We start from the raw sequence: 56561 nt of genomic DNA, 5'->3' as shown, positions 1-56561 counted from the left end.
CCGGCACAACAATGATTAAGTATAATAGAGTCTGTCCAAGCACCTTCCAAAATAATTCGTCCGCAAAGAGCTCTTTATAATTCGCAACTCCTACAAAATTAGGATTCTGCTGAATCATGTTATAGTCTGTGAAACTAAGCCAAATCGCTTGAATCATAGGATAAAAGATAAACGCACCCAAAATGACACAACCTGGTAATAAAAACATCAACGGTGTAAACTTACGTTGTTTCATGAATCTGTCTCCCCTCTTTCCACCTCTGCCATGCTAAGAATGCAGCACCATACATCCCTGCTTTATTCCGCTGTTGAGCCCGTGAAACGATCGTTTTAATATTCTGATTTTTCAAGGCGTATTGTAAGTCGTTCCACCAATAGGAGTGAGACTCTACGACTCCACCACCTAAAATGATCCGGTCAGGGTCTATTCCGTTAGCTAAATTCTGAATGACGATCACAAGATCATCTACAAACTGATCCACAATCCCCTTCAGACGATTATCTTCGTGCATACGTTCAAACACATCACGTCCGTGTGAGAACGGTTCATGAGTTTGCTCCTCAGCCGAACGACGTATGGCCGTCCCTGATACATACTGTTCCACGCAGCCCTTATTACCACAGTTACATGGTCGACCACCTGGATACAAAATGGTATGTCCCCATTCTCCGGATTGGTGATGAGCGCCGCGAACAATCTGACCGGAAAAATAATTCGCACCGCCCACCCCTGTGCCAAGTGTGAGTAGAACAATATCCTCGTGTTCAGGGACCTCTGTCAGAAATCTTTCTCCCAGCAAAGCCGCATTGGCATCATTTTCGATGACCGCTGGAACACCGTAGCGCTCCTCTACCCACTCCTTTAAGAGAAACCCATGCCACCCAGGTAAGTTACCCGTCGCATAAACCACACGACCCATTTTCACGTCGATTCTTCCTGCACTCCCCACACCGATACCAATAAGCGAGTCAGCTGCTGCCACTAGTTTATCCAGCACCTCAGACAAGGATTGTAAGATGCCATCTTTACCGTTTGTAACCTCAGTAGGAACCGTGACACCTTCAATGACCTGCCATTCATCATCAAATAACCTGCCCTTAATCGATGTTCCACCTAAATCAACCCCGATTGCCTGCATGCTTTTTCACCTCGAACCTAGTAGATTTTATTTATGACAGAACGAGCTGTCTTTTCTTTCATTTGCAAGGAACGTTCTTTGTCATGCAAGGCAAGACCTGTACATAGTAAATCAATGATGAAAAGCTGAGAAATTTTAGCTGCAAGCGACCCACCTTCAAGTGGCGATTCTTTTCCTCCACTCAGGAGAACAAAATCAGCCAGCTGTGTAATCGGAGAACGAGCATAGTAGGTGATTGCAATCACAGTCGCTCCATTTTTCTTCGCCAGCTCCAGGCTATCGAGCGTATCCTTCGTGCTCCCGGATACACTGATCCCAACTACCACATCACCTTTCCCAAGTGTTGCAGCATCCATCGCCTGGATATGAGGGTCTATGAGTGCATCACTATGCTTTCCTATTCTCAGAAGGCGGTTCTTTGCATCAAGGGCTGTTAACCCAGAAGTTCCGACTCCATAAAAATGAAGGCGGTTCGCTTGATCAATAGCTTGAATACAGTCATTCAGCAACTCATCATCTACCATCTCAAGGGATTCATCGATAACGGCCTTCGTATTCTTTGCAATCGCATGCTGAAAGCCTTCATCTGAAACATCTTCTTCCTTTGTATCATTTGATAACGTTTTAGCAAGGGTGAGCTTGAATTCCTGATATCCTTTGAATCCTAATTTACGACAGAAGCGTAATGCCGTTGTTTCTCCTACACTTGCTTTATCTGCCAAATCCGTCACAGATAAGTAAAGAACACTCTCAATGTCCTCTAGAACAATATCAGCGACTTTTTGCTCTGATTTCGTTAAAGACGGATAATAACTACGAATGACGCTTAATAAATTGCCTTCCAACAACTTTTGTGTCATGAACTCCACCTGCTTTCTTCAATTGTTCTGTAAATCTTTTTGTGATCACTTGCGGCCGGGTAATGGCTGATCCGACAACGACACTATGAGCTCCAAGTTCCAGAGCATGAACAGCCTCTTCCGGACTCCAATACCTTCCTTCTGCAAGAACCGGAACCTGAAGATGTTCGGCCAGACTCTGAACCAAGTTAAAATCAGGTCCAGTATGTTGTGGAGAATAGGGTGTGTAACCTGACAAGGTAGTTCCTACGCAATCGACTCCCAGACTACTTGCATGAAGCCCTTCCTCCAGCGTAGATATATCCGCCATCACGGCAACCCCTGCTTTTTGAATGATCTGGATCAAGTCTAATAAACGTTCATTGTTCGGCCTCGGTCTGTTCGTTGCATCTAACGCTATAACGTTCGCACCAGCATGAATCAATTCCTCCACCTCTTGTCGAGTCGGAGTAATATAAATATCGGAATCATCGTAGTCTCTCTTTACCAATCCGATAATGGGCAGACCTGTAACTTGCCGTATCGCTTTAATATCCTTTTCTCCATTAGCCCTTATCGCAGAGGCTCCACCCATTTCGGCAGCGACGGCGAGCTTCGCCATCGTATCATCACCATGCAGAGGCTCTTCCTCTAAAGCTTGGCAAGATACAATCAACCGACCTTCTGTCACTTCAAAAAATTGATCCTTCTCCATTTTATCACCACCATCCGCTAAGCTAATCTATTAATGAGTAAAGAAGGAAGAGTATCGCTCCTCTTCCTCCTACGCTCTTTTCTTTTATTGTAAAGCTGCGTTCCACTTCTGTTCAGCATCAGCCAAGGCATCGTCTACAGACATTTCCCCAAGCATGGCCGCTTGAAGCGCATCGGTCATCGCTTTTTGCAAATCAGAATAGTTCTTCATAGGAGGAACCAACACTTCTGAATCCTTCAATTGCTCAGCCGAAATAATACGCGCCGTATCTTCTGGTGATGGATTTTCAGGTAGTTCATTAAAGTATGGATCATCTAGAGCCGTTTCGATAGATGGTAGAATCGGAACAATCTTATCGAATTCAACTTGGTTCTCTGCATTTGTCATAAATAGAGAGAATTGAACCGCTGCATCCTGTTTATCGCTCTGCTTCGGAACCACTAAGTTCATAGCAGCAACGTTTTTCAAATTCGTTTCGCCGGTAATGACTGGTGCCACTCCCGTTGCTTCATAGATGTCAGGAGCATTTTCGTTTACTGTGTTTAAGAACTGCGGTCCTGAAGCAAGAATCGCAAGCTGTCCTGCTTGATACATGTCTACTGCTTTCCCGTGTCCTTCTGTCAGCACTTCACGTGGAATCAATTCGTTCTCGTATAAATCCACAAAGAATTGGAATGCTTCTTTTCCTTCCGCTGTATTGAACGTAGCTTCTGTCATATCTTCATTCGTCAAATCTACGCCCATCGTTACCATCATCTCAAGCAGATGGCTTCCATCGATCGAAGGGAAGAACGCATAGTTACCTGTTTCTTCTTTAATCGTTTTCGAAATTTCCATTACTTCAGAGAATTTCGTAGGGACATCTTCTTCAGTAAGTCCTGCTGCTTCAAAGATGTCTTTGTTATACATACTTACTTGAGATGATAAGTACCAAGGAATCCCGAATGTTTCCCCACCGAACGAGTTCGACTTCCAAATGCCTTCAAAGTACTCGTCTTTCTTATCAGATGGTACGGCTTCATCCATATTGATAAGAGCGTCAAGCTCAGCCAGTTGGGAAGCGAACTGCGGGTTCAGGTTGGCGACATCAGGCGCTGTTTCTGAAGCAACAGCTGATAAGATCTTTTTCTCCATATCTCCCCATGGAACATCTACCCATTTAACCGTGATATTCTCATTCTCTTCTTCAAAGTCTGAAATAACTCCCTCAATGTAATCCGTAAACGTCGGCTTTAATTGCATCGTCCAGAATTCAATCTCTACCTGTTCACCAGCATCTGCCTGCTGGTCATCCCCTTCATCCTCTTCTGCCATTCCTTCTTCACTCGACCCTGAACAAGCAGCCAAAACAAGAACCATAGTAACCATAAGGCCCAGTAAAAATGAAAACTTCTTCAAACTTCTCATCTCCTTAGGTTTAATAAAATATTTTAATGGCAGAAGGAAGATTCTCCCGCCAGCACTCCCATAAATGATCTTGCTCAAACTCTTTGTACGTCATGTGTCGTACAGGTAAGCTGTTGTAGACGTGACGATTTCTAGTTCGTATGTAGAGAGGGTCGTCTGTTATGGGTGAATGAAAATCGTCTTCATAAATTCCAACAGATTGATAGACTCTCCAAGGCAGCTCTGTCTGTAAAGCATCCACTTCCTCTAAATCCCTTTTTGAGAAAGCAGCTGACTGCATAAGCAGGTACGTCCACATATCAGGATTCTTCAACGCAATTCTCAAACTGACAGCCCCTGCAAGGGAATCCCCCATCATGCCCCATTTTGTAACAGAAGGAAAACGACTTTTTACAATCGGAAGAAGCTCTTGATAGATGAAACTGACGAACTCACTTGAATGAGTACCAGCAGAATCATAGTAGTGCCATCTCTGTTCAGATGAACCAGGAGGAAGCAAAACAAAGCATATTCCAGTTCCTTTTCCAACTGCTAAGTCATGAGACCAACATTCTCGAAGTAGTCCAAGATTCAGATAATCTTCTCCATCATGAACGAGGACTATCGTATCTGGAGGGCCTTCCGCATACAAGTAATGAAAAATGAAGTTTTTCTCCAGAATTTCGCTTTGAACCGAAAAACGCTCCAATACAGTATCCATTGGTTGTTCCCACCACCTGAAAGCCTTTTCTTGATAAACATCATAGCATAAGGTTTTTTATTTGTGAAGATTTTCTTCAAAATAAAATAAATAAAAGAATTTATCCTCCTAATTGTCAGAAAATAAAAGAGTGATACAAAAATGCTGTATCACTCTTAGTAATAATCGGTTAAACTTGTTGAGCCTTTGATTCAATTACATTATTCATCCACTTCCGAGACAACGTCCTCCGAACCCCGACAACCGCCCGCACCACTTCATGGACATTCGCAAGCAGAAAGACAAGATAGACCGGAAGCCCGAACACAAAAGCTCCAAGCGCAGCAAGCGGAAGACCGACGCCCCAGACGCCAAACAAGTCCAGATACATCACGAACTTCGTATCCCCTCCTGCACGAAGCACCCCGACATTGTTTACTTGATTGATGATCCGAGGTGCCATCATGATGGCAAAGACATATAGAATGTACTGCGCCTGATCCGATACGAAATCCGTCACATCGTAAATCGCAATGAAGAATGGAGAAACAACTACTACAAGCCCTCCCAATACAATCGCAAGCATAAAGGACAAGACGAGAAACGTTTTCGCGTAGCGGAATCCTTTCTCCTCTTCCTTCGCTCCGATATTGTGTCCGACCATCACGGTTGATGCATCACTCAACCCGACGAACAAGGCGGTGAAGACGAAAATGAACGGATCGATCAGCGTGGCGGCGGCCAGTTGACTCGTCCCCATCTGGGCATACACCCAGAAGAACGACGTTTCGCCAAGCGTCCAAAGTACGTGGTTGATCATCGATGGGATCGTTACCACAAAGAACGTCTTGGCTAACGGAAGGTCCAGCTTCAGCGTATGTACAGACATTTTCAAAGCAAGGAACTTCACAAGCAGCAAGGTCATCAACACCGCCTGCACCGACCTGGAGATGAGCGTTGCAATCGCAGCTCCTTCTACTCCCCATTCCGGAAAACCGAAGGACCCGAAGATGAGCAGGTAGTTTAAGAGACTGTTGAGCCCGATCGCCCCTACACTGATGTAAAGCGGACGCTTCACTTCCCCCATCGACTTCAGAATCGACGAGAACAACACCGTTACCGCTGTTCCGATATAGCTGAATGCGACTATCTTCAAGTACGCATTCCCGATCGAAATCACTTCAGCATCTGTTGTGAAAAATCCAAGAAACGCCTCTGTAAAGAACAACATCACAACAGTAAACAACACCGTCAGTACCGCCATGACGAGAAACGTGAGGGATAGAATCTTCTTAATCCCTTCCGTATCCTGCTTCCCCCAGTACTGCGCCGTAAAGATGGCCCCTCCAGCAGCCAGACCGTGCATCACGACAATCAAAATGGATGAGATTTTGTTCGACGCCCCAACCGCCGCGATGCTTGCCACGCCCAGCTGTCCGATCATCATCGAATCGACCATGTTCAAGGACGAAATAAGCAGTGTCTGTATAGCAATCGGTATTGCAAGCGAGAACATCTTGCTGTAAAACTCTTGATCTCTATTTAATAGACGGAACATGCCCTCACCTCAGTTTATATAAAAAGAACTCCCTTCTATTTAGAAGGATTTTGAAACGCTTTCAATTATATGCAATGTTCAGAAAGTTATCAATATTTATTTTGGATAAATGATGATAAGATTGAAAATAATAGGTTTTTGTTAGGAGGGGTTGTTATGAACCCACTGAAAGTACGTAAGAAAGGCGTGAATCAACTTGTCATTACTCTGGCCTATCAATTTTTCAACTATCAATCTATTCCTGTCTTCAGTACAGAAGGGATGTCTGGTAACGAACACGGTTTCCTTTTAATAGAAGACGGATTGTACGTCAAGCTCACAATTAGAAAAGTTACATCACAGGCACCACCCAACACTTCAGAAAAGCGGTTAAAGACATCTGTTGATACCAAGCGTAGAAAAGTAAATTGGACCATAGATTTAAAGCAAATTAGCAGCAACCATTCTTTTAAAGCTTACGCCCCCTTTAAAAGCCCTGATTTAGAAGGGCTTGCCTATTCTCTTGAGGTGACTAGTGGAACACAAAAGAGTCGAACGATGAATAAAAGAGAATTGAATGCCAATCAACGAAGGAAGGATTTTCAGTTAGCTGATCAATACCAATACGGGATAAGTCCAAATACAGACAGCATTCGAGATACTCAGGAGTACTTAGCTGGATCCGGTAGCAACCTCGGTAGAAGAAGAAGATAAACAAAAAGGGCGCTAAATAGGAAACCTATTTGTGCGCCCTTTTTGTTTATTGATTGAATTCCATCACGTTCCCAGAAGGGTCCGTCACATACACTTGATGCCACGGCGTTTTGTTCGTTGGTTTATTGACATACTCCACCCCGTGCTCATCCAGCCGCTTAAGGAGTCCGTCCATATCCGTCACCCGGAAGGCAAAATGTCCGTCACGCGTATCAATGTCTGTCGTGCCCCTCAGCGTCTTCCCTTCTTTATGTACAATCAAATGAAGCTGCGTATCACCGATTTGATACCATGCCCCTGGAAACCCGAAATCCGGACGCGCATCGCTCTCCTCGAGCCCCAGCACTTCGCCGTAGAAATGTTTCGCTTTCTCGATATCTGTGACAATGATCGACACGTGGTGAATAAACTGATACATCAATTCAACGCCTCCTTTTATAAGTACCTATATTCTACCATGCAAAAAAAGCGCAGACACGTTTAAGGTCTGCGCTCGCTTTATTAGTTTTGAATGTATTTGTCAAAAATCTCTTGATAATCTTTACGTGTAAACTCGTCATGCTTGTTCGTGAACCATTTGTATGCAAACTCGACCGTCTGCTCGAATTCCTGGGAGATGTCATTGTCGTGGAAACGATTATCCTTAATCAGACTACTCGCCGTGTTCACACTGTTGTGAGCGAACTCTCTTTGGCGTTCGTTCTCTTCCTGAATATGACCGATCGCAACGAGAGACTTGTACAAGTCCGCAATCGCTTCGCCTTCATCCTTGGCGATATCTACACTGAAATACTGACTGCCCATTGAAAACTTGATCTCAAGGTCCAGGTCAACCGTTCCAGCGGTTTCGATCGATACGTTTTTGACCGGATTCTTATAATAATCATAACGATAGATGTTTCGTTTACTGCTGGACGCTTTCTCTCCATCTAAATGGATGAGCGCACGGTTTGTGAAGCAGTATTCGTCTGTCTTCGACTTGATGAGAAAATGAATTCTCTCTCCATCCTCTGAAAGGACGAAGTCATCGGACTGCGCTTTATCGAAATCTTCGCGGCTGATGATGCGGCCAATATCACTTAACCCTAAGGCGTCACTTGCAATCTTTTTGAACATTCCTGAAAACCTCCTGATCAATCTATTTTCCTCATCATCGTACCATAAGGAAATTTTGTCAAAAAGGGAGGTTCGAACTACAGGCCTGTTTAGAGGCATAAGAAAAGCCCCCACCTCGTCCTTGAGGCGCAGGGCTCAGTCCGTGAACACGAACATCGTCTCCTAAGTATGAGACAACAAAAGTATAGCACGAAAAATGTATACCTGTTACCCAGATTGCGTATTTTTTAAAGAAATCTTAATAATACGAAAATAGGCACAGGGACTTTAGTTCTGGGTTATTGGAACAATGTGACTTCCCTTCAAGATCGTCCAAATAATGACTTCCAAAACCCTTTTTTCTCTTCTTTCTTCTCTGCCTTCTCTGTCACGGTGATGTCTTCCTTTTCAACGGCATAATCCACCGCAAGGACCGCGCCGACATCCGTTTCAACTTCCTGATTATCGACCGTCGTATGTTGAATACGATGCTTGTTAGCAAGCTGTCGATAAGGCTTCCGGAACCGGTTGCTCACTTGGCGGTCAAGAAGCAGCGTCGCATCTGGATATTCCTTCATCGCTTTCTCAAGCTCAGCCAGCCCCTCCCCCTGGACGAGCTGTCCGTTCGTCAGCACAAGTACAATCCGCTCCCGCAATGTGCCGAGATACTTTCTCCGCTCCGACGGGTTGATCTCTTTCGGTCCGTATATGCCTTCCTGCAAATAATCATCGACATCTTTCTTCACCCTAGAACACCTCACTCTGTGAGTAGTATGTTCATTATAGCCGGTCTATATCGGTTAGAAAAAAGAAATGCATGTGAAAACCGTCTTGAGCGCTCTTCTCTAGACCATTTTTGCTGCTCATCCCAGGCAAAACGGTTCTCCACACTACAATGAGCCGAAACGGTCGTGACACATGCTCTCTCGACCGTTCCCCCTCACTCAAACCGGATCCGCTTCATTCCAACCGCTAAAAACACAACCGTAAATGCTGTCAAAACAGCAAGTGGCATCAGAATGTCTGAAACGGCACCAGCTCCGGTCGTCAATTCGCGGAAGCCGTCCATCGCCCACGTTTGGGGTACGAAGTCTGCGATGCGCTGCATGAACTCCGGCATAATTTCAATCGGCCAATAGACGCCACCGAGCATGCACGTGGAGAAGATGATCACGTTCCCGTAAATCGACTGCTGTTCCGACGTCTCAACAAAGCCTGCAATGAAAAGCCCGAGTCCGATGGTGCAGAGAAGCAGCGCTGAAACGAGCACGATGTTCCCAAGTACACTTCCCCAATACACGCCGAAGATCAAAGAGGATGCTGCCATCAGAACGCCGAACTGCACCCAACCGATCAGGAAAAAGGCAAGCAGGTAGCCGAGCATGATCTCGAACTTTGACGCCGGCGTTGCCATCAAGCGGTACCAGACGCCGTTCTTTCTCGCTTCCAAAAGAACACCGGTGCTGGATAACATCGCGATCATGACGAACATGATTGTGAAGCCGGCTGAGCGGGCGGTGATGTTATCCATCGTGGCGATCTCTTCGTCCGTTGCGGCGTTTACCGTTTGAACCGTGCCCTCTACATCCTCCCCTGAGTCTCCCATTCTGGAAAAGCTCTCTTCCCACTCCGTTCCCGTAAGAGATTGAAACTTCGAAGCGGCGGCTGTGCGGATTTCAATCTCCTTCAATCGATTGTCAACCCACGACGAGAGGACAGATGCGCCTTCAAAGGCCGGAAGGTAAGAAAAGGTTACATCCGGGACCTTGTCTGCCGATGAGGGCTCAATCAACAGATACCCTGTGATGGCTTGATCCGCTAAGTACTGCTCCGCTTCTTCCCGTGACATCGGCCCCACTTCCATCAGTTCTGAGCCTTCTATTTTTTCCATAAGTGCTTCCGAAACGATTGACTGGTCCTGGTCGACGATGGCCACCTGAGGCAGGTCGCGTTCGCCGTCGCCTCCGCTGAACAGCGCGCCGAACACGAAGGTGAACAGTAGTGGCATGCCGAACATGATCAGGTAGGATTGGGGCTTCTTGAATAGCCGCTTCCATTCCATGGTGGCAAGTGTCCATATCTTTCTCATCCTCATCACTCCTTATCTCACTTGTAATCTGACCCATCCTAGAATCAGCGTTCCTAAGCCAACCATGACGAGGGCGGTCATCGAAAGGATCAGGTCGCTCCATGCGGCTCCGGTCATCACGTGCACGAACTGATCCAGCGCCCAGTTGTTCGGAATCGCGTTGGAAATGATCTGGATGGCGTCTGGGAAGGCGGCAACGGGAATCATCGAACCTCCGAGCAGGGCGAGGATTTGAACGCCGATGCCTCCGATGCTGTCGACTGTTTTCTCTTCTTTTACAATCCCCGCAAGCATCATCGCAATGCCCGAGACGGCGAACGCGTACGTAAAGCCTATTGCGAAGACCTGCAGGAGGTTCGTTCCCCATGAGACTTGGAACATAAGGTGTGTTGCCGCCAGAAAGAGGCCGAACTGGACAAGGGAAAACAACAGCGTCCCGATAAATTTCCCACCGATGATGTGAAACGATCGATGCGGTGTCATCGCAAGCCGGGCAAGCGTCTCTGAATGCCGCTCCTCAAGAATGGATCGTGCTCCAATCGTGGCGTTGAACAGTAGGAACATGACGCCCATCGCCGCCGCATAATACTGCATGCCCGTCACGGAAGTTCCTCCATCCGTTGCTGTCGCCACCCTTCCCTCGTTCGATTGAGCAAGTACACTCATATCCGAAACAAGGTTTTCTGTTTCAGGCGTAACCTCAACACCCCCAACAGCTGAAAGCTCCTCCGCAAACTGTTCTGCGGTTGTCCCGACGGCATTCACGCGGTCGATATAGGCATGGAGTACAGCCTCGACAATGGACGCCTGCATCGTTTTATCCGGATCGGTCAGAACCGTGACGTCAGCGGTCGCCATCTTCTGTCCCCACATATCCGGCAGAAGCACCCCGACATCCACTTCCTGCTTCTCAAGTGCTTTTTCAACCTTTTCACGATCCGCAAACGTAACGACGGACACTTCATCACCAGGCATCGTCTCCTCGACCCACTGTTTAGAAAGGGAGTCGTCTTCATCGAACGTGACGCCGACCGTTGTATCAGGCATCGACGCTGACTCGGAAAAATTCCCAGAGAGCGCCGATCCGAGAATCGCCGTCAATAGAATCGGCATCAGCAGCATGGATACGAGTCCCCGTTTATCTTTCAGACGCAGCCATACATCTTTCATCGCAATTGTAAACATCTACTTCCCTCCTAATCTCGTAATGTCCGACCCGTAAGCTGCAGGAACACCGCTTCCAAATTCGGCTCCTGCACTTCCATCGACGAGACCTTAATCCCGTATTCGACAACCGTCTCCATCATCCCGCTCATCACTTCATGAGGACTTGTGACGAAACAGTCATAGACCTTCTGCTCCTCCTGAACAGTGACTTGATCCACGCCACTCAGCTGCTCAAGCGCCTTCACGCCCGCTTCATTCGCTTCCTCAAGCTCCAAGCGGATGACCGTACCTCCGACTAGACGCCGGCACAGTTCCTTATGCGTCCCACTCGCAATCACCTCACCGTGATCCATAATACCGACGCGGTCACAGAGGAACTCGACTTCCTCCATATAGTGACTCGTATAAATCATCGTCATCCCCGCATGATTCAACTTCTTCACGGTCTCGAGGATGTGATTCCTCGACTGCGGGTCAATCCCGACGGTCGGTTCATCCATGATCAGAAGCTCTGGATTGTGCATGAGTGCCGCTCCGATGTTGACCCGGCGCTTCATTCCGCCTGAGAACGTCTCCACCGCTTCCTTCCCACGCTCCGTCAGCCCGACAATCGCAAGCACCTCATCCGCACGCTTCTTCGCCTCTTTCCGGGACAATCCGTACATCCTGCCCCAGAACAACAAGTTCTCACGTGCCGACATCGTCTGGTAGAGCGCAATTTCCTGAGGCACAATGCCGACCCGCCTCTTCATCGACGGGCTCATTGGCTGGTCCCCCCATAGAATGCCGCCCCCGTCATACGGCACCAGCCCGCAGATCATCGCGATCGTGGTCGACTTCCCGGCCCCATTCGGACCCAGCAGGCCGAACGCTTCCCCTTTTTCCAACTTGAACGACACATCCTTCACGACTTCCTTCTGCCCGTAACTCTTCTTCAGCTCTTTCACCTCGATCATTCCGTTCACTCCTCGTCTGATTGATGTTTCTAGCGTACCTTCGTTTGGAAAAAAGGGAATCTCCCGAGCGATAGATTTGCATAAAAAAAAGACAGCTGGAGTAGCTGCCTCGGCATGTGCCAAAAGTCATGACGTGAAGGTGGTGATGCCGTAGCGGACTGCGAAAATCGCGGCTTGCGTGCGGTCGCGCACCTCCAGTTTGCCGATCAGGTGCGAGACGTGGTTCTTCACCGTGCCTTCTGAGATATAGAGTTGGGCGGCGATTTCTTTGTTGTTCAAGCCTTCGCCAAGCTTCTTCAACACTTCCCGCTCGCGTTCGGTCAAATCGTGGATGATCTCCGGGACGTTCTGAGACGGGAAGATGTCCTTTTCCAAGTCTTGTCTGCGTTTCATTTCGCTCATGATTTCTGCAGTGAGGGCCTGTGGGAGAACGATACCGCCTGAGTGCACGGTCATGATGGCCTGGACGATGGAGTCGGTCGGCATGTCTTTCAAAAGATACCCGTGGGCGCCTTCGGTCAGGGCTTCTAAAATCAGCTCGGTGTCCGAGAATGTCGTCAGCATCAGGACCTTCGTATCGAGCAGGGATGAGGTAATGAGGTTCGCTCCTTGGACGCCGTTCGTCCCCGGCATCCGGATATCCATCAGCACGATGTCCGGCTTTTTCTCAAGTGCCATTTCATACGCTTCCCGTCCATCAGACGCGACGCCGACGACAGACAGCTCCTGCTTCAAGTCGAGAATCGTCGCCAATCCGTCGCGCATCAATTCCTGGTCATCTACGATCATAAGGGTTATCATGTCCGCCACCTACTTTCCAAGTCATTCGTCTTAAAGGGAACACCGCACGTAAGGAGAAACCTTTGTCCGGCTGTGTTTCAAAGGTGAGCCTGCCTCCGTATTCCTGCACGCGTTCCCGCATGTTCGTCATGCCGAACCCGAACTGCACATCGCCTGCCCCTTTTCCATCGTCTGTGATGTGAAGGGTGACACGCTCTTCTTCCGTGATGAGTTCGACTTCACACGTTTTCGCATGGCCGTGCTTGACGGCATTGGTCAACGATTCCTGCACAAGCCGGGTCATCGTCAACTGAATCGTGGGCGGAAGATTGGTGGGCTCTCCTTCCACGTGAAACATCGACTCAAGTCCCGTCTGCCGCTCATAATCCTCAAGCAGCTCTCTCACTTTTGTCACAAAAGAACGCGCATCTTCTCTAGTGGATTGGAGCGTCCGCACTGACATTCTCGTCTCATGCAAGGCTTCGCGGGCGAGGTCCTCCGACACTTGAAGGGCGGATGCACTCTTATCAGGATCGGCTTGTTGAAGCTCCCGCGCGACCTGAAGCTGCATGAGGAGTGCCGTCATTTTATGCCCGACCGTATCGTGAATTTCCCGCGAAATGCGGTTCCGTTCTTCAATCGCCGTCAATTCCTCGACCTGCTCCGAGTACTGCTTCAGCTGATCATGGGCATCCTTCAGCTCGCCGTACTGTTCGCTTACCGTCTCCTGCGCCTCCATCAACCGGTAAATCAACCGACCGACGATGACACTGAACACGACAAACGCGCCACTGATCAAGTTCTCGAAAATCGAAAAGCTGTCTGTGACCTGGTAGGAATAAAGATTGATTGTAATGAACATCGCGCCAAACAAGAGAACAAAAGGAAGAATGACCTTCCTGCGGTTTTCCACTGTGAACAACGTCACGGCATCTACACCGAACAAGATCAAATAGACGGTAGATCCAGGATCGAGCATGCCGAGAATAAAGATTAAGGTGAAGTTGACTGCTAATATGTAGGCGAGCCACTCCTCTCCCCTTGGTCCGTACAGGAGGAAGTGGGTCACCGTGAACCCGATTATGGCGACGATGACGACGGCCATATGAAGGTTTGTGTCAGGAAAATTCAAATAATAGACGGAAGTGATCAAGTAAAACATCGCAAGTCGTATGATATTCAAGTTTTTCAATGGCGCCACCTCTTTTCTACTAGTCTACATGACTGAGAGGATGACGTGTACTGATTTTCACACGAGACGAACGGAATTCCCGGAAGGATCGATTACTATACCCTCTTGAAGAGAGAGCCCCATCTCTTCCAAGCTTTTAACAGCCCGATGCTTCTCCTCATCACTCGGAAACACGACCGTGAACTCCTTCAATCCAGCGCTCTTTGAAGAAGGCATAGGAGCGCCTTCCCCTTTCCACGTGTTCAACGCCAAATGGTGGTGATAGCCCTCGGTCGACAAGAAAGCCGCTTGCGGAAACATATGATTCGTAACCTTGAACCCGAGCCCCTCCGTATAGAAACGAAGCGTCTCGTTTAAATCCTGAACCGTCAAATGGATGTGCCCCATCCGTGTTGCTGACGGGAAGCCGTCCCAGTTACGACCGGCGGCTTGCACAAGCCCATCAACATCCAGCGGATCCGTCGTCATCTTCAATTCATGACCTGCCCACTGCCACTCTGAAGCTGAGCGATCCGCATAGACTTCAATTCCGTTTTGGTCTGGATCGTTAAAATAAATCGCTTCGCTGACTAGGTGGTCCGCTCCGCCAATTGGAATTCCCTCTTTAGATAAATGCTGAATCAACCGCCCAACGTCGCCGCGCTCCGGCACTAGAATAGCGAAGTGATACAGTCCGACAGCACGGCTGTCCTTAGACTCCACAGACTGCGGCTCTTCCAGTTCAAGCAAAGGTCGAACTCCGTCCGCAGAAAGCACCGCTCGATTCTCCATCTGTTCCAGCACTTGAAGCCCCAGCCTTTCATGATAGAAACGAAGCGACCTCTTCAAGTCCGTGACCTGTAACCCGACAACATCCACATACGTAGCAGGCTTCTGAAAAAACTTCTCTTCCATTCCCTCTCCTCCTCTTTTCTTCTACTATACGAGCTTATCTCACAACTACACAAGAGAGTGGATAAGGTTCTGTTACCACTTTCTAAGCGGAGCGCGTTTCTTTCCCGCGCCACACGACCTATATAGAAAAACGCTCATCCGTCCTGGATGAGCGTCTGGGTGAGTTATTCGTATCGGTTCCACTGCACCACATCTTCTAATGGAAGACGCGTCTTCTGGAATCCAGCCTTCGTTCCTTTTCCAAGTGAGATCAACATGACAGAAGTGTACGTATCCGGCACATTGAATGCTTCAAGGAACTGCTCTTCATCGTAGCCACCCATCGGAACCGTGTCATAGCCTTTCGCTTTCGCCGCAAGCATCAGCTGCATCGCGACAATACCACCATCGATATGAGCGATTTTGGCAAGGCGCTCTTCAGGGAAGTTACCGTAATTATCAAAGATACTGTTCACGTACATGTTTTTGATATCTTCCGGCATATTGCCTTTTTCAGCGATTTGGGAATAGATCTGCTCTGCGTTTTCATAGGCTTTTTTGTCACCAAGTACGGCGATGACGGCTGATGCGTCTGTGATCTGCTGTTGATTGTTTGCAATCGGAAGTAGGCGTTCTTTTTCTTCCTGTTCATCAATGATGAGGAATCGCCACGATTGTAGGTTCGAGGATGACGGAGCAAGCGTTGCTGTTTCCAACAGCTCCTTGATTTCCTCACGATCGATTTTGAACTCAGGATCGTACTGGCGTACAGAACGACGCTCATTCGCAACGGTTAGGAAATCCGTATCCTCCAACACTTTCGGCGCTTCTTTCGTCGTATCGATTTCTTTCACTTTATTTAAATATTCTTCTTTTGTCATAGATTGATTGGACATTATAATCTCTCCTTTAACTGTATCTTCAACAAATACAGTATAGAATTATAACTGTTCTTCTGTCAACTACAGTTACTTATAAAAATAAAACGAAGCGGATCGGCCGCCTCGTTCTATTGTTCAAGCAAGTCATTCAACGTTTTGGTTTTCAAACCTTCCACGACCCATGACTCCATATCGAGTTGTAATTCGCCAAGGGACTTTCTCGAGGTTTGTGAAAAACAGCATGTTCCCTCTGCCTCAAAGAATTCCTTGGATACGGTCTCGGCACTGACTGCTTCATATACTTCAGCTAACCCGATCTCCTCGGGCTGTCTGCTGAGAGAATATCCACCGTCGCGTCCTTCTTTTGCGCTGATGATATCCGCTTTAACGAGATGCGTAAGAATCTTACGCAGGTAGACGGACCGGGATTCCAGCTTCTCAGCAAGCTTCCCACTCGGACAGCGGTTCTCATTTTCAGCGAGGACGATCAATGCTTTCAATGCCATACTGAACCAACGCACATTATTCATTTTCTCTGACATCGTTTCACCTCTTATCCAAGGTATATTTTGAGACATCCTCAAACAAAAGTCAAAACGACTGCCCGTATTTATTCACCAGACAAGGCTTCCTTCAGCTTCTCCAGATTGCCTTCCATCAGCGTGAAGTAGGTCTCCTCATTCTGGATATCTTCTTCTGTCAAAACAGACAAGTTGTGAATTCTGAGGGCCTCTGCGTTCAATTCTTTTCTGACAACCTCTGAAACTTTCGGTGTAATGTTCTGTTCGAACAAGACATGATTCAAGTTATTCTCAGAAGCTACTTCGATAATATTCTCCAGTTCTTTCTGGGACGGTTCACTCGTCGGGCTCAGGCCGGATACGGCGATTTGCTCAAGACCGTAAGACTGCTCCCAATAGCTGTACGCTGCGTGCGAGACGATGATTTGATTCTTCGGAAGTTCTTGAAGCTGATCATGGAACGATTGATCGAGATCCTGCAGTTTCGTCTGTAAGTTCTCGAAGTTCTCCTGATACGTATCTTCTTTGTCCGGATTGATCTCAACAAGCTGATCTTTTATATTCTCAGCCATTTGGGCAGCGAGAATCGGATCGAGCCAGACGTGAGGGTTCTGGTCCCCGTGGTTATGCCCTTCGTGTCCTGTTTGATCTTCCTTCGTTTGCTCTTCTTCATGGGCATGCTCTTCTTCGTGTGCATGCTCTTCTTCATGAGCATGCTCTTCTTCATGGGCATGCTCTTCTTCATGGGCATGTTCGTCTTCGTGTGCATGCTCTTCTTCATGAGCATGTTCGTCTTCATGAGCATGTTCGTCTTCGCCTTCAGCGTGGACATGCTCCGTCAATTCAAGACCTTTTGAGGCTTCCAAGATCTGTACACCTTCAGGTTCAACCGTTTCTGAGATCTGTTCAGCATAAGCTTCGAGCCCTGCCCCGTTATAAATGAACAGGTCGGCTTCTGCGATGCTGATCATCTCTTTCGTTGTCGGTTCGAAGGTATGTGGGTCAGACCCCGGAGGAAGGATCGATGTCACATTCGCATCTTCTCCTGCAATCTGTTCAGCAAAATATTGAAGGGGATAGACGGTTGTGTAAATCTCAAGGCCCTCTTCTGTTGTCTCTTCATTTGAAGCGGGATCGTCTGAAGCCGTTTCAGAGCTGCAAGCTGCCAAAAACGCAACAAGACCGATCACCCACGCAAACTTTATCCATTTATTCATAGTATTCATACGCTCCTTTTGTTTCATCCAAAAACAGTTTATCGTAACCATTACAAATTGTAAATGGTAATGGTTACTTTTTATTTGATTCAAACGATTCTATTTTCATTTGAATCTCATAGAGTGGTTCATAAGACTATTGACAAAATGAGCGGTTTGATAGTTAATGTAAGGTGTCTAAATGATAACCGTTACGTTTTACGGAAGGAGTTAAAGAATGAACAACACCTCTGCATCCATCTCAAAAATCAGTTATCTCGTACTGATTGGATTCCTCGCCCTGTTTCTGTTCGCTGACTTTTTTTCAATGGACTGGCTTGATATTCCGTCCTCACTGCTGGATATGAATACGATGTGGATCAGCATCGTGCTCGAAGCGATCCCGTTCGTGCTGCTCGGTGTATTTATCTCATCCGTCATCCAGATTTTCATAAAAGAAGAGACGCTGAAGCGTTTCATTCCGAAAAATCCTGCGCTCGCTCTCGTCCCTGCGGTCACCATTGGCGCTATTTTCCCTGTTTGTGAGTGCGCCATCGTCCCCATCGTAAGAAGGCTTCTGCAAAAGGGAATGCCTCTTCATGTCGGAATCGTCATTCTCGTTTCCGCACCTGTATTAAATCCAATCGTCTTTTTGTCTACGTTCTACGCCTTTCAGACAGACACATCCATCGCGTGGGCTCGTATGGGACTGGCGTTCTTCGCTTCTTTGATGATCGGTGCCTTAATTTACAGAGTGTACGGAAACCGTAACGTCCTTCACGCAAGCCACACGGCCCACTCCCACAACCACCATGATGATGGCGGAAATAAAATCGCACAGGTTTTCCAACATGCGAGTGATGAGTTCTTTGATATGGGGAAGTTCCTGATCATCGGAGCTCTTGTTGCAAGTGCTGTTCAAACCTTTGTGGCGCGTGAAGCGCTAGTCAACATCGGAACCGGTGCCCTGGCAGGACCGGCTGTCATGATGGGACTCGCTTATATTCTATCGCTCTGCTCCGAAGCTGACGCGTTCGTCGCTTCGTCGTTCAAAGGACTTTTCTCATCAAGCTCCATACTCGCTTTCCTTGTGTATGGACCGATGACCGACTTAAAGAACACGATCCTTATGCTGGCGTACTTCAAGAAGCGCTTCGTACTCGGCTTTCTGATCGTCGTCACCATTACGGTCTATGTAATTACACTCGTCTATCAGACATTCATTTTATAAAAAAGGAGAGGTACATATGAACCGGCAGTTCCATCAATTCTTTCGAAGTGTCATCTTGTTCGGGTTCTTCTTGTTTTTGTTGAAAATCATTCTGTCAGGCGATATCCAGAAGTTCATCGCCCCGCGCATGATGCCGTACATGTACTTCACGCTTGCGGTTCTTGCCATCCTTGCGATCATCCAATATTTCAAAAGTGGATTCGAGGAGGATGACGACAGCTGCAGTTGCGGACATGACCATGACTACTCCGCTTCCCGCTTGAAATCAACCGGCATCTATTTACTTTTCATCATTCCGATTATGACGGGAATGATGTTCTCAGACCATATTCTCGGCAGTTCTGCAGCGGCCAATAAAGGGTTCAAATACGAAATGCGTTCGGCTGCGACGAAGGAAAACATTGATGAACAGACCGCGCCGGGAGACGATGAAGCTCAGCCTGGAAATAACGTCATCCTGGAAAACCCGGGCGTACTGACTCCAAAGGACCTGTACCCGGAGCTTTATGAAGACATGCAGGAGAATGACAAGCTCGTGCTTCATAAAGACAACTATATCGGCACCATTTCACTATTAGAAGACGGGATGGATGATTATGTCGGCAAGGAGGTCGTCACTCATGGCTTCGTCTTCCGGGAGAACGACTTCCCTTCCGATCAAATGGTCGTCGGCCGCTTCGGCATCAGCTGCTGCGTTGCCGACGGAGGCGTGTACGGCATGCTTGTTGAGTCCGAAGACCTGAATCAATATAAAAATGATACGTGGGTCGAGGTGCGTGGCGTTCTTGAAAAGGTCGAATTCAACGGCTGGGAGCTGCCGCTCATCATACCTACCGAAATTAAGCCCATCGAAGCTCCCGATGAGCCCTATGTCTATGAAAAACTCGAATATACAGGATAATAGACTGAAGAAAAGCCTCGAAAGTGTTGTGAGAAAATCTCTCTCGACACTTTCGAAGCTTTGTTCTTCCTAAAACGGACATGACGAGGCTCTTCTCTACCATTTCTCAACGTCCGTAGTCAGAAAAACGACTTGACCCTCCTTCTCTCTACCATTTTCAGTTTGATAGGATGCGAGATTCTTCAAAGTTGAGTGGATAGAGCGTATAATCCAGATAAAGGAAAGAAATTGAAAGGGGAATTCAGCATGGACATGGAACAAGTGTACACATCGAACTTCAAAGTCGGCGCTTACCCGTTTTACGAACACCTTCGCAAGACGAACCCGATATTTGCGATGAATGAGCAGAACGCACAGGCCTCCTGGATGGTTACGAAATATGACCACGTCAAAGAACTCTTGAAATCGCCAAGCTTCATAAAGGATCAGAGTAAACTTTTCTCTAATCAGAACGAGGAAAATGACAGCGGAGAGCCGAACCTGTTCGGGAATATGATGTTAGATGTCGACCCGCCCGATCACACACGTCTAAGAAAACTTGTCCAGCCGTCCTTCAATCCGAAAACGATCAAGCATCTGGCACCGCGCATCGAGCAAATCGCCGAAGAGCTGCTCGATGACATACAGGATAAATCAGAGCCCGTCGACTTGATTGAGGACTATGCCTTCCCACTGCCGATCATCGTCATCAGCGAGCTGCTTGGGGTGCCGACTGAGGACCGTAACAAATTCCGCAAGTGGTCCAATACGATTCTTGCTGCTCAAGATGAAATGAATCAGGACTTTATCCAAGACGTTGAAGCCTTCACCCAATACTTAACCGAACTCTTTGAAAAAGGAAGCGCCCATCCTGAAGAAGACTTAGTCTCCCAATTGATCGAGTCCCAGGAAGACGGGGATAAGCTGAGCCGGAACGAGCTCTATTCAATGGTCGTGCTGCTGATCATTGCGGGTCACGAGACGACCGTCAACTTGATCGGCAATACGATGCATGCCCTGTTTGAACATCCCGCCCAGCTGGAGCAGGTGAAAGAAGATCACCAACTCATTTCTGGTGCGATCGAGGAAGGGCTGAGGTATTACAGCCCGGTCGACTTTTCCACGGCTCGCTGGGCAGGTGAAGATATGGAATTCCATGGCCAGTCGATTCGAAAGGGAGACTTTGTAATGGCCTCCATCAGCTCCGCCAACCGTGACGAAGAAAAATTCGAACAAGCAGATTCCTTCAATATCACACGAGAGCGCAACGCCCACGTCGCATTCGGATTCGGCATCCACTTCTGCCTCGGTGCACCGCTCGCCCGTCTGGAAGGAAAAATCGCACTCGAAAAATTGCTGGAGCGTTTCCCGAATATCAACTTAGACGCATCCCGTCCATCACCACAATGGCGCCGGGTCTTCTTACTACGCGGACTCGATTCTCTGCCTGTACAGCTCTAAATTGTGTAAAAAAGCAGGGATTCCCTTTATCGGAATCCCTGCTTATATTAAGAAGCTTCTTTTTTTAAGAATTGCTCCAAGCCGCCCAATGAAAAATCCTTATTCCAATGTACATAATGCCCACCTGGTACGGAAACATATCGTATCGGAAGGTTGAACCCCTCAAGTTTTTCTATGTATTCCTTTGTTTTTCTGTGCTCTTTCTCATCTATATCTTTGAAGGTTCCATAATACAAGTAAGTCGGTACGGTTACCTTTTTCAGCAATTCAGGAAGGTTGAGATTGTAATACCCAAACATCAGATTAAGCCCTCTATCAGAAAAATCTGCTGGATGCTTTAAGGCTGTACGCACATAGGGATTCGCTTCAGTATGGACATGCTCACAAAAGCGCTTCATATCTTCTTCAAAACGATCTTGGCTGACCTCTTGTGCGGTATCTTTTGTAAATAAGGGTTCTAACCTATTCAAGAACCGCTCTCCAAACAGCTTGTAACCTATATTTAGAAAAGGCAGTGCAAATGCAAATGGACCAAATTCTGATGTTGGAACTCTCGGAAAGGGCTTGTGTCCTTGGTCTAGTAAAATTAAATTCTTTACGCGCTGAGGGTAATGAACGGCAAAAGCTAACGAGACCGCTCCTCCTAGAGAATGTCCGATTACGTTTACTTTTTCGATGTCCATCTGATCTATGTATGACTTCAGCCAGTCCGCTAAAAGTTCGGACGTGACTTTACCTTCTATGCCCCTGCTTTTCCCTAAACCCGGCAAATCAATAAGGTGCGTTTCAAACCTACCTTCTAAATGTTCTGCTATATTTAACCCTTCATTCCCTGAAAACCCACCGGCAGGAAGGAAAATAACAGGTTCCCCGGATCCGACCTTTTCAACAAAATACTCACACGCTTGATTTGAAATGCTACCCACCTCACTTTTGACAAGATACTATAAGCTTATCACAGGTTCCCACAAATTGGATGATAAGTCTTTTATGAAACGTTCTTCAACTGCTTCAAAAATAAGCAAAGAAAAAAGCCTTGCTGCACAAGGCTTTTCCCAATTAATCATCATCACGTTCCTTTTCACTTTTCAGCACGTCACCTGTAGACGCATCCACCTTCACTTCATACTCCATCTGACCATCTTTCAATTCGATTTCATAGTGGCCATCGTCATCAAGCTCGGTTTCCACAATCTTCGCATTCTCCACATTCACTTCATCAATAGCTGTCTGCTCCGCTTCTTCTTTCGTAACATTTACTGTTACGTTGCTCGCTGAACTGTTGTCGTCGTTGCTGTCGTCTTCACGATCGACCTTCAACACTTCACCGGAATTGGCATCCACATCAACGTCTGCTTCCTTCCCTTCGATTTCATACACATAACGGTCGCCATCGCGGTCTTTTTCAACTTCTTGAATCGTCAGCGTACCGACCTCTTCTGTCGCAGTGGCCTCCGCTTCTGCTTGTGTAATCGATACGTCACTCTCTTGAAAACGATCGTCGTCTGCACCTGTCACCGCACTGACTCCAAAAGCTCCACCCAGCACAGCAACTCCTGCTACAGCACCAATGATCCATTTTTTATTCATTTTGTTTCCTCCTTGTGATTCGTTCTAGTTATAGAATAACCACCGCAGATGAAAAACAAAGAAGAACAAAATGAGAGTTTGATGAGAATGTTCTAATCATCCCACGTAATCGACAGAATCTCGCCTGTGATGGCGTGAACTTGAACCGTCGCCTCCCGATCCTCACCACGTTCGATTTCAATTAAAAAGAAGGCCTCACCATCTTCTGATTCATAATCGACATCATCAACCTGCCCGTCAACCTCGGCCAGGGCGATGGATAAAGCCTCCTGTTCGGTGATCGGCTCAGTAGGCTGCGGTTCTTCCGAAGAGTCCTCGCCACTTGGTTCAGTTTTGGGGTCCTGCGTTCCTTCAGAAACCCTTGTCATCCGGATGATTTCTCCGCTTTCCTTCGATACTTCCAGCTCATAGTCGCCTGTCTCGATTTGAAGGGAAATGAAAAACCGTTCATCTCCCTCCACGATATCGACAACGTCACCACTGTATTGGGCCTGCACTTGTTCACGCACTTGATCCGCCGTCACGGTCGATTGTCCGGCCCACAGTGACCAGCCCTGCCAGACGATGACAGCCGTTACGATACAAGCGATGACGATCAGCCCGATTTTTTTATTCATGTGTCCTCACCTCTACCTCCATCTTACTCGGTGAAAATGAAAATTCACTGAGAACGATCGAATGTCAAAATAGCTGTCGTCCCTTCGCCTACCCGACTCTGCAATTCCACCTCACCGCCGAGCGCACGCGCGAGGTCTTTTGCAAGCGAAAGCCCGAGTCCATATCCTCCGGCATCACGATTTCTCGATTCTGACACTTGATAAAATCGTTCAAAAACGTGCGGGAGCTTATCCTCCGGAATCCCGACACCTTCATCTATGATGCGGATCTGCCACACATCTTCCTGAACGCTTGCCGCCATTCTGATCTCACCATCACTGTATTTACGGGCATTATCCATCAAAATGTAGAGCAACTGCTTCAGCTTCTGCTCATCCGTCTCGACCACAGCATCCTCTGACACTTCAAGCACGACCTCTCTTCCATACGCTTTCTCAAAAGCGTTCGACACCGATGACAACAGCTCAGTCACAGCATGCTTCTCGATGTGAAGATTCCAATGCTCCTCCTGTTTCGCTAATAAAAGAAGCTGCTGGGTCAAATCCTTCATCCGAAGGGCTTCCGAATGAATGGCTTCTACGGATTCATGAAAAAGCGACTCATTCTTCACCCCACGCCGCTTCAGGAGACTCGAATAAGACTCAATGATCGTAAGAGGCGTTTTCAACTCATGAGAGGCATTCGAAATAAACTCCTCCTGCCTTTTATAGTTGAGCTCGAGCTGGTCCATCATTTGGTTGAACGTTTCCTTCATTTGATAAAGCTCATCCTTCGACGTCTCTTCCGTCTCAATCCGCTTGAACTGACCACTCCGCCTGATCCCCTTCATCGTCTGAATCAGCGTCGTAATCGGATTGATGATGAGATTCCCAAGCAGACGCGCAGAGATGAACAAAGGGATGATCGCGAGCAGAGTGACGACGATCAGTACAAACCTCAGCTGATTGAGCGTATCGGCTTCCGAAGCCATCGTCTCGGTCAGCTGCAAAGACGCGACCTCTCCGTCTGTCCAAATGACCGGTAATGAAACAAACGCATAGGGCGTCTCCTCAATCCACTTGATATCCGTCGTTTCACCGGCTTGAAACGTTGAAGGTTCATCGACCAGTTCCGGATGACTTCCTCCTGTCACCGTCGCCGCTTCCTGACCATCGGGCAGAACGATTTCAATCATCCCTCCCGGCGGTACGTACGCACGAATGAGGTCCTGAACCGCGAACGAACCTTGCTCACCACTGACACCTTCCAATGCCTGCCTCGCCTCTTCTTTCGCCTGCTCGACCTCCGCATGGAACAGAATCCGTTGAAATGAAATATAAACCGCAACATCAATCACAACGAGAAGGACAACGAATAAGACGGTCGTATACACATGAATTTTGTTAGACAGCTTCATCGCGGATCCTTTAAGACATACCCTACGCCTCTGACCGTATGAATCAACTGCGGGTCGTACCCTTTGTCGATTTTATTGCGGAGGTAGCGCACATACACATCGACAATATTCGAATCCCCATAATAATCGTAACCCCACACGAGATCGAGAAGCTGCTGCCTGTCGAGGACATGACGCTCATTTTTCATAAAACTGACGAGCAGTGAAAACTCGGTCGCCGTAAGTGTGATGGATGCCGTTCCCCGGTGCACCTCATGAGTCGCTTCGTTCACCTTCAGATCCGCCACTTGCAGCACATCTTCCTCTTCCTTTGGTTTCTGAGAACGGAGCGCTGCACGGACACGCGCCAATAATTCCTCCATTTGAAAAGGCTTAGTAATATAGTCGTTCGCCCCAAGGTCGAGCGCACTCACTTTATCATCGAGCGCATCCTTCGCAGTCAGCATAATGACCTTCGTCGCGTCATCTCCAGATCGAATCCGGCGCAGAACGTCGACTCCACTCATCTCAGGAAGCATTACATCAAGCAGGATCAAATCCCACGAACCTTCCCGAACCTTCTCCAATCCTTCGAGCCCATCCAACGCTTTCTCCACTTCATACCCTTCAAACCGCAGCTCAAGCTCCAGCACCCTTGCAATTTTCTCTTCGTCTTCAATGACTAATATGTTGGGCTTTGTCATGACGATCCCTCTCTCTATGCACTAATCAAAGATCTCATATGTACCATCTTCTCTCTCAGCCAAAAAAACATCTGAATACTGCTGGACACTGTAAATCGGTGTCCCTTCATTCAAATAATTAGAGGAGATCCCCTCTGGTGCATCTCCTCTGTAATCGAGGTCCACTTTCGTCTTCACTTCCCCGATTTCTTCCTCTATTGTGTACTGCCCTTCGTTCCATTGCCCAAGCGACATATACGTTACACCACGAATGGTCAGCTCGGCTTGATACGAGCCATTTGACTCAACGAACGATTCCGTTTCCTCCGCCTGACACCCAATCAGTAGAAAAAGAAAGAATAGAAGAAAGCACTTTTTCATCTCATCACCTCTTTCTTTTTCCATTCGATAACGGGTGCGGCAATCCTTCTATCACTTACTGAAAATATACCGCTTCTTCGGTTTGAACAATCGGTACACGACGAAAATCGTTAAGATTACCGCCGCTGCATAGGCCGTATACACGACGACCGGCACACCGCCCTCTGCATTCTGGACCCCGATTCCGATCAGCGCCCATATGAAGACCAGTGGATAAATGCGATCATTTTCCTTGAACAATACGACAATCGCTAGGATCGTCGCAACGATGATAAGCAGGAACGTCCACACAGAAGATGATAGTCCCCAGCCGTTCCATTCAATCACATTCAGGAAATAACTGATGTTCGCAATCGTCGCCACACTGACCCAGCCGAGATACACCGAAAATGGAAGGACATCGAAAAACGTCCCGCCCTCATCCTTCATCCGGACATACAAACGGATCAGCGTCACTAACAACCCAAGCATCACGACAACAGATACGGCAAAAAACTCATAATGCCACATGAAAATCCACAAACTGTTCAACAGACAGCTCAGCACAAAGAGACCTCTCGTGTTCCGGTATTTATACCGATCCCTTTTGTAGGAAGGAAGCTGACGGACCAGCCAAATGCCAAGCAGCAGATAAATCAGTCCCCAGATGCTGAACACATATCCCGCCGGCGTAAACAGAACATTGAGCCGGTTTGAAATCTCACCTGTTGTCTGCCCATTCAACGGCAGTATATTCGCAAGCGCGTTCACTGTAAGTACAATCAAATAAGCCAAAAACGCTGTAAGTAAATTTCTCACCTTTCACACCTTCTTTCCAACCTTTGTACCCTTTACTATTCCTTGTTCTACCTATTTCCAATCATTTTGTAGAATCTCAATTCAAAAAGTCGAAAGAGAGGTGGCTTCCTCGATGAGCATAGGTTAAAGATTTCTATAAGGAAGTCCTGCTGGCTGAAGAAGGTCAATCAAAAAAGAGGATGGATGCTCTGGCTTTGGTCTTTGTAGAAGGACTCGTACTCATGGACGCGCTGGGGGCCATTCTGGTTCGCCTTCAGCAGTTCAATCAAGTCTGTTGTATGGCCTCAAGCACCTCAGTCATCAAGTCCTCTTTAATCTTATCGAAGAGCATAAGCATCATCGAAAGTGACTCTCCTGGCGAGGGTCACTCTTTTTTTATGGAAATCGATCGCGTGAGAATCTATGCGCGTTCGTGGGAACCTATTCAAGACTTAGCCGATTCATGAAAAAAAGCGTCTACAGACATTTTCCTGCAGGCGCTTCTTCTTTGTAATCATTCAACCGTTATGCTTTTCTCCTTATGCGTATGAAGATCCCCTTTTACGACATGAAGCTTCACCTGATACGTACCACTCTCTTCAAAAGTATGGGCAAGTGCGTATTCGCCTTGGTTCTCCGTCTCCTCTGCATCTAGAAACATATGTTTTTCCGCTCCATCTTTCCACACCTCAAAGCGTACCTCTGCCTCTGACACGGGTGCTTCGCCATTCATGACATGAGCCATCAGACGCGTTTCCTCTCCTTTTGAAATGAGGTCCTCAAGCATAATGTGTGTCATGACGTCCGTGGCATGACTATGATCGCCTTCATGACTGTGATCATGTCCTTCCTCTTCATTATGATGCTCTTCTGCTTCCTGCAATTCTTCCTGTGCTACATCACCGATGACAAGCTCTTGTTTCGGCATATTGTGCATATCTCTTGCTGTTACGTGAGCGACTACGTAATATACGTCCGCTTCCTCTACTTGCTTCTCGATCGAGTAGATGCCCTCTCCTTGCGGCTCTCCGTCTACCATATCGTGCTCCTCAGAGTCCTGATCCTTTTTCCAAAATTCAAACTGAACATCATCTGCGTCACTCACAAGCTCGTCGCCTTGCGTAACTTTCGCCTGAATCGTAAAGGACTCTCCCACCTCAAGTGCGTCTAGGCCAGGTTCTGTGGAGATCTCAACTTCAATCGGAAGAGGAAGCGCGTCTTCTCCACTTGCTGTCTCGCTCTCATCCCCTGCGTCCGATGATCCACATGCCGAAAAGACCAAGATTCCTACAACGGCAAGCATCATCCATAGATATTTCTTTTTCATCGTATTCATCCTTTCTTATTGTACTTTCTTCAGGTCATTCACAATCTTGTCGAGCTCCGCCCGGTTTGTTCCACTATAGCTTTTAATCGCTTTGCCCTCAGGATTTATTAAGAAAAAACTCGTTCCGTGCATATATTGATCAGAGTCTGGAACTTCACCAACCAGGTTACGAAAGGATTTGATGGAAAACTCCTTAATCGTTTGAAAGTCATAGCCCGTCAAAAACGACCAATTGCTGTAATCAGCTCCGAATTTATCTCCGAATGCCTTCAATTGCTCAGGCGTATCATTCTTCGGATCAATACTGAATGAAACGAACTGAACACTGATTCCTTCCTCCTGGACCTTGTCCTGCAGCAACGACATGTTCTGAGTCATAGGAGGACAGACAGTTTCACAGTTTGTAAAAATGGTATCTGCCACCCACCATGATCCCTTCAAGTCTTCTAAGCTGACCTGTTCTTTGTCCTGGTTCGTGAAGCTGAAAGACTCTACCGTTTCAGACATGTTCGTTTCGATTTCTTCGCCACAAGCTGTCAACACAAACAGAATAAGTCCTAGCATCCACACGTATTTCTTCACTTGACCACCTCTCCTTTAATCCATCTCAAGCGAGTCGAACACAACCGAAACCTCTGTCCCTTCTTGAAGCGTCGAACGAAAGGTAATGTCTGCTCCATGCTTTGTCACAATCTGATTCACAATGGCTAATCCAAGCCCTGAACCTCCCGCTTCCCGGGTTCTGGATTTCTGCACCCTGTAGAAGCGATCGGTAATCTTCTCAAGGTCTTCTACCGGAATCCCTTTTCCGTGGTCCTTGATGACGAGGACCGTCTTCCCTTCTTTTTGAACCATCTTCACTTCAATCAGCTGCCCTTTCTCCGAATACCGGAGCGCGTTGTCCAGCAAGTTACTGAACACCTGCTCCAATCGATCTGGATCCCCTTCGATCACCGCCTCTTCATCCAAATCCAGCTTCAGCGGGATCTCTTTTTGACTCAGACGAAGCCGGAAACGGTCGACGACATCATGGACAAGCTGAGCAAAAGGAATCGGCTCCAACCTCATTGGATACGAATCCCCTTCAAGCTGGGCAAGGTCCAACAAATCATGAACTAAGCGTGTCAATCGATCGGTCTCCTGGTGGATGATGCGAATATATTTTTCCTTTTCCGCATCTTCCACGTCGCCCTCCATAATCGCCTCTGTGTACCCTCTCATATAACTAAGAGGCGTCCTTAATTCGTGTGACACGTTCTGGAGGAATTCCCGACGGTTTTCTTCCACCTCTTCAAGTGACTTCGCCAGCTGATTGAAGGACGAAGCGAGTGACCCCATTTCATCTGTAGAAGAGACATGTATGCGTTTAGAGAAGTCCCCGCCGGCCATTTTCTTAGAAGCCGCCTCCATTTTCCGTAAAGGGAGCACCAATTGATTCGCGACTTTCCGTCCTCCCCAAAATGTGACGAGAAGGATCAAGCCCATGACCCCGAGTAATATGTAGCGAATCGACTCGAAGGGCTGGTACACATCATCCAACGGCATGTAAAGAAAAATTGCACCCGATAAACGGTCTCCCTCCAATAAAGGGACGGCTACGGCAAGGATATCCTGTTCAATCACAGCGTGCTGCCTTACCAGCGTTACCGTCTCCCCCTGCAACAACTGCTGCCGCTCCTCGAAGTTGATGAACGACTCACTTACAGAAGGCTCATATGGAAGCGAAGCACTCAATTTCATCGGATTCTGAACGAAGAGCGCTTCCGCTTCTGAATCTTCATTGACCCACTTCAACCGCTCTTGAAAAAGATCACTATTTCCTTCTTCCTGATAAACCGCTTCCAAATTGCGCCCTTGAAGAAGAAGCAGGTCTTTTTGATTATCAACGTAAAACCGTTCATATAAATAGAAGGTCAGTCCGAACCCCACTCCTACTGTCGAAATCGAGACAAAGGCGACGGTCATCCATATTTTCTGCTTCAGTTTTAAACGATTGAACCATTTAGGAAAATTTATAACCAACACCCCAGACGGTTTGAATATAGGCTCCAGCCGATTTCAGCTTCAGGCGCAGCGTCTTCACATGGGTATCGACGGTTCTCATCGTTCCTCCACTTTCCAGCCCCCAAATTCGATCGAGAAGCTGTTCTCTTGTGAACACCTGTCCTACATGCTGAACGAGAAAAGAAAGAAGGAGAAATTCTTTACGAGTCAGATTTACCCGCTGACCTTCCACCTCTACAACATGCCCTCTCAAATCCACCATTAATTCTTTATGTTGAAAAAGGTGCTCCTCTGTCTGGAACCCTTTCGATCTTCTGAGAGTGGCTTCCACACGGGCAAGCAGTTCTTTTAGACTGAACGGCTTCACGATGTAATCGTCCGCTCCGGTCCTTAACCCTATCACCCGATCATCCGGGTCACTCTTTGCTGTCAGCATCAGGATCGGCACATCTGAGAACGAACGGATTTCCCTGCATGCAGTCACCCCGTCCATCTTCGGCATCATGATATCCAAAATGATTAAATCGACCTCTTCATTTTTTGCAGCCTTAACCGCCTCTACTCCATCCATCGCAGTCATCACTTGGTAGTTGTACCTCTCCAAATAGGACTTCACCATGTGAATCATATCTTGTTCGTCGTCTACGACTAACACTCTCATTCAGGATCGCCTCCTTTCACAATCGCCGCAGGCCCACCCTCTATCGATACTTCTTTCACAATCTGAAAAGATACAGGGTCGATGATCGACAACGAATCGCTGTCGACGTTCGACACGTAAAGAGCCCCACCGTCCCCTGTCATGTCATAAGGATTGGCTCCTACTTCTAAACGCTCACTGTTCTCAGGGTTGGAAAAAGGAAGCTTATACACTTCATGTGACCCATGGCATACGACAAACAAGTCCGATGATGATTCAGGACTGAACAATTTCACAGGCATCAGCCCCACTTGAATCCGGGAAAGCTGTTCACCAGACTTGGCATCCAGCTCATAAACGTAACGATTCAACTCTCCATGGACAGGACCATGCCCCCCGATGTACACTTTTTGATCGCGCACCCAGATTCCCTCTGGCAAATACGGTACCGGATACTCCCGCTCTACTTGGTGATTTTCCATGTTGATGACCGAAACCGTGGAACTCTTCTGATTGACGACGTAAAGCATCCCCTCTTCATCCGCTGCCATGGATAGAGGAAGCTGACCGACCATAACCTCTTCAATGACTTCTCCCTTTTCTGTATCAAACACTTGAACGGAGCTGTTCACGCTGTCTGCTAAGTATAAATATCCACTGTCTGAATCATAAAGAAGCTCATTGACTCCTGATCCGACCTGCTCCCACTCTTTTAAATCCCCACTGCTCGTGTCGAGTAAATAGAGTGGAGATTGATCTTTCGTCGTAAAAGCGACCCTGTCAGAGTCAATTCTTGCAATCCCTGCAACCGAAACCTCTATCTCAGTCTGTGTAACAGATTCCCCATCTTCAGACATCACCGATAGTTTCGTATCCTTCAAATGTGAAATAAGTACGGATTCATCTGTTCCTTCCGGCAGGTGAATCGTCTGTCCACGACATGCACTCAATATAACGACCAACAGCACAAATAACGTCACTCTATATTTTTTCATGAAAGCCTCTAACCTTTCGTTTACTACAAGTTTGCCCAGCAGTTACTAGTATAAAAGATAAATATGAAATGTTTGTGAGGAATTATGGAAAATTGAAGAAGAGTAAAAATGAAGACAAAACAAAAAACGGCAGCCGTCAAGCTACCGTCCTCACTGCGACATCATCAAGGCTTTCTTGTCAGATCAATCACAATGTCCTCTAAATCAAAACTTCGATCAGGCAAAGGATCTTCACTCCCGGATTCAGAATAACTCGAAATCTCTTCCCCTGTATCTGCATTCACAGATCCTCCACTTCTTTCTGAGTTTTGTAACGATACGTGCGGAGTGACGATCAATTCACTGGCGTCTGGATGGATCACCTGAAATGTTTCTCTCCACGTTATCGAGTACTCATCCCCCGAGCCTCCATTTCCCACTCCCTCATAGACATTTCCAAGATCATCCTTCACCATGAGATCGACATTGACATCGTTCCAATGTCGGTCCACCTCTTCCGTAATCGACTGGGTGTATGTGAGAGAAAAGGACATTGGATTCGCTGTCATTTTTTCAAGCGTCACTTGAACACCGTCCTGCTCCACCGTCTCCATCACCTGCTTCGTTTGATAATCAGTAGACTCGAGCTTAAAGCTGAAGCTCCAATCTCCCTCTATCGTTTCAGATGAATCTCCATAGACAAACTGATCAATGCCCCACTTGACCTTGGCCATACTGAACTCATCTTCATCTTGACTGGTCATCGTCACTAATCCGACATACTCGTTCTCGTCGACCTTTTGGATTTGTGAAAACCCGGTCAGTCCACTTACACCTCTAATAGCAAGCGAATCTTTCACCATAAGGTCTTCTCCCAAATCTTTTTCCGTTATTATGGAATAGGTCAGCGTCACAGTCTTCCCGTCAAAAATAGCATCGTTAAGCGTAACTTGAATGCCATTCATTTGCTCCACTTTGTTCAGCTCTGTGGAAAATGGTTTGTACGTTTCGAATACGCTCAAGCTGTCGCTCATTTCTTCAAAAATGTTTCCGACAATCGGAATCTGCCCGGCAGTGGAAGGGAACGAGAAGCCTAGCGTGACGGAAGTAAGCCCTAGAAAAAGAACAGCTGCTGCAACCGGCTTCCTCCACCCTTTTGTACGCTTCTTCTCCTCCTTCGCCCGTTTCACACCAGCTTTTGCCCTGTCATGCAGTTCATCCGGAAGTTCTAAATTGTCGAGTTCTTCTTTCCACTTATTACTCATACCATTCACTCTCCTTTAACTCATACCGAAGTTTCCTTATTGCTCTGTACAAAGTCGTCTTGGCCGTGCCGAGTGGAAGCTCAAGAAGATCGGCCACCTCTTGAAACGTGTAATGGTGGTAGAAACGAAGTAGCACGATGTTCTTTTCATCTGCTTCCAAATGATCCATCACGTCACGAAGGGTCATCGATAGCGAGAGGTCCTCTTCCTCCGCCCCGATGTATTCCTCGTGGTCAGGCTTCAAATGAATCACTTTCTGGTTTTTCCTCAAAAGGTTCGTAGCACAATTGATCGTAATCCGGATCAGCCACGTCTTGATATATTCCGGATGCTTGAGCGTGTCGATCTTCTTAAAGGACTGATACGCGACTTCCTGAACGATGTCCAGTGCATCTTCTTTGTTTTTCACATAGACGTAGGCCATGCGGTACACATCTTGTTCGAAATGTTGAAATAACTGAAGAAAGGCTTGATCATTTCCCTTCTGCGCTTTTTTGACTAAACGTTTCATGATTAGCTGACCCTCTCCCTGTTTGTACTGACACGAATTAGACAATCGCAAGGTGAATTTGGCTTTCGATTTATGTATTTTCTTCAGAAAAAAATCGCCCGGGTTGCGGACGATTGTGCACAGGACTCATTCTTTATTCTTCTCATGAACGCGCTCGAGCGTCTGGACGAGGGAAGCTTTGAACTGCACAAGCTCCTCTTCGCTCATCCCAAGCTGGTCGACCAACTGAAACGGAATGTCGCTTGCATCCTTTTCCGCTTCCTTACCTTTTTCCGTCAAGGAAATAATGACGCTACGCTCATCTTCCGGCGAACGGTGGCGGACGATGAAACCCGCCGCTTCCATCCGCTTCAACATCGGAGTCAGTGTACCGGAATCAAGGTAGAGACGGTGCCCCATCTCTTTCACGGTGATCGATTCTTCCTCCCACAATACGAGCAGCACTAAATACTGCGGATACGTCACATCCAACTTTTCAAGCAGCGGCTTATACAGCTTGGTCATCTCACGAGCCGCCGCATATATGGAAAAACAAATTTGATTTTCTAACTTCAAATGCTCTTCAGCCATACCGATCTCCCCTTCTATCCCAAGTGTACCCAATCTTGCCATCCATCACAACAAATCCTGCTGCCGAGCGTCCCTTTTGACATCATCTGAACTTTGTTGTAAATTTGATTGTGCACAATCAAATTACACAAAACCATTAAAGGGAGATGACGAATATGGAAAAAGCATTGTACACAGCAAAAGCAACCGCTCAAGGCGGCCGTAAGGGAACGGTGACATCAAGCGATGGCACAATCGACTTTGAACTATCCATGCCGAAAGCGTTAGGCGGTCAGGAAAAAGAAGGCTCAACGAACCCTGAACAGCTCTTTGCTGCCGGATATTCCGCGTGCTTCGACAGTGCCTTGCAGCTTGTCGCTTCTCAAGCGAAAAAGTCCATCGAGTCCGTCATTACAGCAAACGTAAGCATCGGAAAAGACGGCGAAGGGTTCGGTCTTGCTGTACAGCTTGATGTTGAAATCTCAGGTGTTACACAGGAAGAAGCAGAACAGCTTGTCGAAAAAGCCCACCAAGTCTGCCCATACTCCCGCGCCACACGCAACAATATCGAAGTTACATTAAATACAACCGCTAAATAAGAAAAAGCTCGGCGACATTCGCCGAGCTTCTTTTCATTATTCATCAACCGTACGCTTTTGGTACCACCAAACCGTCAGCGCAATGGTCACGACGGTCCAGCCCGCAATCCATGCGAGAGAGCTCAGTACTTCAGCGTTCCCTGAAGCCTGGAACAACTTTTCAAACTGAAGGTTCGGCAGGATTTCAACGACAGCCAGCCATTCCGCATCCGCGATCAAGGACGTGAACAGCGAACCCATCCCCAAAATCATGATCACAGGCAGGATGAAGATCGATGCCTCTAACAACGACTTCGACATCAGTCCGATCAATGTACCCAGCGCTAGGTAAAACACAAGAATCAGTGCAAAACCAGCCCATGCTACTCCAGGAATAGAAGGCACGCCCCCTAATAGGTTCACACAAAGAAAGAGCACAAGAACGCTCCCCAAAAGCGACAGCATACTTTTCCCTGTCAAAATCTCTCCAATAGAAGCAGGCGAAAGCATCAATCCTCTCAACGTCCCCTTCTCTCTCTCCTCCGCGATTACCGCAGCCTGAAGGAACGCTCCTACTGTAGCAAACGTCAGGTTCGCAATCATAGGAAGCAGAGCCACAGCGTCCTCCTGCCCTCTTGCAAACAACCATGCATAGAAGAGGGGCAGCAAGAAGGTCGAAGATACATATAAGTTCTTTGAAACATCTTTCAAATCTTTATTAAAAATGGCATACATTCTCTGGAATGACGGGTTCATGCTAAATTCCTCCCTGTAACTTGAATGAACACTTGACCGAGTGAAGGTTCATCGGTATGAATCGACACCACTTGTTCTGACAGCAGGCAATCGTAAATCGCTTTGGCGCTTTCTTTGGCATTTTCGAACGTGACCGTCTGACCACCTTTAAGCTGCACGGTGATGATCGGCTCGGAAAAACGCTGGCAGAGCGTAGCGGGACTTCCTTCCTCTACAACGCGCCCGGCATTCAACAAAGCGACACGATCGCATAACGTTTCCGCTTCATCCATATCGTGTGTCGTCAAAAAGATCGTCGTCCCTCTCTCTTTCAGCTTGCGCAGTCCCTGATGGATTTTCTCTTTATTAATCGGATCAAGTGCAGCTGTCGGTTCATCTAAGAACAACAGCTCAGGTTCATGCAGGAGGGCACGGGCAAGGATGATCCTCTGGTGCATTCCTTTTGAAAGCGTCGAAACTTTCTTGCGCTCGACCCCTTCCAGATTAACCATCTCAAGTACCTCTTTCACTCTGCGTATCGGCACGCGATACAACTGACAGTATAAATTCAAGTTATCCTGTACCGTTAGCCTTGGATAAAGGCTGCTGTTATCCGTCATAATGCCGATACGCTGCAGCTGATCTGAATCGTGTATCGTCTGCGTATCGTTATTGAACACGCGTACCACACCGGAATCGGCTTTAAGCTGGCCTGTAAGGATTTTAATGGTTGTCGTTTTTCCAGAGCCACTCGGTCCAAGAAAGCCGAAGATCTCACCTTTTGTCACTTGCACATTTAACCCGTCTAACGCCTTCTTGCCCTTGAATGCCTTGTGTACGTTTTCTAATTGAATCATCTGTTTGCCCTCCTGTCGTTTCTTCCTTTACAGCGTATCGGATATTTCACACAAGCACCGCTGATTGTGGACGAAAAGAGGGAAATAGACGATGAAAGGAGCTATGAAAGGCTCAATATTTCCTTCAGTTCACTCAATTTATTCTTTGAAAGGGGGATCTGGCTCTTTGAAGCGTCCGACAAATTCAAACTATAGCTGTTTTTCGACCACGTTACGATTTCACGAACCCTCTGCAAGTTCACAAGGTACGACCTGTGGCAACGGAAGAACCCGAAGGTGGACAGACGCTTTTCAAGATCAGCCAGCGTCGATGGACAAGGGTAGTGCTCTCCATTCCCGTACAGCAGAACCTGCCCCTGATTACTTTCGAAGAAGTCGATCTCGGACGGATCGAATAACAAAAGTTTATCCTCAAGCTTTGCCGTCACTTTATTCAGTTTGATGGGGGAGAACGACGTATCATCTTCGGGACCAATCTGAATGACCCCCTCCGTACTCATCCGACACACATCATCCGTGTAGGCAGAAGCACTCTCCATGTGATTCGTTAAAATCAGGACCGCCTTCTGTTCCTCACGAAGCTCCTCAATCAATAAAATCAAGAGCTGCTTCATCTCTAAATCGACATTCTGATCCGGCTCCTCAAGTACAATCAAATCCGGCGATTGAAACATGACCTTTGCAATCGACAACCGCTTCTTTTTCGAAAAAGACAACTTGTCCACTCTTCTATGTAAATCATCTTCAAGCTTCAGCCGTCCGGCAATCTCTTCAATCGTTTTGTCAGATTGATAAAGACGCTTATGGAATTTCAAATGGTCCTTCGTCTTAAGCCGTTCATATAGTCCATCTTCCGTGAAGACGAACCCTATTTCTTTTGAGCGGGCCGTCGTAATCGGCTCTCCCATCAGACGAACAGACCCATCTGTCAGCCGTTCCCGGCCAAGCAATACGTTCAACAAACGTTTACGCATATCTAAATTAGACTGAATCGCTACTACTCGACCAGACTCGATGTTCAAATCAAAACGGGGAATCACAACGGCATCCTGGTCACGCTTCTCTACTTGATCAAACATCAATACATCCATATTCCGCACCACCTTTTCTAACATTATACAGTCATTTCCACCACTCGACATGAAATATTTCCGGGGAAATAAAAAAAGACAGCTGTCTTCAAAAAGCTACAGCTGCCCCTACATACTCTCTTCTTTTCAGACTGAATTGGACAGGCGACTCGGGAAATCCGGAGTGCCTTTATGTATTTTTTTGTCGTGAAAGCAGCTGGCGTCACCTATGCCCCTCTTTCCTTGCTTGAATATATCCATAGTAGACGCATGTTCCATTGTCCGACAAGTCCCGGACTTCGAAGCCACATTGTTTATAAAAGCTGAAGCGGTCAGAGGATGTATGCGCAAACCAATCCCCGTGTGGCAGCTTTTCAAGACAACGCTCTACCAACTTCCGCCCGATTCCATTTCCCTGGTAATCCGAATGCACGATCATATCCATAATGTTCGAGGCCATAATTTGGTCAGAGAGCACCCTTACCATACCGACCATCTGCTCCTCTTTCCACACCGTAAAGGCCCATGTAGAATTTTGAAACATAAGCGTGTACTTTTCTTTCTGCCATTCTGGAAGTTCACCAGCCCACCCAGCATCCTTGAACAAAGTGTGAACCTTCTCTGATGGAATTCCTTCCGTACTATCACGAATCACAAACCCATTGAAATATTCATACATCCCACGCACCTACCTTTGATTTCCTATCCGTTCCTCATCACGCGCAATCGCTGCCGAGAGCTTTTCTTCCATGAGAAACCACGCCGTATTCGTAACAAAAAAGAAAATGACAAGAATCGGAAAAATCCCGGACACAGACTCCATACTCAACGTCCCCTGAAACCACTCCATCGTGATGTGTACGAGTAGAAAAGCGAACGGAATGAGAATGAGTTGAACGGCATATATCTTTTTCTTCACTTTCATTTAATCCCTCCAGATTAAGCCCCACTTACACTGAGTAGAAAATAGATGACGAAGGTAACCACGACGAATCCCGACAGAAACAAGGCTTTATGAAAGGTTGACCATCCCTTCATCCATCCCCAACGCTTTCGGTCCTGATCAAATAAAAAGATATCCGCAACGACCGCCGCTATGATGATTATGAACGCCGTAATCAATTGGATCACCCCTTTTTCACCATAATACCATATTAAGGAAAAATTATCGCTGGTCCACTTTGCTCTTTTCTTCTATAGAGCTCATCACGGTATCCCCAAAGGATCGTACATCTTCCAAGTAATCGTACCCTTCCGGAGACCCGAAGCTGTTGAACATCCGTACAGCCACCACTTTCTCATCCGGAATGACAAGAAGCGTCACGCCCGTGTAGCCTAGAATTTGGTACGATCCCTTCGGAACAGAAGCTCCGATTTCTGTCTGATCAGAGGGCTGATCCTGAACAAACCATAAGTATCCGTTCCTTGGGAAACCTTCCTTTAATTCAGCGGGTGAATGCAAAGATGTAGCGAGTTCAATTAACGCCTTCGGGACAATCTGGCGACCATCTATACAGCCTAGCTTGAGGTTGAAATACCCCCAGAATGCGAGGTCTCTTGCTGACACGTACATATTTTTGTCGTCACCTTTTGTACTTGTACTCGGCTGCCAATCCCCTTCATTCGCCTCTCGCAGTATGACATCAACATGCTTGGGACCTAGTTTCGCGTACCAGCCAGACTCAGTCATCTTTAAAGGCTCGAAGACATTTTTATGTAAAATCTGTGCGACCGTCTGTCCCGTCGTTTTCTCAATGATTTGAGTGAGTGCCTTCAATCCGATTCCTTCGTAGCGCCATTCTTCCCCCGGAGGATGAAGACGCTTCGGTTTCTCTCCTTTATCCGTGAGACCGTGCGTATGGGTGAGCAGATGGCGGATGGTCGTACTCTCCCAGAGCGACGCATCCACTTCCGGCAGGTGGTTCGTCACTCGCTCATCGATGTCGTTAATGTAGCCATAATACACCGCATAAGCTGCCGCAAACCCGATATAACTTTTTCTCACAGAGGCGACATGGAATTGTGTATCGGCCTGTATTTCCCTTGCGTCCTCTTTATCAGACTGCTTTCCTACGTAAGATTCGAATGTGATCTCATCGTCCTGTATGACCAACGTTGCCGCTCCACTTGCGACGACCTGATCCAGCGTATTCAATGTATGACGGTGGACACGGGTGAACCGTTGTACTTCCTCTTTATTCATCATGAACCTACTCCTCTCTCGTACATAGGATTCGACACATCCCTACATCCTCCTTTAAATTTCCATACCATTTCGAAAAGTTTTAAAAAGTGTGTCGAAACGGTCAGAAAATAAACGATTCATCGTATAGCTATGAGTAAAGAATACATTCGTGGGGGAGGTGAACCGTTTGAACATCAAGATGCTTTCGATTCTAGTGGCTATTTGCTGCTTCTTCCTTTCTACAGCTGACGTCATGGCTGCAGAAGGAAAGGGTAAGAACCAGGATGGCCCACCACCGCAAGCACAAAAAAAGAAAGAAGACAAACGTGAGAAGCCTGCACCTCCCGAAAAGGCAAAAGGACCGGATCCGTCGAAGCGATCTACGAAGGCGAAATCGCACGAACCTAAATCAAAGGTGCCGGCCCATGCACAACAGAAGAATCGATCAGACAATAAGAGAAAAGGCCCTCCCGAACAAAAGCAAAACAACGCAGAAGGTAAGATTCCTGAGCATGCAGAAGAAAAGAAACCTTCTATTAAAAAAGGCAGTCAAAAGAAGAAAGCGAACGTAGAACCGGAGAAAAAGGTAGAATCAAAAGGAATCCCTTCTCCTCCACCATCTACTCCCGCTGATTCGGTTTCACAACAAACGGACAACAGTCTGGAGGATAAGGAAGAACAGGCGACCTCCAAGGAGGAACCTCCTATTCCGAAGCTTCCTCCTCACCCTTTTTCCGATCCGATTGAGGAAGGCGTGATCATTCCGACTTCTCCGCAGAAAACGCTTGGGAAAACCGGCAAAGACCGGACATCTGCGGACGGGCCGATCAATTGGCATTTCGTTCAAACATCCGATACACCGGCTCAGCCCTCCCTCCACCACGTGATGGCTAGCCGCTATCAGATGTTCCGGAACCAATGGATGAATGCACCACCAGGGGAACCACCCCGAACATCTCCTTTATTTTTATAAACAAGTAACCAACTATTTTTATAAACTTAAAGGAGAGAATGAATCATGAAAACATCCGTAATGAAAACAATTGTAGCAGCAGGCGTACTATCTGTAGGAATCTTTGCTGGAGGCACTGTCGCAGACGCAGCTTCTCATGGCAAAAACGCTGAAAAAACCGTTGAAGTTAAAATGGAGCAGAAAGCAAAGAAGAAAGAAAAGAAAAACAAGAAATCGCATTCTATGGCTAGTGAGCGTGCAAGTGAGCAAGCTCATAAAAATGCCGCACCAAACTCAGCGGTTCACGCCAAGTCAGAGAAAACTGAAGAGCCAGTTGAACAGCCTGAAGAGGAAAAAGAAGAACCTGTAGCTGTCGATGATGTAGAAGAGCCGAAAGTAGAAGAGGTCGAAATGCCTGAAATGGACGAGTCCACTGAAGGTGATGAAGAAGAAGTAACGGTAGACCTTTCCAAAAAGGCTCACTCTATGGCAAGCGAGCGCGCAAGTGAAAAAGCACACGAAAATGCTGCGCCAAACTCTGCCGTTCACGCAGGCACTGAAGAACAACCTGAAGGCGAAGAGCCTAAAGAAGAGGAATCGGAAGAGCCCGTGAGTGAAGAGGGCATCGAGGAAGATGAGATCGAAAGCGACGAACAGGAAGGCAAAGAAGAAGATGATGTAGACGCTGACGAAGAAGCTAAAGAAGAAGAAACACCAGAAGTTGATGAAGAGTCAACTGAAGAAGATTCTTCCTCTGACGCGGAATCTGAAGAGTCCACAGAAGAAGTAACCGCTGATCTTTCAAACAAGGAACACTCTCAGGCAAGTGAGCATGCAAACGAACAAGCTCACCAAAACGCCGTCCCGAACTCTGCCGTTCACGCTGATGGGAAAGAAGAAGAGTCTGACGAAGACCAACCTGAAGGTGAAGAAGGCATCGAGGAAGATGAAGTAGACCTTGAAACGGATGAAGACACGACAGCAGATAACGCATAACAAATAAAGATAGAGAGCCTGACCTCTTAATGAGCGTCAGGCTCTTTCTTTTTTCTCTTCGCTCTGTAGGCTTGAATCGAAGTTTTCACAGAAGCATAAACCCCAACAGCAGCATTTCCATAGAATGCACCCATGAATAGACCCGCCGCAAGATTATGACGGTGAGCAAAGAATATAGAGATCACGAACCCGATCGTTGAAGCAATTGTCGGTACGGCTGCTTTAGGTACAGGAAACACTTTTTTTATGATTTGAGTGAGAATCAACACGACAGGCACTGCAATGAGGGCATCCCATACATTTGTATGGATAATCGGAAACTCTTCCATCCACGGACCTCCTTAACCTTTGTTTCTATCGTTAGTATGGATGGAATCGATTATTCTTATCATGCCACCTTAATTAATGATTGATTAATCAATCATTTTAATCCTTTCAATAACCTTTTTTTCTTCCATTCTCTTATTTACCATTATAAAAATAAACAATCCCAGTCCACCGACGATGACATATTTCACTCCCATCACCCATGCTGGAACTATACTTGAAAGCATGATATCAACAGCTCCAATCAGCATCGCAATGTAATATATAAATTGGTGCACGGCCAGATAAGAACTTCGTGCCGAATCAGGTGCTAATTTTCCGAGCATACTCTGCCTTACTGGAATGTACATTAACTCCCCTACTGTCGCAGCAACCATAGCGACCAATAAAAGCCAAGGCTGACCAAGCCAGGTTAAGCAGGCGTACCCGATTGTATAGATGCTCAATCCGACCCACAATACGAGACGATCGCTCAACTTTTTCACAGCCCATGCAATCAATCCTGTTGCAAAAACAACAATCAACGTATTCTCAGACCGCAAAATACCAAGCATATGGACTCCATCCACTTCGATGGTTTCTCCTCCCCATGGAATAAGGGGTTGTGACTCGATTGTGTCCGCAAGATGGATGGCTATAAAATTGGTAAGCTGTTCTTCAAGAGATAGAATGCATATGCCCGCCAGTAGAAACGCGAGAAATAATTTATCCAGGAAAACGACTTGATAATTCTTCAGCATAGAAACTGGTTGGGTTACGTCTTGTTGAGGTATTGTTTTAGTGTGGGTTTCTGAGATGAAAAGTTGAGTGATGACAGCGGATACAAGGGATACGACACTGATGCCAATGAACAATTCAAACAAGTACTGTTGAAACAATATAGCGCCGATAATACCTGCTAAAGCGGAAGATAAATTGGTCACCCAGTAAAGCAGTGTGAACACATATCGGCGGCTTTCTTCTGTGGTCACGTCCAGCACCATAGCCTGTGAAACGGGACCCAATACACCACCGAAGAACATCGAGAAAATGAATACGGCGTAAGTCATATAGGGCATATCAAACCAAGGGGAGTTGAAGATGGCAATAATGAGAAAAGCTATGGCGGACCCTGCTTCAGCATAGACCATCAACTTTTTCCTCCCCCATCGATCGGAAAAATAGCCTCCCAGCAGCCCTCCGGCAATGCCGACAAACACAAGGCTGATCAACATCAGACCTGTCGTCGACTCCCCAACCTTACGGGCAAAATACACCGTCAGGAAGGGCATAACCATCAAGTGAGCGAATTGGGAGAAAAACTGCGTGACCATTCGTATCTTCAAGTTTCGATGCAAATCGCGGAATCTCATTTGCTCTTCCTTCATTGTTTTGGTCCAAACAGGAGAAAAGCATGATCAACAAACATGTTCCAGGCAGGGACTTGGTCAATGTCGTCAATCGTGGTCAAACGTACACCATTGATATACGCCAAATACGTGATGGCCACGTTCTTTGGGTCTAGTTTTATTAACACGCCCGCCTCCTGACCTTTTTCAACCAGTGGTTTGAGCGAATCCTGAAGGTCCTCTGTAAAGGCATTCAATTCATCGAATAATTCCGGGAAACGTTCACGTTGTCCAATAACGTACTGTACCATCCTTGCATACGTCGCCTGACGCGCGAAATACATCATATGCATTCTGATGGTCTCTTTAATTTGATCGATAATGTCTTCTTGGTCCTCTGCATGCGACAAAAGAACCTGCTTCATCTCCTCTAACGGCTCAAGTACTGCCGCTTCAAATAATTTATCCTTCGTCTCGTAGTACGTAAAAACCGTACCAAAGCTCACCCCAGCTTCTTTCGAAATATCCTTTATTGTCGCTTTTGAATACCCATTCTCTGAAAACAATTGAATCGCAGCTTGAAGAATCTTCTGCCTCTTTTCTTCCGATTTCTGAATCGCCATATCGAACACCCCTTTTAAATGATTGATTAATCAATCATAATTATAACCTTACATACACTTTTTGTAAATGACCTCTTAAAAATTGACAGACTTCTTTTCCTCCTCAACCGTTTCATTGGAACGACTCCACCTTCTTCCTAAACGATAGAACCCGTACATCACAAGGAAGATCGCAAAACAAAATAGCTCAAGATTGATGTAATACCAAACCCCGTCCCCCAGCGCACTGAGAGGCGTCGTGACATCCGGCGTTCCCGCCAAGAACAAATAATTCGTCCCGATCATCCGGTTTAAGACAAAGATAAAAGCTGCGTAAAGGTTCAGCACCCCGAACATATGTAGTAGCGACTTGAACGAAATCTCAGTTGAGGTCGTGATCACTAAGAAGATCCCTGCCCAGGCGAGTGCCATATGATGAAGGAAAAATTTCAAAAAGCGGAAATGTGGAAAGGAGTAGAAAACTTCCGGCGTCAGAAGCGTGATGATCGCAGGTAGTACAGCAGCGAAATAGATCAGCTGAATAAGACGCTTAGACGGACGTAATAGTGCGATCATGGCTAACAGCGAAGCGTTGCCGCAAAGATGGAACGGAGCATGGTCCTCCATATTCCAATTTTGATTCGCAAGCCCCCATATTTGGTGGCCGGCTTCACTTACGAATAGGAGTGAGAATATCGACCACTTTATTCCCCTCTGAAGGGTAACGTTTTTTCTGATCACGTTATGTACGATCAACAGCAGTACAATGCCGGAGAATAGGATGGAAAGCATGATGATGTGGCTGGTCGAAAAGAATTGAAAAGGCTCTTGAACATTGGTATCAAACCAAGAAGGCATGATTACCCTCCTCTTTTTTCCATTATTGTATCACAATTGATTCTACTCTGATTAAGCGTGTAAAGAACGACGATTATAGTGTAAAATTCAGGAATGTAATCCTAAATTATAAAGGATTTATTAACTTTCCATTTTTATGTACATACCGTCTTACAATAAACAGTGTGAAAGGGGTACACCATGGTTTCCATTTTACTTGTAGAAGACGACAAAGAAATTGCACGGATCGTTCAAGATCATCTAAGAAGACAGAACATGCAGGTGACATGGGCTTCGACAGGCAAAGAGGGCTGGGAAGACTTTCAGCAAGACGTGTTCGACCTCCTTCTGATCGACCTGATGATGCCTGAGATGGACGGATTCCAACTATGTAAGAACATCCGTCTGAAAAGCGAGGTGCCGATCTTAATCCTAAGTGCGAAGCAGGAGGACGAATCGAAGACCAAAGGGCTTGGACTGGGAGCGGATGATTATGTCACGAAGCCGTTCAGTCTTGAAGAACTAACTGCGAGGGTCATGGCCCACCTCAGAAGATACCAACGATACAAAGGAACCGAAACACCATCGCAGCATCTTTCCTTTGCTCAAGGTCTTGTTGTTGATATGGATCATCGCACTGTTATCGTCGAACAAGATGAAGTGATGCTGACATCCAAAGAATTCGCTCTGCTTCACCTATTCGTCACGCATCCCCTCCGCACCTTTACAAAAGCAGAGCTGTACGAACACGTGTGGGGTGAGACCAATTTGGAAGGCAACAATACCATCAACGTCCATATTAAAAGCCTCCGTCAAAAGCTCGGAGAACAGCTGAAAGAACCGAAGTGGATTGAAACGGTCTGGGGAACGGGCTATCGTTTCATCGGTGAGAGCACCTCATGAAAGTCCGGACTTGGTTGGTCATTACGTATTTGATTGTCATGCTCCTCCCCCTTGCGGCCGCTTATGGGTTCTTTGTTCTGATTCAAGAGTGGGACCAGTCGAAGCGGATTTCCGATACCTTTGAACTGACTCAGCAAATCCAATCTCTTGAAAACGAACTCCAACACCCGGACCTTTATGAAATGCAGCCACTGGAAGCACTCGAATTAAAGCTTCCAGACCGCGTGATAGAAGGAGATGCTGAGCTTCAGCTGTATCGTGCAGATGCCGTCCGTATTTATTCATCAGAAGCTTCCCAACAGTCGATCCAGCAGATCGACCGTTCCCGTCTGATGGAAAACTTGTATCAGTACGACTTAAGCTATCATGCCCTTACCGTCAAGAAGCCTGTTTTCGAAGACGAACAGATTGTCGGAGTCTATGAACTCAGCATCGATCGCTCAGAATGGGTGACGGGCGTTGAGAACAGGCGAACCTGGGTTGTGACAGGGTTCATCCTCTTTTTCATTTTCGTTTACGCCACGATGATCTGGCTGCTGCAACGAAAGCTGAACCGCCCCTTGAAGGAATTGATGCAAGGGATGTCGACGTTCGCCTCCAAGCAGAGAGCCGTCTCTTTTCAGTACAAACGCAAAGATGAAATCGGTCAGCTGATGCACCATTTTGAGAAAATGCAGGAGCAGATCGAGTCCGCACAAGCAGAAACTAAACGTGAACAGGAAGAAAAACAATTGATGATGGCTTCTTTTTCCCATGACATCAAAACGCCGCTGACATCCCTTCACGCCTATGCCGAAGCGTTGGAGAACGAACAATCGCTTTCGGACAGTGAACGCAGGGACTACATGCAGATCATCAAGCGGAAATCGATTCACTTAAAAGGGATGATTGAAGACTTGACCACTTACGCCAAGCTGCAGTCGAATCAATACGAAATGCCGCTGACGAAGGTCGATGCGGAGGAATTTTTTGAAATGGTGTTTGAAGGATATGACGAGTTGGCGCGCCAGCAGCATATACGATTAAGAAAAGAAATCACGATTGACGGTTCCTGCAAGATGAATGACCAGCACATGGTCCGTTATCTGGATAATTTGATGAGCAATGCCCTTCGGTACACGCCTGCGGATGGCACGATCGGACTCGGAGTCATCGGCTGTCATGCCCCTCTTCCGGAATGGATATTTGAAGAAGCGCATGCAGGATTAGAGGACTTCCGCAGTCAAAACGCACTGCTCATCGTTCAAAATGACGGTCCCCCAATAAGTCAGGAACACATCGATTCTGTCCTCACCCCTTTTTACCAGGGAGAACAAGCGAGGACGTCTCATGAAGCCAAGCATTCAGGCCTTGGACTCAGCATTGCCAAGCAGATTGCCGAGAAACACAACGGCGAAATGAAGCTTTGGTCATTCGAACAGCAAGGAACTGTAATAGCCATGCGTTTCCCACAATAGATGAAGGAGTGTTTTACGATGAAAAAACTTTGGATCAGTACACTGGCGATCAGCTGCGGAATCCTACTTGGAGCATGCTCTGCAGAAGAAGCAGCCCAATATTCCCCGGACCAAATCGTTGCCCAGGCAGTTGAAAAGGATAGCGCCGTGAAAGGTTATTATTTGAAAGGTCAGATGGAAGTCTTCAATGTAGATCAGCAAATTGACGACTCGACGATGGAGCAGTGGACAGACAACGAGAACGGTCGTACGAAAATCATTACAGAAGCCGCCAATGGAGACATCTCAAAAACCGTAAACGACGGAGAAAAAGTCATTACTTACTCTGCCTTACAGGATGCGGCCTATGAAATAGATGTTCCGGAAGAGGACCAAGGACTGGCACCACAAAGTCAACGGGCACAGATCGAACAGAGACTTGAAATGACGAGGGAAACACATGACATCGAATTAATCGGCGAAGAAGAATGGAACGGATTCGATACGTACCACATCAAAGCGGTCCCTAAAGAAGAAGGGAAAGGCATGACAGGCGTGGAAGAGTACTGGCTTACGACAGACGATTGGTTCATTGTAAAGTCCATGACAGAGTCTGGGGACATCACGGTCAACTACTCCGTCTCAGAGCTTGAGATCAACCCTTCCTTCGATGAAACGACCTTCCAGATTGAACTTCCTGAAGGGATTGAAGTCCAACCATTTGAAGAGATGGATCCTTCAGAAGACGTCACACTGGAGGAAGCCGCTGCCGTCTATGAGCAGCCACTTCTCACGGTGAAAAATGATGCGTACCAGCTCGAGAAGGTGAATTCCTTCTATATGAAGAGCTTCGACCGGACTGAAGTGAGCCAGGAATTCCATAAAGACGGATTCCTTCAATTCACTCTCAGCTCCTTCGAATCACCAGATGAGAGTCTATCCTTGGGGTTCGGCGAAGAGGAAGAACTCGAGGTACGCGGAACCAAGGCCGTTTACACAACCGACATCATCACCAATCTCGTCTGGGACGAAAACGGCCTACGCTACTCCCTGCTCATTCAGAATCCCGAAATTACAAAAGAACAGTTACTTGAAATCGTCGAAAACTTAACACCTGTGAATGAATAAAAAAAGAGGCCACGGCCTCTTTTTTCATGTTGTCGAGAAAGTCTTGAGATTGATTCATAAGTTTATATTCAGAGGGATTATTGTGAATATATGACGACATAATCTTTAATTAGCTGAGTGATCGCACAGGTAATCGTTTTAGACTCTAGTTGGTTTTAGGTTCTGTATCCACTATTTTCGCACAGTGGGGTGGAAAATGATGAGACTCCTGCGGGATTTACGGACCACGGTGAGATCCCCGAAGACGAAGTCTGAGGTAGCTCACCGTCCGCCGCGGAAAGCGAATTATTTTCCACCCCACTGAGCACTCCACTTCGTACAAAACCTTCGTCAATAATATTTGTCGATAAACCCCGACAAATTAATGATGAAAACGCTAACATTTTACTGGATTCCTTATGAAACTAGTGCTATAATATAAGAGAAATCGATAGCTTAAGTGACTCAACCATCGTGAGTTCGTTTCCAACATATAAGGAAACGAGAGCCGGGATGAAGGGAACACACGTCCAGTGCAGAGGATGCAGACCCGCCCTAAACTACGGCCGAGTCGTGAAGACATGCTTAGAAGTGAAGCATGGGCAAGACCCTCTCACTTTGTTTCGCTTTCAAGGCGGCCTTCTCTGTACGGAAGAAGGCGTCAACGGAAGAGAGACACTTACAAGTTCTCACGTTGCCAAGGCCACGGATAACGGAGACCCACACTTGTAAGCGGAGTGAAGAGACGAAGAATGTGAACTTTACCATGAAATCGAAGGAAACGGATTCTGGATAGGAATGATCCTTCTGGTAAGATGTTCGTGATGAAAGAATCGAGGATGATTCTTGAATGGTTGAGTCACTTAAGCTACCCGAGAGAAAGACCAGTCCACCCGGGCTGGTCTTTTTTGTTTTTACGAAATGTTAAAACGGTCGAGAGAATCACCCTCTCAACCATTTCAGCTCCCCCTCCGCACAAAACAAAAAGGCACCGCCCCACGGCGATGCCTTCTATCAAACAAATCTATCGAAACAGATCCATCAATCGGTCCCAGAAACTTTTTTCCGGTTCCTCTTCAGGTTCTTCTTCCGTTTCTTCGGCTTGCTTGATGCTTTCCGTTTTAATCACGAACTGCACAGTGCCGATGTTTTCGTTCTTCTCAGACACGAAAGAAACGGGTTCGAAATCGGATTTGTCATATTCCTCTACCATACTGTTGATTTCTTCATCGAGCTGCATCGGCAGGTTGCTTGTTTCAGAGGCAAGCTGTGATGTCCCGTCTTGAAGCTGAGCGGCCCCCTGCTCGAGTTCGCTCGTTCCGTTGGTCAGCCCGGCAATGCCGTTATGAAGGTCGGAGTACGAACCGGCGAGCTGATCGACGCCGCCTGTGTATTCCTTCAGTCCAGAGTGGAAGCTCTTGTAATTGGATGATAGCTGCTGCAGCCCTTGCTGGAGCTGCTTCATCGATTCATCCATTCCTGAGCTGTTCAGACTGGTTGAAAGCTGATCCGCCATCGACGTCAGGCTTGCACTCATTTGGTTGAGAGAAGCAGCGCTTTGGTCAAGGGAAGGCCCGACCGCGTTAAAGGCTTCTTTCACCTGGGCATGTGTGCCTTTGACGGCTTGAGCTGCTTTATGCGTTTGAACGAGCTGGTCGACGACGTTTGCGTCCGCTCCGCTTTCATAAAGCTTCTGGATATCGGCTTCCGAAATTTGAGTCGACGGAATGGCTGCAACCGACTGGCTCAACGCATTGTTTGCCTGCCCGTATTGCTTTTTCAATTGAAGAAGCCCGTTCTCTGCTTCCTTCAATCCACTAGCTGCTTGGCGAAGGCCGTCTTCCATCTTGGTCAGATCACCTAAACCGCCTCCCCCGTTACTCCCCGACACAGACTGACTCATTTGATTGAGTGCTGCCTGGATGTCTGCAGAACCTTGGACAAGCTCAGCTGATCCATTGCTTACGCCTTGGATGCCGTTTTTGTACTCGGCTGAACCGTCATATAGACTAGCGGCTCCGTTGTTCGTCTGCGCGATCCCATCCTTCAACTCAACCACTCCGCGGTTCACGGCAGCTGTTGCATCGGATAACGAGGTCATATCACTCTTGAAGCTTCCAGTGTCCGGTGCGTTGATCGACATCGAAGACGGAACCGCTGCGAATTCAATCGGCTCCATCTCAAGGTCTGTCACGTCAGCCGTCATGACGAAGCTGCCTTCGTTTTCAGGCATGACGGTGAATGTAACCCGTCGGTCTTTCCCAGCATTTGCGATGGTACCACCCTCTGCTTCGATCTTGTCAAAGATACTAGAATCGAGCTGAAGCGTAATCTGCATCAAGTAATGGTTGAAAAAGACATCGTTCGCCTGTTCATTTCGAGCCGTATCGATTTGAACTTCAAGCGCCCCGTCCTTTCCAGCCAGTTCATCTGGACTGATCGCTTCACCGTCCAGCTTGTAAGAGACGTTCACATCCCAAGGGAGAGCTTTCTCCTTCAAGTTCCCTTGATAGTAAAACTCATCCCCTTCCACAGGCACTTCTACCTTTTCACCGTTCTGGGTGATTTCTTCGAGGTTCGTCAGGTTATGGACACTCGTGTACGATCCATAGTCGACGATGTTCCCGGGTTCATTGACTGTGAAATTGTTGACGACATACATGTCTTCCTGCCCGCCGTTTGCGTCAAGCGTAGCGTAGATCACTTCATGCTTTTCTGAATAGGTCGCTGCTGAAACGGGCAGCGACGGCAGAACAAGAAGAAACACCATCAAGGCTGCAGTTATTCGTTTGATCATGATCATTTCCCCTTATAGAAGTTTGCTTTTAAAGTCGTCCGTCGAATCACGCCATCGAAAATGACGAGTAGAGCCGGCAGGACGAAGACGACCATTAAGAATGCCAGCAAGGCACCACGGCCGAGTAACAATCCGATCGATGACACGATTGGGTTCGTGGACGTAATCCATAGAATAAAGCCAACACTGGATAGAATGGCTGCAGAGACGAAAATGGCGAAGATCTTATCGTCGATCGTCTTCTTAATCGCTGCAAGCGCCGGCATTTCTTTTCTCAAATGGTTGTAGTATTCCGTGAACAAAATCGCATAGTCGACGGTTGCGGCTAATTGAATCGTGCTGATTAATAAATACCCGACATAGACGAGCGGGGTCTCCGTGAAGTACGGGAACGATAAGTTGACCCAGACGGATACTTGAATCGTCACGAGCAGGACGAGCGGAATCGAAATCGAACGGAACGTGATGATCAACACGAGTGCAACGGCAATGACCGTCAGCGTATTCACCAGCGTGTTGTCCTCCTGGACGATGTTTTTCATATCATAAAGGGTCACACTCTCGCCGAGAAGGTGCGTTTCTTCATAATAGGAATCCGCGGTTTCTTTCACGTCCTCCACAAGCGAGAACGCCTCTTCCCCTTCAGCATCCGTTTCGGTGTAAAGGGTGATGCGCGCATAATCCCCGGAATAGAAGGACTCGGTCGTCGATTCCTCCAAGTAATCAGGCGGAATCGCAGGACTGACGATATTGACGTAAGACATGACGCTGGATACGAGCGGCATATTCTCGAGGTCCTGGACAAGCTCTTCCTCTTTAGCCCGGTCGCCTTCTGGTACAAGGAGGACCATCGGCATGTTCTTTCCGAACTCTTCCTGAATCGCCTGCACATCCTGACCAGCCCTCGTATTATCCGGCTGCTCTCCTGTTCCATATATGAACGATGTTTCGCTCTGTGCCAAAAAGGCAGGAACGATGGCAATCACAAGCAGAATAAAGCTTGGAATTCTGAGCTTCATGACGTATTTTCCGATACCTTTGAAGTCCGGTACAAAGGATCTGTGCTGCGTGCGGTCGATCCACTTATAGAACATCAGCGTAAGCGCCGGAAGGAAGATCATCACACTTAGGAAGCTGAGAAGGATTCCTTTCAGCAGGTTCAGACCGAGGTCCGCCCCGATGCCGAAGTCCATGAACGTCAGCGCAGTAAAGCCGAAGAACGTCGTGGAAGCACTGGCGATAATCGCCGGGAACGACCGCTTCATCGCAAGCTCCATCGCTTCTACTGGATTGTTCGTTTCTTTCCGGTAATCAGAAAAACTGTGAAGCAGGAAGATGGCGTAATCGAGCGATACGGCCAGTTGGAGAATCGGCGCAACAGACTGCGTCACAAACGAGATTTCTCCTATAAAGATGTTCGTTCCTAAGTTGATCAGAACCGAAACACCAATCGCAATTAAGAAGAAGACCGGTTCCATCCACGATGAGGTGGAAAGGACTAAGATGATGATGATGATCGGAATGAGGAGAGCCGCTGCATACATCGACTCGCTGCCCGTCATTTTCTGCGAGACCGCGGTGTTGACTGCTTCGCCTGCGACGGCATTCTCTTCACCGATCAATTCATAAATGGCATCGGTCGCTTCGACTTCTTTTTCTTCTTCAATTGAAATGGAGAATAAAGCGGATTGGTTCTCGTAGTAGGATTCCACCGTATTCTCGTTGGCCATTTCAAGCGGCACTTTGAGATCGATGACGTCGTCGAGCCACATGACATTCTCGACTCCGTCGATGTCTTCTAATTGTTTCTTATAATCGAGCGCCTCGGTAACCGAGACATCTTTGACCATCACCCTGGCATTCTCAACAGGCTCATCGAACTCTTCCTTCATTAAGTCTGTTGCTTCCATGGAAGGCGATTTCTCCGGGAGATAGTCGACCATATTGTAATTGACCGACACAGCAAGCTGGGCCACTGCACTGATCAATGTAATCAAGGTAAAAATAATGACGATACTTTTCTTATGCTGAATGATCTTTGAAGCCCACAATCAGCTTTCACCCTCTCTTGCATTTAACTGTGGTACACTCTATCATTTTATTAACACCGTGTTGGATAGACAACAAACAGTTTATTGAGTTTCGTTAGATATCCAACACAATGATGGATAAGTGTTGGATTGTCACAAGATTGTAACATAAGGAGACGCCAAAATGAGCCAAAAAATGGATCGTAGAAAGAAATACACGCGTAACGTATTGAAAGAAAGTCTGGTCAAGCTGCTTGCCGATAAGCCCCTTTCCGAGATCACCGTGAAGGAAATCTGTACACTGGCCGACATCAACCGCTCTACTTTTTATACTCATTACCGCGACCATTATGACCTTCTTCACAAAATCGAAGATGAAATCACAGAGGACATGAACCGATACCTTCACAGTTACAGCTACGAACATGAAGAGGAATCTCTCCAAATGACCGAGAAGATCCTCGAATACATCATCGAACATAAGCTGATGTTCGAAACCCTGCTCAATATCGACACCGCTTCTACTTTTGAAAAAAGGCTCATGGACCTTACCCGCAACTTCATGGTCAACAACTGGGTGGAGGATGACTACAACATGAACATGGCGGAGTCGAAGTACTTAAGCTCGTTCGTCATCAGCGGGGCGATCCATGTGATCAAAGAATGGATCGACCAGGATATGAAGGAATCGCCGAGTGAGATGGCAGCGATGATCAACCGTTTTGTCAGCGAGGGCATTTCTTACTTAGAGGAAAAATAAAAAAGCTTAGTCCCCGCGAGGACTAAGCCTAATCTTGATGATCTCTTTTTCCTTTGATATCAAACCCGGAAGCTCCCATATAGTAAAGGGTCAATGCAGAAGCAAGCACTCCAACAATCGCAAGTACGAAACCCAATCGAACACCTCCACATCCTTATTTTACCACATTCAAAAGGACGGGATTGCTTGTTTACACCGAAAACTCATTTAGAAATCAAACCTGAAGCCATTCTTAAGAGTCAATCCGGGCAGTATTCTGTCCGCTCGAATAAAAATCTATTGGCCATGATTGAAGAAGAATCTAGTGAATCGAACAGCTGGAAGGACCATGCTTTACGTTTCAGCCGCCTACACTTAGCTGCCCGCAAAGTGTTTGTTATCACAACGCCGAAAGCGGAAATCATCGCTTCCTTTACGAAGGAGAGAGGCTTCAACAAAGACCACCACGTTCATGACGCAGAGGGAAACCTTCTCGTTGTCATTAAACAAGACTTGAAAATGAGGAGGCAGACGCTGAATGCCTTCGACCCTGAAGGCCACCTTGTTCTGCAAGCGAGAGGGCAAAATGAATCGCTGACTTTCAATGTCACAACAGAAGAAAGCGAAGACGTTCTGTCAACGATTAAAAAACGCTCGCTTCCCGCTCCTTCCCTTAAAGAAGTTATGGTCTCAGGCGATTATTACAAAGTCGAAAACCATCCAGATGTGACAAGCCTTCAACAGCTTCTCATTATGGTGATGACCGTTGTGATTTATGACCAGCTGCATCATGCATAAAAAAGACCCCCTTCCATCTTGCATTACCTGTAGAAGGGGGCTCGTATTACTGTATCGACTTCCTCACTTTTGGAACGATTCTCTTCTGGTCTCTGGACCCATCATGAAACGCCACATGACCATCAGGGCGGATCAGAAGTACATGATTCGGCTTCATGCCCATCTCTTCACCCAGATGACGATGGACATCATAAATGATCGGAAGGTCCTCTCGATCCGTCTCCACCGTCCCGCCCTTGGCGACGAGACACACTTTGATCACGTCATGATACGATTCGTTCAACGTATCCAAAACGTCATACGCATAATCAATCGAACTCTGATCCTCGCAATCAATATAGATCAAGCATAGGTGACCATACTGACGAATGAGAGGATAGAGCCGTTCATCCGTGGCCCCATCGAAAAACAACAAATGGTCCGGCACCCGCTTGCCTGCCTGGATCGCTTTTCGCGACAAGGACGAGTCACGCAGCTCCTTATTCCGGTCCGCTCCATCGTATTCGTTATAAATATTCGACAGGTGATTGGCGATCCGGTTCTGAACCCACCCTTGCGTCAGGGCGGCTTTGCCTGTCCAGTTCCGTATTTTCCCTTGAGGTCCTTCGAGGTTCACAACCTTCAGCATTCTCGAAGTTTCCTTCAATACATCTTTCCCGATCGGCCATCGTTCTTCGTTGTAGCTGTCTAGGAAGCTGTCCTCCGCAACGCCTTTCACGACCAGTGCAATCTTCCAAGTCAGGTTAGCAGAATCCTGAAGACCGAGGTTCATCCCCTGCCCGCCCATCGGGTTGTGGATATGCGCCGAGTCCCCAATAAAGAACACCGGTCCCTTCCGGTAATTCGGGACCTGCCTGTGTGACGTACCGAAGTTCGACAGCCACTTCGGGTTCTCCATCACATAAGGCTCGTCCAAAATCGTATTCACACTCTCCTGAATCTCCTCAAATGTCGGCTTATCTTTATGAGGAAGATCCTGCTTCGACCTGTCCAGACCGACAACCCGATAACTGCCATCCTTATATGGAAAAACACCAACAGCGCCGCGATCATTGAGGTGCATATTGATATGGATATCGTTCAGATTCGTAATGTCTACATCCCCAAGGAAGAACGTGTAGCCATCATCTTCCCCGTCAAAAGGAACATCTAAAGCCTCCCGAACCGGACTGTGTGCACCGTCACAGGCAAGCAGATACTTCGCCTTATATTCCTGAACCTCACCGTGATACTTCGTTTGAACGTACACGCCTCCTTCCGTCTCGATCACGTCCACCACTTCCTGGTCCCTGTTCACTTTTCCACCCATAGCATTCAAGTGATCCTCAAGAATCCTTTCCGTTTCGCTTTGCGGAAGAACAAGCATGTAAGGATAGCGGCTTTCAATCGGATACAACTCGACAAGAGACGGCTTCTCCCCGCCGAGATGCAGCTTAGCCCCAGGCCCGGGATATCCCCTCTCCAGAAACGGCTTCTGCACACCAAGCAGTTCAAAAAGCTCAAGCGTCCTCGCCTGAATGCCAAGCGCCTTCGACAAGTGAGACGGCTCCGACCTTTTTTCCAGACAAATGAAGTCCACGTCCCTCTTCTGCAGGTCATTCGCTGCCATCAACCCTGCCGGTCCAGCCCCAATAATGAGTACGTCAGTTTCAATCACAGAATCCATACTCCTTTCACACGAAAAATTGATTTACTGTACGATACCCTTAAAGAGTCGGAACATGCACGACAAGACATATCCATAAACCGTCGTGACCCCTATTTTATATAAAAAAAAGAACCCGCTCTCTTTTCAGAACGGGCTCGTGGCTATTAATCGAACAACTCACTGACTGAGTGGTCTTTTTGAATACGCGTGAGCGCATCGGCAAACAGTGGGCCTACCGATAGTGTCGTAATCTTATCGATCGCCTTCTCTTCCGGAAGGACGATGGAATTCGTAATGACGAGCTCTTTAATCGGGGAGTGATCGATTTTCTGCACGGCAGGGTCCGACAACACGGCATGAGTACCGCAGGCGTAAATGTCCTTCACTCCATGCTCAAGCATCGCTTCCGCTGCCTGGATGACCGTATCCGCAGTGTCGATCATATCATCGACGATTATGACATTCTTCCCGTCAATATCACCGACAACGTTCATCACTTCATCCGCTCCGGGCTCAGGCTGGCGCTTGTCGACAAATGCAATCGGAACGTCCAGGATATTCGCCATCCGTCTTGCACGACGAAGGCCGCT

At 47.2% G+C, this 56561-nt stretch carries 63 protein-coding genes (2 of these 63 cut by a window edge); 14 read left to right on the top strand and 49 right to left on the bottom strand.

Features of this window, described 5'->3' with window-relative positions; translation table 11 throughout:
• The 7 genes from LCM20_RS08305 to LCM20_RS08275 all read right to left on the bottom strand — a co-directional run.
• Nucleotides 1–235 carry the 5' end (the start) of a carbohydrate ABC transporter permease gene (locus LCM20_RS08305; protein ID WP_225194974.1) on the bottom strand. It extends 644 nt beyond the left edge of the window, so 235 of the gene's 879 nt are visible here — the first part of the coding sequence; it begins with the start codon at nt 233–235; the stop codon falls past the left edge of the window.
• Nucleotides 222–1139 (bottom strand): ROK family protein, encoded by a 918-nt coding sequence (locus LCM20_RS08300; RefSeq protein ID WP_225194973.1) that lies wholly within the window; start codon nt 1137–1139, stop codon nt 222–224. The genes LCM20_RS08305 and LCM20_RS08300 overlap by 14 nt, the downstream gene beginning before the upstream one ends.
• A 17-nt stretch (nt 1140–1156) precedes the next feature.
• Entirely contained in the window at nt 1157–1999 is an 843-nt protein-coding gene (locus LCM20_RS08295) for a MurR/RpiR family transcriptional regulator (RefSeq protein WP_225194972.1), read from the bottom strand.
• Nucleotides 1953–2693 carry an N-acetylmannosamine-6-phosphate 2-epimerase gene (locus tag LCM20_RS08290; protein WP_225194971.1) on the bottom strand — a complete coding sequence of 247 codons (741 nt, stop codon included), beginning with the start codon at nt 2691–2693 and terminating at the stop codon, nt 1953–1955. The genes LCM20_RS08295 and LCM20_RS08290 overlap by 47 nt, the downstream gene beginning before the upstream one ends.
• An 84-nt stretch (nt 2694–2777) precedes the next feature.
• Complete coding sequence (locus tag LCM20_RS08285) at nt 2778–4091, bottom strand: ABC transporter substrate-binding protein (RefSeq protein ID WP_225194970.1); 1314 nt, start codon at nt 4089–4091, stop codon at nt 2778–2780.
• A gap of 19 nt (nt 4092–4110) precedes the next feature.
• Nucleotides 4111–4800: an alpha/beta hydrolase gene (locus tag LCM20_RS08280; protein ID WP_225194969.1), complete on the bottom strand. Its 690-nt coding sequence runs from the start codon at nt 4798–4800 to the stop codon at nt 4111–4113.
• A gap of 169 nt (nt 4801–4969) precedes the next feature.
• Nucleotides 4970–6337, bottom strand: a complete 1368-nt coding sequence (locus tag LCM20_RS08275; RefSeq protein WP_225194968.1) for an MATE family efflux transporter — start codon at nt 6335–6337, stop codon at nt 4970–4972.
• Between the two features lie 156 nt (nt 6338–6493).
• On the opposite strand from LCM20_RS08275, the gene LCM20_RS08270 reads away from it, so the two are divergent.
• The gene (locus LCM20_RS08270) at nt 6494–7030 is read left to right on the top strand and encodes a hypothetical protein (protein WP_225194967.1); all 537 of its coding nucleotides are present in this window, start codon (nt 6494–6496) and stop codon (nt 7028–7030) included.
• 46 nt (nt 7031–7076) lie between these two features.
• Here the strand turns inward: LCM20_RS08270 and LCM20_RS08265 are convergent, their stop codons facing one another.
• From LCM20_RS08265 to LCM20_RS08210, 12 genes are all read right to left on the bottom strand, one after another.
• The gene (locus LCM20_RS08265; protein WP_225194966.1) at nt 7077–7448 is read right to left on the bottom strand and encodes a VOC family protein; all 372 of its coding nucleotides are present in this window, start codon (nt 7446–7448) and stop codon (nt 7077–7079) included.
• Between the two features lie 83 nt (nt 7449–7531).
• Entirely contained in the window at nt 7532–8146 is a 615-nt protein-coding gene (locus tag LCM20_RS08260; protein ID WP_225194965.1) for a PH domain-containing protein, read from the bottom strand.
• 302 nt (nt 8147–8448) lie between these two features.
• Nucleotides 8449–8871 (bottom strand): YueI family protein, encoded by a 423-nt coding sequence (locus LCM20_RS08255; protein ID WP_225194964.1) that lies wholly within the window; start codon nt 8869–8871, stop codon nt 8449–8451.
• A 194-nt stretch (nt 8872–9065) separates the two neighbouring features.
• Complete coding sequence (locus LCM20_RS08250; RefSeq protein ID WP_225194963.1) at nt 9066–10214, bottom strand: ABC transporter permease; 1149 nt, start codon at nt 10212–10214, stop codon at nt 9066–9068.
• Between the two features lie 12 nt (nt 10215–10226).
• Nucleotides 10227–11399, bottom strand: coding sequence for an ABC transporter permease (locus tag LCM20_RS08245; protein ID WP_225194962.1), 1173 nt, complete (start codon nt 11397–11399; stop codon nt 10227–10229).
• An 11-nt stretch (nt 11400–11410) separates the two neighbouring features.
• Complete coding sequence (locus tag LCM20_RS08240) at nt 11411–12337, bottom strand: ATP-binding cassette domain-containing protein (RefSeq protein WP_225194961.1); 927 nt, start codon at nt 12335–12337, stop codon at nt 11411–11413.
• A 126-nt stretch (nt 12338–12463) separates the two neighbouring features.
• Nucleotides 12464–13138 carry a response regulator gene (locus tag LCM20_RS08235; RefSeq protein ID WP_225194960.1) on the bottom strand — a complete coding sequence of 225 codons (675 nt, stop codon included), beginning with the start codon at nt 13136–13138 and terminating at the stop codon, nt 12464–12466.
• A complete protein-coding gene (locus tag LCM20_RS08230; RefSeq protein ID WP_225194959.1) occupies nt 13113–14309 on the bottom strand; it encodes a sensor histidine kinase in 1197 nt (398 codons plus the stop codon). Before LCM20_RS08230 ends, LCM20_RS08235 begins: the two co-directional genes overlap by 26 nt.
• 57 nt (nt 14310–14366) lie before the next feature.
• Nucleotides 14367–15203, bottom strand: a complete 837-nt coding sequence (locus LCM20_RS08225; protein WP_225194958.1) for a VOC family protein — start codon at nt 15201–15203, stop codon at nt 14367–14369.
• Nucleotides 15204–15367: 164 nt separating this feature from the next.
• On the bottom strand, nt 15368–16078 hold the full coding sequence (locus tag LCM20_RS08220) for a nitroreductase family protein (RefSeq protein ID WP_225194957.1): 711 nt from the start codon (nt 16076–16078) through the stop codon (nt 15368–15370).
• A 113-nt stretch (nt 16079–16191) separates the two neighbouring features.
• Nucleotides 16192–16605 (bottom strand): RrF2 family transcriptional regulator, encoded by a 414-nt coding sequence (locus LCM20_RS08215; protein ID WP_225194956.1) that lies wholly within the window; start codon nt 16603–16605, stop codon nt 16192–16194.
• Nucleotides 16606–16673: 68 nt separating this feature from the next.
• Nucleotides 16674–17801, bottom strand: coding sequence for a metal ABC transporter solute-binding protein, Zn/Mn family (locus LCM20_RS08210; RefSeq protein WP_225194955.1), 1128 nt, complete (start codon nt 17799–17801; stop codon nt 16674–16676).
• Nucleotides 17802–18018: 217 nt separating this feature from the next.
• On the opposite strand from LCM20_RS08210, the gene LCM20_RS08205 reads away from it, so the two are divergent.
• The 3 genes from LCM20_RS08205 to LCM20_RS08195 all read left to right on the top strand — a co-directional run bounded on the left by LCM20_RS08205 (nt 18019) and on the right by LCM20_RS08195 (nt 21352).
• The gene (locus tag LCM20_RS08205) at nt 18019–19011 is read left to right on the top strand and encodes a permease (RefSeq protein ID WP_225194954.1); all 993 of its coding nucleotides are present in this window, start codon (nt 18019–18021) and stop codon (nt 19009–19011) included.
• 16 nt (nt 19012–19027) lie between these two features.
• Complete coding sequence (locus tag LCM20_RS08200; protein ID WP_225194953.1) at nt 19028–19912, top strand: TIGR03943 family putative permease subunit; 885 nt, start codon at nt 19028–19030, stop codon at nt 19910–19912.
• A gap of 246 nt (nt 19913–20158) precedes the next feature.
• Nucleotides 20159–21352, top strand: a complete 1194-nt coding sequence (locus LCM20_RS08195; protein WP_225194952.1) for a cytochrome P450 family protein — start codon at nt 20159–20161, stop codon at nt 21350–21352.
• Between the two features lie 47 nt (nt 21353–21399).
• On the opposite strand, the gene LCM20_RS08190 is transcribed toward LCM20_RS08195, so the two are convergent.
• The 7 genes from LCM20_RS08190 to LCM20_RS08160 all read right to left on the bottom strand — a co-directional run bounded on the left by LCM20_RS08190 (nt 21400) and on the right by LCM20_RS08160 (nt 26797).
• Nucleotides 21400–22278, bottom strand: a complete 879-nt coding sequence (locus LCM20_RS08190) for an alpha/beta hydrolase (protein ID WP_225194951.1) — start codon at nt 22276–22278, stop codon at nt 21400–21402.
• 133 nt (nt 22279–22411) lie between these two features.
• Nucleotides 22412–22942 carry a PepSY domain-containing protein gene (locus tag LCM20_RS08185; protein ID WP_225194950.1) on the bottom strand — a complete coding sequence of 177 codons (531 nt, stop codon included), beginning with the start codon at nt 22940–22942 and terminating at the stop codon, nt 22412–22414.
• Between the two features lie 92 nt (nt 22943–23034).
• Nucleotides 23035–23559, bottom strand: a complete 525-nt coding sequence (locus LCM20_RS08180; protein WP_225194949.1) for a PepSY domain-containing protein — start codon at nt 23557–23559, stop codon at nt 23035–23037.
• Nucleotides 23560–23603: 44 nt separating this feature from the next.
• Nucleotides 23604–24956: a sensor histidine kinase gene (locus LCM20_RS08175; RefSeq protein WP_225194948.1), complete on the bottom strand. Its 1353-nt coding sequence runs from the start codon at nt 24954–24956 to the stop codon at nt 23604–23606.
• Nucleotides 24953–25639 carry a response regulator transcription factor gene (locus tag LCM20_RS08170; RefSeq protein WP_225194947.1) on the bottom strand — a complete coding sequence of 229 codons (687 nt, stop codon included), beginning with the start codon at nt 25637–25639 and terminating at the stop codon, nt 24953–24955. Before LCM20_RS08170 ends, LCM20_RS08175 begins: the two co-directional genes overlap by 4 nt.
• A 21-nt stretch (nt 25640–25660) precedes the next feature.
• Nucleotides 25661–25999, bottom strand: a complete 339-nt coding sequence (locus LCM20_RS08165) for a hypothetical protein (RefSeq protein ID WP_225194946.1) — start codon at nt 25997–25999, stop codon at nt 25661–25663.
• A gap of 51 nt (nt 26000–26050) precedes the next feature.
• Nucleotides 26051–26797: a TspO/MBR family protein gene (locus tag LCM20_RS08160; protein ID WP_225194945.1), complete on the bottom strand. Its 747-nt coding sequence runs from the start codon at nt 26795–26797 to the stop codon at nt 26051–26053.
• 179 nt (nt 26798–26976) lie between these two features.
• On the opposite strand from LCM20_RS08160, the gene LCM20_RS08155 reads away from it, so the two are divergent.
• Nucleotides 26977–27243 (top strand): hypothetical protein, encoded by a 267-nt coding sequence (locus LCM20_RS08155; protein ID WP_225194944.1) that lies wholly within the window; start codon nt 26977–26979, stop codon nt 27241–27243.
• Nucleotides 27244–27290: 47 nt separating this feature from the next.
• Here the strand turns inward: LCM20_RS08155 and LCM20_RS08150 are convergent, their stop codons facing one another.
• The 8 genes from LCM20_RS08150 to LCM20_RS08115 form a co-directional block, all read right to left on the bottom strand.
• Nucleotides 27291–28103 (bottom strand): FixH family protein, encoded by an 813-nt coding sequence (locus LCM20_RS08150; protein WP_225194943.1) that lies wholly within the window; start codon nt 28101–28103, stop codon nt 27291–27293.
• A gap of 15 nt (nt 28104–28118) precedes the next feature.
• Nucleotides 28119–28685 carry an SCO family protein gene (locus LCM20_RS08145; protein WP_225194942.1) on the bottom strand — a complete coding sequence of 189 codons (567 nt, stop codon included), beginning with the start codon at nt 28683–28685 and terminating at the stop codon, nt 28119–28121.
• 15 nt (nt 28686–28700) lie between these two features.
• The gene (locus LCM20_RS08140) at nt 28701–30068 is read right to left on the bottom strand and encodes a sensor histidine kinase (protein WP_225194941.1); all 1368 of its coding nucleotides are present in this window, start codon (nt 30066–30068) and stop codon (nt 28701–28703) included.
• 37 nt (nt 30069–30105) lie between these two features.
• Nucleotides 30106–30768: a response regulator transcription factor gene (locus LCM20_RS08135; protein WP_225194940.1), complete on the bottom strand. Its 663-nt coding sequence runs from the start codon at nt 30766–30768 to the stop codon at nt 30106–30108.
• Complete coding sequence (locus LCM20_RS08130) at nt 30765–31742, bottom strand: YncE family protein (RefSeq protein ID WP_225194939.1); 978 nt, start codon at nt 31740–31742, stop codon at nt 30765–30767. The genes LCM20_RS08135 and LCM20_RS08130 overlap by 4 nt, the downstream gene beginning before the upstream one ends.
• Nucleotides 31743–31906: 164 nt before the next feature.
• Nucleotides 31907–32986: a DUF4179 domain-containing protein gene (locus LCM20_RS08125; protein WP_225194938.1), complete on the bottom strand. Its 1080-nt coding sequence runs from the start codon at nt 32984–32986 to the stop codon at nt 31907–31909.
• Nucleotides 32979–33497, bottom strand: a complete 519-nt coding sequence (locus LCM20_RS08120) for a sigma-70 family RNA polymerase sigma factor (RefSeq protein WP_225194937.1) — start codon at nt 33495–33497, stop codon at nt 32979–32981. Before LCM20_RS08120 ends, LCM20_RS08125 begins: the two co-directional genes overlap by 8 nt.
• 126 nt (nt 33498–33623) lie before the next feature.
• Nucleotides 33624–34067 (bottom strand): MarR family winged helix-turn-helix transcriptional regulator, encoded by a 444-nt coding sequence (locus tag LCM20_RS08115; protein ID WP_225195035.1) that lies wholly within the window; start codon nt 34065–34067, stop codon nt 33624–33626.
• Nucleotides 34068–34222: 155 nt separating this feature from the next.
• Between LCM20_RS08115 and LCM20_RS08110 the strand changes: the two genes are divergently transcribed.
• The gene (locus LCM20_RS08110; RefSeq protein WP_225194936.1) at nt 34223–34645 is read left to right on the top strand and encodes an organic hydroperoxide resistance protein; all 423 of its coding nucleotides are present in this window, start codon (nt 34223–34225) and stop codon (nt 34643–34645) included.
• A gap of 36 nt (nt 34646–34681) precedes the next feature.
• On the opposite strand, the gene LCM20_RS08105 is transcribed toward LCM20_RS08110, so the two are convergent.
• From LCM20_RS08105 to LCM20_RS08075, 7 genes are all read right to left on the bottom strand, one after another.
• A complete protein-coding gene (locus LCM20_RS08105; RefSeq protein ID WP_225194935.1) occupies nt 34682–35380 on the bottom strand; it encodes an ABC transporter permease in 699 nt (232 codons plus the stop codon).
• Nucleotides 35377–36216, bottom strand: coding sequence for an ABC transporter ATP-binding protein (locus LCM20_RS08100; protein ID WP_225194934.1), 840 nt, complete (start codon nt 36214–36216; stop codon nt 35377–35379). The genes LCM20_RS08105 and LCM20_RS08100 overlap by 4 nt, the downstream gene beginning before the upstream one ends.
• Nucleotides 36217–36317: 101 nt before the next feature.
• Nucleotides 36318–37307, bottom strand: coding sequence for a LytTR family transcriptional regulator DNA-binding domain-containing protein (locus tag LCM20_RS08095; protein ID WP_225194933.1), 990 nt, complete (start codon nt 37305–37307; stop codon nt 36318–36320).
• Nucleotides 37308–37509: 202 nt separating this feature from the next.
• Nucleotides 37510–37965, bottom strand: a complete 456-nt coding sequence (locus tag LCM20_RS08090) for a GNAT family N-acetyltransferase (RefSeq protein WP_225194932.1) — start codon at nt 37963–37965, stop codon at nt 37510–37512.
• Between the two features lie 9 nt (nt 37966–37974).
• Entirely contained in the window at nt 37975–38211 is a 237-nt protein-coding gene (locus tag LCM20_RS08085) for a hypothetical protein (protein ID WP_225194931.1), read from the bottom strand.
• A 14-nt stretch (nt 38212–38225) separates the two neighbouring features.
• Nucleotides 38226–38408: a hypothetical protein gene (locus tag LCM20_RS08080; protein ID WP_263622009.1), complete on the bottom strand. Its 183-nt coding sequence runs from the start codon at nt 38406–38408 to the stop codon at nt 38226–38228.
• A gap of 43 nt (nt 38409–38451) precedes the next feature.
• Nucleotides 38452–39489, bottom strand: coding sequence for a serine hydrolase domain-containing protein (locus LCM20_RS08075; RefSeq protein ID WP_225194929.1), 1038 nt, complete (start codon nt 39487–39489; stop codon nt 38452–38454).
• Nucleotides 39490–39658: 169 nt separating this feature from the next.
• Between LCM20_RS08075 and LCM20_RS08070 the strand changes: the two genes are divergently transcribed.
• On the top strand, nt 39659–40444 hold the full coding sequence (locus tag LCM20_RS08070) for a hypothetical protein (protein WP_225194928.1): 786 nt from the start codon (nt 39659–39661) through the stop codon (nt 40442–40444).
• Nucleotides 40445–40489: 45 nt separating this feature from the next.
• Nucleotides 40490–41419 carry a hypothetical protein gene (locus LCM20_RS08065; RefSeq protein WP_225194927.1) on the top strand — a complete coding sequence of 310 codons (930 nt, stop codon included), beginning with the start codon at nt 40490–40492 and terminating at the stop codon, nt 41417–41419.
• Nucleotides 41420–41445: 26 nt separating this feature from the next.
• Here LCM20_RS08065 and LCM20_RS08060 read toward each other — a convergent pair whose 3' ends face one another.
• From LCM20_RS08060 to LCM20_RS08045, 4 genes are all read right to left on the bottom strand, one after another.
• Nucleotides 41446–41748, bottom strand: a complete 303-nt coding sequence (locus LCM20_RS08060; RefSeq protein ID WP_225194926.1) for a hypothetical protein — start codon at nt 41746–41748, stop codon at nt 41446–41448.
• A gap of 84 nt (nt 41749–41832) precedes the next feature.
• Nucleotides 41833–43071, bottom strand: coding sequence for an MFS transporter (locus LCM20_RS08055; protein ID WP_412097990.1), 1239 nt, complete (start codon nt 43069–43071; stop codon nt 41833–41835).
• Between the two features lie 38 nt (nt 43072–43109).
• Nucleotides 43110–43697, bottom strand: coding sequence for a TetR/AcrR family transcriptional regulator (locus LCM20_RS08050; RefSeq protein ID WP_225194924.1), 588 nt, complete (start codon nt 43695–43697; stop codon nt 43110–43112).
• Nucleotides 43698–43772: 75 nt separating this feature from the next.
• Complete coding sequence (locus LCM20_RS08045) at nt 43773–44534, bottom strand: TIGR02206 family membrane protein (protein WP_225194923.1); 762 nt, start codon at nt 44532–44534, stop codon at nt 43773–43775.
• Nucleotides 44535–44714: 180 nt separating this feature from the next.
• Between LCM20_RS08045 and LCM20_RS08040 the strand changes: the two genes are divergently transcribed.
• The 4 genes from LCM20_RS08040 (at nt 44715) to LCM20_RS08025 (ending at nt 48691) form a co-directional block, all read left to right on the top strand.
• The gene (locus tag LCM20_RS08040) at nt 44715–45416 is read left to right on the top strand and encodes a response regulator transcription factor (protein ID WP_225194922.1); all 702 of its coding nucleotides are present in this window, start codon (nt 44715–44717) and stop codon (nt 45414–45416) included.
• Nucleotides 45413–46873 carry a sensor histidine kinase gene (locus LCM20_RS08035; protein ID WP_225194921.1) on the top strand — a complete coding sequence of 487 codons (1461 nt, stop codon included), beginning with the start codon at nt 45413–45415 and terminating at the stop codon, nt 46871–46873. The genes LCM20_RS08040 and LCM20_RS08035 overlap by 4 nt, the downstream gene beginning before the upstream one ends.
• 18 nt (nt 46874–46891) lie before the next feature.
• A complete protein-coding gene (locus LCM20_RS08030) occupies nt 46892–47980 on the top strand; it encodes a LolA family protein (RefSeq protein WP_225194920.1) in 1089 nt (362 codons plus the stop codon).
• Nucleotides 47981–48472: 492 nt separating this feature from the next.
• Nucleotides 48473–48691 (top strand): hypothetical protein, encoded by a 219-nt coding sequence (locus LCM20_RS08025; protein ID WP_225194919.1) that lies wholly within the window; start codon nt 48473–48475, stop codon nt 48689–48691.
• Nucleotides 48692–48983: 292 nt separating this feature from the next.
• Here LCM20_RS08025 and LCM20_RS08020 read toward each other — a convergent pair whose 3' ends face one another.
• Together LCM20_RS08020 and LCM20_RS08015 are read right to left on the bottom strand one after the other, a co-directional pair.
• Entirely contained in the window at nt 48984–50756 is a 1773-nt protein-coding gene (locus tag LCM20_RS08020) for a YhgE/Pip domain-containing protein (protein ID WP_225194918.1), read from the bottom strand.
• Between the two features lie 2 nt (nt 50757–50758).
• A complete protein-coding gene (locus LCM20_RS08015; protein WP_225195034.1) occupies nt 50759–52699 on the bottom strand; it encodes an efflux RND transporter permease subunit in 1941 nt (646 codons plus the stop codon).
• 271 nt (nt 52700–52970) lie between these two features.
• Here LCM20_RS08015 and LCM20_RS08010 point away from each other — a divergent pair, with 271 nt between their 5' ends.
• Together LCM20_RS08010 and LCM20_RS08005 are read left to right on the top strand one after the other, a co-directional pair.
• Nucleotides 52971–53546 carry a TetR/AcrR family transcriptional regulator gene (locus tag LCM20_RS08010; RefSeq protein ID WP_225194917.1) on the top strand — a complete coding sequence of 192 codons (576 nt, stop codon included), beginning with the start codon at nt 52971–52973 and terminating at the stop codon, nt 53544–53546.
• Nucleotides 53547–53732: 186 nt separating this feature from the next.
• Nucleotides 53733–54323, top strand: coding sequence for a hypothetical protein (locus tag LCM20_RS08005; RefSeq protein ID WP_225194916.1), 591 nt, complete (start codon nt 53733–53735; stop codon nt 54321–54323).
• A 46-nt stretch (nt 54324–54369) separates the two neighbouring features.
• Here LCM20_RS08005 and LCM20_RS08000 read toward each other — a convergent pair whose 3' ends face one another.
• Both LCM20_RS08000 and LCM20_RS07995 read right to left on the bottom strand, forming a co-directional pair.
• The gene (locus tag LCM20_RS08000) at nt 54370–55980 is read right to left on the bottom strand and encodes an FAD-dependent monooxygenase (RefSeq protein WP_225194915.1); all 1611 of its coding nucleotides are present in this window, start codon (nt 55978–55980) and stop codon (nt 54370–54372) included.
• A gap of 155 nt (nt 55981–56135) precedes the next feature.
• Nucleotides 56136–56561, bottom strand: the final stretch of a protein-coding gene (locus tag LCM20_RS07995) for a ribose-phosphate diphosphokinase (RefSeq protein ID WP_225194914.1). 519 nt of this gene lie beyond the right edge of the window; 426 of the gene's 945 nt are visible here — the last part of the coding sequence; the start codon falls outside the window, past its right edge — the gene reads right to left on this strand; the stop codon is at nt 56136–56138.

It is taken from the genome of Halobacillus litoralis, assembly GCF_020171725.1.
Taxonomy (GTDB): domain Bacteria; phylum Bacillota; class Bacilli; order Bacillales; family Halobacillaceae; genus Halobacillus; species Halobacillus litoralis_F.
The sequence above is the reverse complement of the archived record's forward strand: the minus strand, read 5'-3'. Positions and strand labels throughout refer to the sequence as shown.

Bases quoted from the DNA above. Each gene is read 5' to 3' on its own strand.
- LCM20_RS08300 (WP_225194973.1), bottom strand. From the start codon at position 1,139: ATGCAGGCAATCGGGGTTGATTTAGGTGGAACATCGATTAAGGGCAGG.
- LCM20_RS08295 (WP_225194972.1), bottom strand. From the start codon at position 1,999: ATGACACAAAAGTTGTTGGAAGGCAATTTATTAAGCGTCATTCGTAGT.
- LCM20_RS08290 (WP_225194971.1), bottom strand. From the start codon at position 2,693: ATGGAGAAGGATCAATTTTTTGAAGTGACAGAAGGTCGGTTGATTGTA.
- LCM20_RS08280 (WP_225194969.1), bottom strand. From the start codon at position 4,800: ATGGATACTGTATTGGAGCGTTTTTCGGTTCAAAGCGAAATTCTGGAG.
- LCM20_RS08275 (WP_225194968.1), bottom strand. From the start codon at position 6,337: ATGTTCCGTCTATTAAATAGAGATCAAGAGTTTTACAGCAAGATGTTC.
- LCM20_RS08270 (WP_225194967.1), top strand. From the start codon at position 6,494: ATGAACCCACTGAAAGTACGTAAGAAAGGCGTGAATCAACTTGTCATT.
- LCM20_RS08265 (WP_225194966.1), bottom strand. From the start codon at position 7,448: ATGTATCAGTTTATTCACCACGTGTCGATCATTGTCACAGATATCGAG.
- LCM20_RS08260 (WP_225194965.1), bottom strand. From the start codon at position 8,146: ATGTTCAAAAAGATTGCAAGTGACGCCTTAGGGTTAAGTGATATTGGC.
- LCM20_RS08250 (WP_225194963.1), bottom strand. From the start codon at position 10,214: ATGAGAAAGATATGGACACTTGCCACCATGGAATGGAAGCGGCTATTC.
- LCM20_RS08245 (WP_225194962.1), bottom strand. From the start codon at position 11,399: ATGTTTACAATTGCGATGAAAGATGTATGGCTGCGTCTGAAAGATAAA.
- LCM20_RS08240 (WP_225194961.1), bottom strand. From the start codon at position 12,337: ATGATCGAGGTGAAAGAGCTGAAGAAGAGTTACGGGCAGAAGGAAGTC.
- LCM20_RS08235 (WP_225194960.1), bottom strand. From the start codon at position 13,138: ATGATAACCCTTATGATCGTAGATGACCAGGAATTGATGCGCGACGGA.
- LCM20_RS08225 (WP_225194958.1), bottom strand. From the start codon at position 15,203: ATGGAAGAGAAGTTTTTTCAGAAGCCTGCTACGTATGTGGATGTTGTC.
- LCM20_RS08220 (WP_225194957.1), bottom strand. From the start codon at position 16,078: ATGTCCAATCAATCTATGACAAAAGAAGAATATTTAAATAAAGTGAAA.
- LCM20_RS08215 (WP_225194956.1), bottom strand. From the start codon at position 16,605: ATGTCAGAGAAAATGAATAATGTGCGTTGGTTCAGTATGGCATTGAAA.
- LCM20_RS08210 (WP_225194955.1), bottom strand. From the start codon at position 17,801: ATGAATAAATGGATAAAGTTTGCGTGGGTGATCGGTCTTGTTGCGTTT.
- LCM20_RS08205 (WP_225194954.1), top strand. From the start codon at position 18,019: ATGAACAACACCTCTGCATCCATCTCAAAAATCAGTTATCTCGTACTG.
- LCM20_RS08200 (WP_225194953.1), top strand. From the start codon at position 19,028: ATGAACCGGCAGTTCCATCAATTCTTTCGAAGTGTCATCTTGTTCGGG.
- LCM20_RS08195 (WP_225194952.1), top strand. From the start codon at position 20,159: ATGGACATGGAACAAGTGTACACATCGAACTTCAAAGTCGGCGCTTAC.
- LCM20_RS08185 (WP_225194950.1), bottom strand. From the start codon at position 22,942: ATGAATAAAAAATGGATCATTGGTGCTGTAGCAGGAGTTGCTGTGCTG.
- LCM20_RS08180 (WP_225194949.1), bottom strand. From the start codon at position 23,559: ATGAATAAAAAAATCGGGCTGATCGTCATCGCTTGTATCGTAACGGCT.
- LCM20_RS08175 (WP_225194948.1), bottom strand. From the start codon at position 24,956: ATGAAGCTGTCTAACAAAATTCATGTGTATACGACCGTCTTATTCGTT.
- LCM20_RS08170 (WP_225194947.1), bottom strand. From the start codon at position 25,639: ATGACAAAGCCCAACATATTAGTCATTGAAGACGAAGAGAAAATTGCA.
- LCM20_RS08165 (WP_225194946.1), bottom strand. From the start codon at position 25,999: ATGAAAAAGTGCTTTCTTCTATTCTTTCTTTTTCTACTGATTGGGTGT.
- LCM20_RS08155 (WP_225194944.1), top strand. From the start codon at position 26,977: ATGGATGCTCTGGCTTTGGTCTTTGTAGAAGGACTCGTACTCATGGAC.
- LCM20_RS08150 (WP_225194943.1), bottom strand. From the start codon at position 28,103: ATGAAAAAGAAATATCTATGGATGATGCTTGCCGTTGTAGGAATCTTG.
- LCM20_RS08140 (WP_225194941.1), bottom strand. From the start codon at position 30,068: ATGACCGTCGCCTTTGTCTCGATTTCGACAGTAGGAGTGGGGTTCGGA.
- LCM20_RS08135 (WP_225194940.1), bottom strand. From the start codon at position 30,768: ATGAGAGTGTTAGTCGTAGACGACGAACAAGATATGATTCACATGGTG.
- LCM20_RS08130 (WP_225194939.1), bottom strand. From the start codon at position 31,742: ATGAAAAAATATAGAGTGACGTTATTTGTGCTGTTGGTCGTTATATTG.
- LCM20_RS08125 (WP_225194938.1), bottom strand. From the start codon at position 32,986: ATGAGTAATAAGTGGAAAGAAGAACTCGACAATTTAGAACTTCCGGAT.
- LCM20_RS08120 (WP_225194937.1), bottom strand. From the start codon at position 33,497: ATGAAACGTTTAGTCAAAAAAGCGCAGAAGGGAAATGATCAAGCCTTT.
- LCM20_RS08115 (WP_225195035.1), bottom strand. From the start codon at position 34,067: ATGGCTGAAGAGCATTTGAAGTTAGAAAATCAAATTTGTTTTTCCATA.
- LCM20_RS08110 (WP_225194936.1), top strand. From the start codon at position 34,223: ATGGAAAAAGCATTGTACACAGCAAAAGCAACCGCTCAAGGCGGCCGT.
- LCM20_RS08105 (WP_225194935.1), bottom strand. From the start codon at position 35,380: ATGAACCCGTCATTCCAGAGAATGTATGCCATTTTTAATAAAGATTTG.
- LCM20_RS08100 (WP_225194934.1), bottom strand. From the start codon at position 36,216: ATGATTCAATTAGAAAACGTACACAAGGCATTCAAGGGCAAGAAGGCG.
- LCM20_RS08095 (WP_225194933.1), bottom strand. From the start codon at position 37,307: ATGGATGTATTGATGTTTGATCAAGTAGAGAAGCGTGACCAGGATGCC.
- LCM20_RS08090 (WP_225194932.1), bottom strand. From the start codon at position 37,965: ATGTATGAATATTTCAATGGGTTTGTGATTCGTGATAGTACGGAAGGA.
- LCM20_RS08085 (WP_225194931.1), bottom strand. From the start codon at position 38,211: ATGAAAGTGAAGAAAAAGATATATGCCGTTCAACTCATTCTCATTCCG.
- LCM20_RS08075 (WP_225194929.1), bottom strand. From the start codon at position 39,489: ATGAATAAAGAGGAAGTACAACGGTTCACCCGTGTCCACCGTCATACA.
- LCM20_RS08065 (WP_225194927.1), top strand. From the start codon at position 40,490: ATGAAAACATCCGTAATGAAAACAATTGTAGCAGCAGGCGTACTATCT.
- LCM20_RS08060 (WP_225194926.1), bottom strand. From the start codon at position 41,748: ATGGAAGAGTTTCCGATTATCCATACAAATGTATGGGATGCCCTCATT.
- LCM20_RS08050 (WP_225194924.1), bottom strand. From the start codon at position 43,697: ATGGCGATTCAGAAATCGGAAGAAAAGAGGCAGAAGATTCTTCAAGCT.
- LCM20_RS08045 (WP_225194923.1), bottom strand. From the start codon at position 44,534: ATGCCTTCTTGGTTTGATACCAATGTTCAAGAGCCTTTTCAATTCTTT.
- LCM20_RS08040 (WP_225194922.1), top strand. From the start codon at position 44,715: ATGGTTTCCATTTTACTTGTAGAAGACGACAAAGAAATTGCACGGATC.
- LCM20_RS08035 (WP_225194921.1), top strand. From the start codon at position 45,413: ATGAAAGTCCGGACTTGGTTGGTCATTACGTATTTGATTGTCATGCTC.
- LCM20_RS08030 (WP_225194920.1), top strand. From the start codon at position 46,892: ATGAAAAAACTTTGGATCAGTACACTGGCGATCAGCTGCGGAATCCTA.
- LCM20_RS08025 (WP_225194919.1), top strand. From the start codon at position 48,473: ATGAAGGGAACACACGTCCAGTGCAGAGGATGCAGACCCGCCCTAAAC.
- LCM20_RS08020 (WP_225194918.1), bottom strand. From the start codon at position 50,756: ATGATCAAACGAATAACTGCAGCCTTGATGGTGTTTCTTCTTGTTCTG.
- LCM20_RS08015 (WP_225195034.1), bottom strand. From the start codon at position 52,699: ATGGTCGACTATCTCCCGGAGAAATCGCCTTCCATGGAAGCAACAGAC.
- LCM20_RS08010 (WP_225194917.1), top strand. From the start codon at position 52,971: ATGAGCCAAAAAATGGATCGTAGAAAGAAATACACGCGTAACGTATTG.